This window comes from Pantoea sp. X-Soil-ISGK-259, assembly GCF_059730705.1.
Map to the genome: position 1 here is coordinate 1 of NZ_AP035986.1, position 57671 is coordinate 57671.

The window sequence follows — 57671 nt, forward strand, 5'->3', positions numbered from 1 at the left end:
CCGGTAGTTATCCAGATAACATCGGGAGAACGATTTTTGAGCTGTGGATAACAGTCCATTTTGATCCCAGCTTATACGGATCAGGATCACCGATCACTCACAGGTAGTGATCCTCTCTATCCTGTTGTTTCTGAGGTGCTTCTGGCACATATCCACAGAAAAGCGGGATCCTAATAAGAGATCTAACAGAAAGATCATATACAGATCTAAGATCCTTTCTTTTAAAACCGGACGATCCCGCGGCTTTCACCCCAGACGGAATTTGAGTAGAATCCACGCCCCAGGACGACGATCCTGCAAGTTCATCAACCGAGGTACCACTTCATGTTTTATCAGGATCCTTTTGACGTCATCGTAATTGGTGGTGGTCATGCGGGCACCGAAGCCGCAATGGCGGCAGCCCGAATGGGTCAGCAAACCCTGTTACTCACCCATAACATTGATACGCTTGGACAAATGTCCTGTAACCCGGCGATTGGTGGTATTGGCAAAGGACATCTGGTGAAGGAAGTGGATGCCCTGGGTGGTCTGATGGCCAGCGCAATTGACCAGGCCGGTATCCAGTTTAGGATACTAAACGCCAGCAAAGGCCCGGCGGTACGGGCGACCCGTGCTCAGGCTGACCGCATGCTCTATCGGCAGGCGGTGCGAACGGCACTGGAGAACCAGCCTAATCTGATGATCTTCCAGCAGGCGGTTGACGATCTCATCGTGGAAAACGATCGTGTGGTCGGTGCCGTCACGCAAATGGGACTGAAGTTCCGTGCCAAAACGGTGGTCCTCACCGTCGGTACTTTCCTTGATGGCAAAATTCATATCGGTCTGGACAATTACAGTGGCGGTCGCGCTGGCGATCCCCCGTCCATTCCGCTGGCAAAACGACTGCGTGCGCTGCCGCTGCGGGTAAACCGCCTCAAGACCGGTACGCCACCGCGTATCGATGCGCGCACCATCGATTTTTCAGTGCTTAGCCCGCAGCATGGCGATGACCCCATGCCGGTGTTCTCGTTCATGGGCAATGCGTCTCAGCATCCACAGCAGGTGCCTTGCTGGATCACGCACACCAATGAGAAAACCCATGAAGTGATCCGCAATAACCTGGATCGCAGCCCGATGTATGCCGGGATCATCGAGGGAATCGGCCCACGCTACTGCCCGTCGATCGAAGACAAAGTTATGCGTTTTGCCGATCGTAACTCGCATCAGATCTTCCTGGAGCCGGAAGGGCTGACCAGTAATGAGATCTACCCGAACGGTATCTCAACCAGTCTGCCGTTTGATGTACAAATTCAGATCGTCCGATCGATGCAGGGCATGGAGAATGCAAAGATCGTGCGTCCGGGGTATGCCATTGAGTATGACTTCTTCGATCCGCGCGATCTAAAACCGACGCTGGAGAGCAAGTTTATTCATGGCCTGTTCTTTGCCGGACAGATCAACGGCACGACCGGTTACGAAGAAGCGGCAGCGCAGGGGATGCTGGCGGGTCTGAACGCGGCTCGTCAGTCTGCTGACAAAGAGGGCTGGGCACCGCGTCGCGATCAGGCTTATCTGGGCGTACTGGTTGACGATCTCTGCACGCTTGGCACTAAAGAGCCGTACCGGATGTTTACCTCCCGTGCTGAATACCGTCTGATGCTGCGCGAAGACAACGCCGATCTGCGTCTGACCGAAACCGGCCGTGAACTGGGTCTGGTGGATGATGCGCGCTGGGCGCGTTTCAACGAGAAGCTGGAAGCGATTGAACAGGAGCGTCAGCGTCTGCGGGATATCTGGGTTCATCCAAAGTCTGAGCACGTGACCGAAGTGAACACGGTTCTCAGCGCGCCGCTGACCAAAGAAGCCAGCGGTGAAGATCTGCTGCGCCGTCCTGAGCTGACCTATCTGAAGCTGATGACACTGGATGCCTTTGGTCCGGCTCTGGCTGATGAGCAGGCCGCTGAGCAGGTTGAGATTCAGGTCAAATATGAAGGTTATATTGCGCGTCAGCAGGAAGAGATTGATCGCCAGCTGCGTAATGAGAACACACTGTTGCCAGTGGAGCTCGACTACCGCCATGTGAACGGGCTGTCGAATGAGGTGATCGCCAAACTGAACGATCACAAACCCGTGTCAATTGGTCAGGCGACACGTATCTCCGGCATAACACCGGCGGCGATCTCAATTCTGCTTATTTATCTGAAAAAACAGGGTCTGCTGCGTAAAAGCGCCTGATCTGAAACGGGGCGTGGCGACACGCCCCCGCTGAATGGAATTATGTTGTGATCAACACACTCACATCGCTGCTAAAGGCAGCCAGTATTTCCCTCTCCGATCAACAAAAACAGCAGCTGGTTGCCTATGTCGGCCTGCTGGATAAGTGGAACAAAGCCTACAATCTGACATCTGTGCGCGATCCTGAGCAGATGCTGGTCCGTCATATCCTCGATAGCATCGTGGTGGCACCGCATCTGAAAGGCTCACGTTTTATTGATGTGGGAACCGGTCCCGGACTGCCGGGTATTCCGCTGGCAATCGTAATGCCTGATGCGCACTTTACGCTGCTCGACAGTCTGGGCAAACGGGTGCGCTTTCTGCGTCAGGTTCAGCATGAGTTAGGACTCACTAACATTACTCCGGTCCAGAGTCGGGTTGAAGCGTTCCCGGCTGAGCCGCCTTTTGATGGCGTTATCAGCCGTGCATTTGCGTCACTGACCGATATGGTGAACTGGTGTCATCACCTGCCAGGAAGGGAAGGGCGCTTCTTCGCGCTTAAAGGCGTGCGTCCGGACGATGAAATTGCGGAATTACCGGCTGGCTATGTTTCTGATGACGTCATTAAGCTGCAGGTGCCGCAGCTGGAAGGTGACCGTCATCTGGTCATCATTCGTCATCAGTAGCCCTTCAGTTAGCAGGGGCTTTTATCAGGGTTCTGATGAAAAAAGTGCAGATAATGCGCTATCGATAAAAGATTTTGTTTAAGCCCTGGCGGAATGAAGGTTAAAAACAGCGACGGAAATTATCCGAAAAGCTCTGTTACATTTAACGATTGGTTCACATTTAATTATCAGAAATATCACTTGTATAGGTGGGCCGCGGAATAAAAGTAGTCACGCCAGAAAATATATCGCGGTAATAACTTTGCGTGCGTAATATCAATTTCACGTTTCTTAAGCATACTTCGATGTCAATAGCGTGTTTTTGATGAAAATAGACTTGCACACGCAATTTTATAATTTCAAGACAATGATTTTTAAGGCTTAATCTGTTTTACAGATTGTTCTTAAATAGGTTGAAGATAAAACTCAGTGTAGTGTGAGTGCTTATTATGTGATCTAAAGCACGCTTTAAAAGCAAGTTGCGCGTGAAATTTCAGTCAGATTAGTGCGAATCTCCGCAGGGTAATCTTTGGAAAAATAGCCCTCCGGAAAGAAATTTAAATAATTGTTCACCTTTTCGCTACTTACCGATTGAAATCGCAGGTGCGGCCCGTATAATTTGCACGGCTTTTGCTGCTTGACTCAACTGCGCAAAGGCAGTCTTATACGACACGCGACATACCCCTAACGGGGCAGGAGAGTATCAGCGTCATGTCAGTGTCTCTTTACAGTTTAAAATTCGCCCGAACGGTGCTGATGATTCAGCTGGTGACGATAGTCATCATCGGCGCACTCTTTACTGTTAAAGATGTCACCTGGGGTGTCTCTGCTCTTGCGGGTGGAGCGGCAGCCTGGCTGCCAAACGTAATGTTTTTGTTTTTAGCCTGGCGCCTGCAGGGGCAATCCCCCACTTCGGGGCGAGTCGCGTGGAGCTTCGCTTTAGGTGAAATAGCTAAAGTGTTTGCGACCATCATTTTGCTCATTGTGGCGTTGGGTCTGTTCGGCGCGGTTTTCTGGCCGGTCGGAATAACCTGGTTATCGGTGCTGGTGGTACATATTCTGGCACCGGCGGTAATTAACAACAAAGGGTAAGAGGCATCATGGCTGCAGGAGAAATCTCTACTCCGCAAGAGTACATTGGTCACCACCTGACACATCTTCAGTTGGACCTGCGTACCTTCGAGTTAGTGAATCCGCACGACGCTCCCGCGACGTTCTGGGTATTAAATATCGATTCCATGTTTTTCTCTATGGTGCTGGGAATCATCTTCCTGGTGTTGTTCCGTAGCGTGGCGAAGTCTGCCACCAGCGGTGTGCCAGGGAAAATGCAGGCGGCTATCGAACTGGTTGTCGGTTTCGTTGATAGTAACGTGCGCGACATGTATCACGGTAAGAGCAAACTTATCGCCCCGCTGGCTCTGACAATTTTTGTCTGGGTCTTCCTGATGAACTTCATGGATCTGCTGCCAATCGACCTGCTGCCATATATTGGTGAGCATGTGTTGGGGTTACCGGCGCTGCGCGTCGTACCGTCTGCAGACGTGAACATCACGCTATCTATGGCGTTGGGCGTATTTATTTTGATTCTGTTCTACAGCATCAAAATGAAAGGCATTGGCGGCTTCACGAAAGAGCTGACGCTGCAGCCTTTTAACCACCCGATCTTCATCCCGATCAACCTGATTCTGGAAGGTGTGAGCCTTCTGTCTAAACCTGTATCACTGGGTTTACGACTGTTCGGTAACATGTATGCGGGTGAACTGATCTTTATCCTTATTGCCGGTCTGTTGCCGTGGTGGTCGCAGTGGGTGCTGAATGTGCCGTGGGCCATTTTCCACATCCTGATCATTTCGCTACAGGCTTTCATTTTCATGGTCCTCACGATCGTCTATCTGTCGATGGCATCTGAAGAGCATTGATTTTTTTCTCAACACTACTTTCCCGCTTGATTCCGGGTGGCAGCGCACCACGCTGAGGCCCGGAAGATTAAGGGAGCATTTAACTGAAACAAACTGGAGACTGTCATGGAAAACCTGAATATGGATCTGCTGTACATGGCTGCCGCTGTGATGATGGGCCTGGCGGCAATCGGTGCTGCGATCGGTATCGGCATCCTCGGAGGAAAATTCCTGGAAGGCGCTGCTCGTCAGCCTGACCTGATTCCTCTGCTGCGTACGCAGTTCTTTGTTGTAATGGGTCTGGTGGATGCAATCCCGATGATCGCTGTTGGTCTGGGTCTGTACGTGATGTTTGCTGTCGCCTAAAGCCCTGTGTTCACTCAGCGCACAATGTGCAAGGGTGAACGGATTCTGCCGCTTATCACGTTGATAACGGCAGAAAAGTTAAATACTCAATCTAGAGGCATTGTGCTGTGAACATTAATGCAACAATCCTCGGCCAGGCTATCGCGTTCATCCTGTTTGTCGCGTTCTGCATGAAGTACGTATGGCCGCCGCTGATGGCTGCTATCGAAAAGCGCCAGAAAGAAATTGCTGAAGGCCTTGCTTCTGCTGAACGTGCCAAGAAAGATTTGGATCTCGCGCAGGCTAATGCGACCGACCAGCTGAAAAAAGCCAAAGAAGACGCTCAGGTCATTATCGAGCAAGCGAACAAGCGTCGCGCGCAGATTCTGGATGAAGCCAAAACCGAAGCTGAAAACGAACGTAATCGCATCGTGACACAAGCGCAGGCTGAAATTGACGCCGAGCGTAAACGTGCACGTGAAGAACTGCGTAAGCAGGTTGCGTTGCTGGCTATGGCTGGCGCCGAGAAGATCATCGAACGCTCCGTGGATGAAGCTGCTAACAGCGACATCGTTGATAAACTGGTCGCTGAACTGTAAGGAGGGAGGGGCTGATGTCTGATCTGATTACTGTAGCTCGCCCCTACGCCAAAGCAGCTTTTGACTTTGCTGTTGAGCATCAAAGTATAGAACGCTGGCAACAGATGCTGGCGTTTGCCGCAGAAGTGGCTCGCAATGAACAGATGGCTGATCTTCTCTCAGGTGCATTAGCCCCTGAAGCGCTGGCAGCGTCGTTTAACGCAGTCTGTGGTGATCAACTGGATGAACCCGCACAGAACCTGATTAAGGTGATGGCGGAAAACGGACGTTTGACAGCGCTTCCGGCTGTACTGGCTCAGTATATCGAACTGCGTGACGCTCATGAAGCCACCGCTGAAGTCGATGTTATTTCCGCCAGTACGCTGAGTGACGACCAGCTGAATAAAATCAGCGCCGCGATGGAAAAACGTCTGTCACGCAAAGTTAAGCTGAATTGCAAAATTGATAAGTCTGTGATGGCAGGCGTGATCATCCGTTCGGGTGATCTGGTTATTGACGGCAGCGTACGCGGCCGTCTTGACCGTCTGGCTGACGTCTTGCAGTCTTAAGGGGACTGGAGCATATGCAACTGAATTCCACCGAAATCAGCGAACTGATCAAGCAGCGCATTGCTCAGTTCAATGTCGTGAGTGAAGCTCACAACGAAGGTACGATTGTTTCTGTAAGTGACGGTATCATCCGCGTACACGGCCTGGCCGATGTCATGCAGGGTGAGATGATTGCCCTGCCGGGTAACCGTTACGCTATCGCCCTGAACCTCGAGCGTGACTCGGTTGGTGCAGTGGTGATGGGTCCGTACGCTGACCTCGCCGAAGGCATGAAGGTTAAGTGTACTGGCCGTATTCTTGAAGTACCGGTAGGCCGTGGCCTGCTGGGCCGCGTCGTGAACACCCTGGGTGCACCTATCGACGGTAAAGGCGCAATCGACAACGACGGTTTCTCACCGGTCGAAGTGATTGCACCTGGCGTTATCGATCGTCAGTCAGTCGACCAGCCGGTTCAGACCGGTTATAAGTCGGTCGATGCGATGATTCCAATCGGCCGTGGCCAGCGTGAGCTGATCATCGGTGACCGTCAGACCGGTAAAACCGCGATGGCGATCGATGCGATCATCAACCAGCGTGACTCAGGCATCAAGTGTGTCTATGTTGCGATTGGTCAGAAAGCCTCAACCATCTCTAACGTGGTTCGTAAGCTGGAAGAGCATGGCGCACTGCAGAACACCATCGTTGTTGTGGCGTCTGCTTCTGAATCCGCTGCACTGCAGTATCTCTCTCCGTACGCAGGTTGTGCGATGGGCGAATACTTCCGTGACCGCGGTGAAGATGCGCTGATCGTATACGATGACCTCTCCAAGCAGGCTATCGCTTACCGTCAAATCTCTCTGCTGCTGCGCCGTCCACCAGGCCGTGAAGCATTCCCTGGCGACGTGTTCTATCTCCACTCTCGTCTGCTGGAACGTGCATCACGCGTAAGCGCTGATTATGTTGAGCGTTTCACCAATGGCGCAGTGACAGGTAAAACCGGTTCACTGACCGCGCTGCCGATCATCGAAACCCAGGCGGGCGACGTTTCTGCGTTCGTTCCGACCAACGTAATCTCGATTACTGATGGTCAGATCTTCCTGGAATCGAACCTGTTCAACTCCGGTATTCGTCCGGCTGTTAACCCAGGTATTTCGGTATCCCGCGTAGGTGGTGCTGCACAGACCAAGATCATCAAGAAACTGTCCGGTGGTATCCGTACCGCGCTGGCACAGTATCGTGAACTGGCGGCGTTCTCGCAGTTCGCCTCTGATCTGGACGATGCAACCCGCAAACAGCTGAGCCATGGTCAGAAAGTGACCGAGCTGCTGAAGCAGAAACAGTATGCGCCGATGTCTGTCGCGCAGCAGGGTCTGGTTCTGTTCGCTGCAGAGCGTGGCTACCTGAACGACGTTGAACTGGCAAAAATTGGCAGCTTCGAAGCTGCGCTGCTGGCCTTCGCCGATCGCGACCACGCTGAGCTGATGGCTGAAATCAACCAGTCGGGTAACTTTAACAACGATATCGAAGCGAAGCTGAAAGGCCTGATCGATACGTTTAAAGCAACCCAGTCCTGGTAATGTCTGGCGGCTTGTCTGAAAAGGCAGGCCGCAAGGCTTTGAGGAGAAGCTAATGGCCGGCGCAAAAGAGATACGAAGCAAGATTGGAAGCGTGAAAAACACGCAGAAGATCACCAAAGCGATGGAAATGGTCGCCGCCTCCAAGATGCGTAAAACGCAGGAACGCATGGCGGCCAGCCGTCCGTATGCAGACACCATGCGCAAAGTGATTGGTCACCTTGCGTTGGGTAATCTGGAATACAAGCACCCTTACCTGGAACAGCGCGACGTGAAGCGCGTCGGCTACCTGGTCGTTTCTACAGACCGCGGGCTTTGTGGTGGTTTGAACATTAACCTGTTCAAAAAATTACTGGCGGATATGAAGTCCTGGTCCGATAAAGGCGTGCAGAGCGATCTGTCGATTATCGGTTCAAAAGGGGCGTCATTCTTCAGTGCAGTAGGTGGCAACATCGTGGCGCAAGTCAGCGGCATGGGCGATAAACCTGCCCTGTCTGATCTGATTGGCCCGGTAAAAGTGATGTTGCAGGCGTATGATGAAGGCCGCATCGACAAACTGATGATCGTCAGTAACAAGTTCAATAACACCATGTCTCAGACTCCGACCATCACCCAACTGCTGCCGTTAGCGCCAGCGGAAGGTGAAGAAGAGATGAAGGCGAAGACCTGGGATTACCTGTACGAACCCGATCCGAAAGCGCTGCTGGATACCCTGCTGCGTCGTTATGTCGAATCGCAGGTTTATCAGGGTGTGGTGGAAAATCTGGCCAGTGAGCAGGCCGCACGTATGGTAGCGATGAAAGCCGCAACCGATAACGGCGGAAATCTGATCAAAGAGCTGCAGTTGGTTTACAACAAAGCTCGTCAGGCCAGCATCACCCAGGAACTTACCGAGATCGTCTCGGGGGCCTCCGCGGTTTAACCAGGTTTGGAATTAGGTAGAGGATTCAAGATGGCAACTGGAAAGATTGTCCAGATTATCGGCGCCGTTGTTGACGTCGAATTCCCTCAGGACGCGGTACCGCAAGTGTACAGCGCGCTCGAGGTTATGAATGGTGATGCGCGTCTGGTGCTGGAAGTACAGCAGCAGCTGGGCGGCGGCGTAGTACGTACCATCGCAATGGGTACGTCTGACGGCCTGAAGCGTGGTCTGAACGTCAACGACCTGCAGAAACCGATTCAGGTACCGGTCGGTAAAGCGACTCTGGGCCGTATCATGAACGTTCTCGGCGAGCCAATCGATATGAAAGGCGAGCTGAAAGAAGAAGATGGCAGCGCAGTAGAGATTGCCTCTATTCACCGCGCAGCGCCTTCTTATGAAGATCAGTCTAACTCGCAGGAACTGCTGGAAACCGGCATCAAGGTTATCGACCTGATGTGTCCGTTTGCCAAAGGCGGTAAAGTGGGTCTGTTCGGTGGTGCGGGTGTAGGTAAAACCGTCAACATGATGGAACTGATCCGTAACATCGCAGCTGAACACTCAGGTTACTCAGTGTTTGCTGGTGTGGGTGAGCGTACTCGTGAGGGTAACGACTTCTACCACGAAATGACTGACTCAAACGTTATCGACAAAGTTGCTCTGGTCTATGGCCAGATGAACGAGCCGCCGGGTAACCGTCTGCGCGTAGCCCTGACCGGTCTGACCATGGCGGAAAAATTCCGTGATGAAGGCCGCGACGTTCTGCTGTTCATCGATAACATCTACCGTTATACCCTGGCCGGTACAGAAGTCTCTGCACTGCTGGGTCGTATGCCATCTGCGGTAGGTTACCAGCCAACGCTGGCAGAAGAGATGGGTGTGTTGCAGGAGCGTATTACCTCCACCAAGACCGGTTCAATCACTTCCGTACAGGCCGTTTACGTCCCTGCGGATGACCTGACTGACCCGTCACCAGCAACCACCTTTGCGCACTTAGACTCAACGGTAACGCTGAGCCGTCAGATCGCATCTCTGGGTATCTACCCGGCCGTTGACCCACTGGACTCTACCAGCCGTCAGCTGGATCCGCTGGTTGTTGGTCAGGAACACTATGATGTTGCGCGTGGCGTTCAGTCACTGCTGCAGCGTTATCAGGAACTGAAAGACATCATCGCCATCCTCGGTATGGATGAGCTGTCTGAAGAAGACAAACTGCTGGTGGCACGTGCGCGTAAGATTCAGCGCTTCCTGTCTCAGCCGTTCTTCGTTGCGGAAGTATTCACCGGTTCACCGGGTAAATACGTTACGCTGAAAGACACTATCCGTGGCTTTAAAGGCATCATGGAAGGTGAGTTTGACCACCTGCCAGAGCAGGCCTTCTACATGGTTGGCGCCATCGAAGAAGCCGTGGAAAAAGCGAAGAAACTGTAATAACGGTTTCCCGGGAGGAAGATTATGGCTATGACTTATCACCTGGATGTGGTCAGCGCAGAGGAGCAGTTGTTCTCTGGTCTGGTACAGAAGATTCAGGTGTCAGGTAGCGAAGGTGAACTGGGGATTTTCCCTGGCCATGCGCCGCTGCTGACTGCCATTAAGCCTGGAATGATCCGTATCGTGAAACAGCACGGCGAAGAGGAGTATATCTACCTCTCTGGCGGCGTGCTGGAAGTGCAACCAGGCAGCAGCACCGTTCTGGCCGATACCGCGATTCGCGGTACCGATCTGGACGAAGCGCGCGCGCTGGAAGCAAAACGCAAAGCAGAAGAGCACATGAACAGCAGCCATGGTGACGTGGACTATGCTCAGGCCTCTGCCGAGCTGGCGAAAGCCATTGCTAAACTGCGCGTGATCGAACTGACCAAAAAAGCGATGTAATCCAGCTTTATGCGTCACGAAATGCCAGCCCTCGGGCTGGCATTTTTTTTGCCTGCGGTGCCCGATCTGCCTGTCCGCCTAATTTCGGCCTGAGAAAAATGTAGTAATCTCAACCTCAAACCGTTTTACTTTCACCCGTAAAAATTCACTCAGGATAGTTATGTCTAACAGTGCGATGAGTGTGGTGATCCTTGCAGCTGGCAAGGGCACCCGTATGTATTCCGATCTGCCTAAAGTTCTGCATACGCTGGCAGGCAAACCGATGGTTCAGCACGTCATTGATGCCGCCAAAGGGCTGGGCGCACAGCATGTGCATCTGGTTTATGGTCATGGCGGCGATCGCCTGAAAGCGACCCTCACTGACAGCACGCTTAACTGGGTGCTGCAGGCCGAGCAGCTCGGCACCGGCCATGCTATGCAGCAGGCTGCCCCTGCTTTTGCAGATGATGAAGATATCATGATGCTCTATGGCGACGTGCCGCTGATCACGCAGGCGACATTGCAGCGACTTCGCGAAGCAAAACCGCAGGGCGGCATCGGCTTACTCACCGTGGTACTGGATGACCCTACCGGCTATGGCCGCATTGTGCGTGAAAACGACACAATCACTGGCATTATCGAACAGAAAGATGCCAGCCCGGCGCAGCTCACTATTAAAGAGATCAACACCGGCATTCTGATCGCCAACGGTGGCGACTTAAAACGCTGGCTGGCGCAGCTGACCAACAACAATGCGCAGGGTGAGTATTACATCACCGATATTATCGCGCTGGCGCATCAGGAAGGCCGGGTGATCAACGCGGTCCATCCGGCACGCATCAGTGAAACGGATGGTGTCAATAACCGGCTGCAGCTGGCGACATTAGAACGCACTTACCAGGCTGAACAGGCGGAAAAACTGCTACTGGCCGGCGTAATGCTGCGCGACCCGGCCCGTTTTGATCTGCGTGGAACGCTGACCCATGGACGGGATGTTGAAATCGACACCAACGTCATTATTGAAGGCCAGGTCACGCTGGGCTCGCGCGTCAAAATTGGCGCGGGCTGCATTATCAAAAACAGCGTGATTGGCGATGACTGTGAAATCAGTCCCTATACGGTGATCGAGGACGCTAATCTCGCCACCGCCTGTACAGTTGGGCCTTTTGCCCGTCTGCGTCCTGGCAGCGAGCTGGCGCAGGCCGCCCACGTGGGTAACTTCGTCGAAATGAAGAAAGCGCGTCTGGGTAAGGGTTCGAAAGCGGGTCACCTCTCCTACCTGGGTGATGCAGAGATTGGCGACAACGTGAATATCGGTGCAGGCACGATCACCTGCAACTACGATGGCGCGAATAAATTCAAAACTGTGATTGGCGATGACGTGTTTGTCGGCTCGGATACGCAGCTGGTGGCACCGGTCAACGTCGCGCCAGGCACCACCATCGCGGCAGGTACTACCGTTATGAGGGATGTGCCTCAGGCTGGTCTGGTTTACAACCGCAAAGAGCAGAATCACAAAGCGGACTGGCAGCGTCCGGTGAAGAAAAAATAAATTTTTAACGGCCCGCTGTATGCGGGCCGATGCAGTGCAGTGCCAAAACTATAATCCCCACTCTCTACAAGGCTCGGGGAACCGGCAAAGCCGGATATCAGGTCGCATGACAACAGAAGTGGCGAAAAGCCATGTAGTCAGGAAAACATCATTATGTGTGGAATTGTTGGTGCAGTAGCACAACGCGATATCGCAGAAATTCTGCTGGAAGGTCTGCGTCGTCTTGAATATCGCGGATATGATTCGGCCGGTCTGGCCGTGGTCGATCGTCAGGGGCACGTCACGCGCCTGCGGCGGTTAGGGAAAGTGCAGAAGCTGGCAGAAGCCGCTGAACAGCAACCGCTGATTGGTGGCACCGGCATCGCGCACACGCGCTGGGCAACCCATGGCGAGCCGTCGGAAGCGAATGCGCATCCGCACATCTCAGAGCACATTATCATTGTGCACAACGGCATCATTGAAAACCATGAGCCGCTGCGCGCTGAGCTGATCGCGCGCGGCTACGTCTTTGCCTCTGAAACCGACACCGAAGTGGTGGCGCATCTGGTTCACTGGGAGCAGAAGCAGGGCGGTTCACTGCGCGAAGTGGTGTTGCGTGTGATTCCACAGCTGCGCGGTGCCTATGGCATGGTGATCATGGATAGCCGCGATCCCTCACTGCTGGTGGCGGCCCGCTCCGGCAGCCCGCTGGTGATTGGCCGTGGGATGGGTGAAAACTTTATCGCTTCAGATCAGCTGGCCCTGCTGCCAGTGACCCGCCGCTTTATCTATCTGGAAGAGGGTGATATCGCCGAGATCAGTCGTCGTGATGTCACGATTATTGACCGCGAAGGCAACACCGTGACGCGTGCCGAGATCGAATCTAATCTGCAATATGATGCCGGTGACAAAGGTATTTACCGTCACTACATGCAGAAAGAGATCTACGAACAGCCGATGGCGCTGAAAAGCACGCTGAGCGGTCGGTTCAGTCAGGGTCAGGTTGATCTCAGCGAGCTGGGCGCGGGCGCAGAAGCGCTGCTGAGCCAGGTAGAGCATATCCAGATTATCGCCTGTGGCACCTCCTACAACTCTGGCATGGTGTCACGCTACTGGTTTGAGTCGCTGGCTAACCTGCCCTGTGATGTGGAGATCGCCTCTGAGTTCCGCTATCGCAAGTCAGCAGTGCGCAAAAACAGCCTGCTGATCACCCTGTCGCAGTCGGGTGAAACGGCAGATACCCTGGCGGCGCTGCGTCTCTCTAAAGAGCTGGGCTATCTGGGCTCGCTGGCGGTCTGTAACGTGGCCGGTTCGTCACTGGTGCGGGAATCTGACCTGGCATTGATGACCAAAGCGGGCACCGAAATTGGCGTCGCCTCCACCAAAGCATTCACTACCCAGTTAGCGGTGCTGCTGATGCTGGTGGCGAAACTGGGCCGTCTGAAAGGGATGTCTGCTGAGACTGAACATGAGATCGTTCATGCCCTGCAGGCGTTGCCGAACCGGATTGAGCAGATGCTGGCGCAGGATAAGCTGATTGAGAATCTGGCTGAAGGCTTCTCTGACAAGCATCACGCGCTGTTCCTGGGACGTGGCGATCAATACCCGATTGCCATGGAAGGGGCGCTGAAGCTCAAGGAGATCTCCTACATTCATGCGGAAGCCTACGCGGCAGGCGAGCTGAAGCATGGCCCGCTGGCGCTGATTGATGCGGACATGCCGGTGATCGTGGTGGCACCTAACAATGAACTGCTGGAGAAGCTCAAATCCAACATCGAAGAGGTACGCGCTCGCGGCGGCCTGCTCTATGTGTTTGCGGATCAGGATGCGGGCTTCAGCGACAGTGACGGCATGAAGATTATTCCGTTACCGCACGTTGAAGAGGTGATTGCCCCCATCTTCTACACCGTGCCGTTGCAGTTACTCTCCTATCACGTTGCCCTGATCAAAGGGACCGACGTCGATCAGCCACGTAACCTGGCAAAATCGGTTACCGTGGAATAACCTGGTGGGCCCCGTCGCGGGCCCACTTCATTCCGGCTCTCTGTCATATAACTGTCATATTTCGTACATTTCACTGTCATCAAACTGTCCTATTTTCCCTCCTGCAGCAATCACAGACTCTTACTAAAACGGCCCCAAGCCTGACTTTTCTCCCCTGGAGGGAACATGACACTGATGCGTAGCACCGTAGCCCGAATCCTCGCCACCACCTTCGCCGTAAGCGCGGTATCTGCTTTTGCGGCCACCGATCTCACTGGCGCAGGCGGGACGTTCCCGGCGCCGGTTTATGCCAAGTGGGCAGCAGAATATCAGCAAGCCACCGGTAGCAAAATTAACTACCAGGGCATCGGTTCATCTGGCGGCGTTAAACAGATCATCGCCAAAACCGTTGATTTCGGTGCGTCCGATGCGCCAATGAAAGATGAAGATCTGCAGAAAAATGGCCTGTTCCAGTTCCCTACCGTGATCGGTGGTGTGGTACTGGCAGTTAACCTGCCCGGTATCAAGTCAGGCCAGCTGACGCTGGATGGCAAGACCGTTGGCGATATCTATCTCGGCACCATCAAAAAGTGGAACGACCCGGCGATCGCCAAACTTAACCCGGGCGTGAAACTGCCGGAAACCAACATCAACGTGGTGCGTCGCGCTGATGGTTCAGGCACCTCATTCGTCTTCACCAGCTATCTGGCGAAAGTGAACCAGGACTGGAACAGCAAAATTGGTAAAGGCAACACCGTTAACTGGCCAGTGGGTCTGGGCGGTAAAGGCAACGACGGCGTCGCCGCGTTTGTTCAGCGTCTGCCGGGTTCAATCGGTTATGTTGAATATGCCTACGCTAAACAGAACAACCTGACCTACACCAAACTGATGGATGCTGATGGTAAAGCGGTGGCACCAAGCGAAACCAGCTTCAGCAATGCCGCGAAAGGCGCAGACTGGAGCAAATCGTTCGCACAGGATCTGACCTTCCAGAAGGGCGCTGATGCCTGGCCAATCTCCTCAACCACCTTCATTCTGATCTATAAAGACCAGGCGAATGCGGCCAAAGGCGCTGAAGTACTGAAGTTCTTCGACTGGGCTTACAAGAAAGGCAGCAAAACCGCCACTGCGCTGGATTATGCTGCGCTGCCAGAGAGCGTGACCGAGCAGATTCGCGCCGCCTGGAAAGCCAACATCAAAGACAGTTCTGGTAAAGCGCTTTATCAGTAATTGACCGACCCTGACCGGGCAGCGGTCCGGTCAGACCCAACGGGCGGCTCATGCCGCCCTGATAACTTCTGAAGACTGAGACTTCTATGGCTGCAACGAAGCCGGCATTCAAAGCCCCGGGTAAACAAGGTGATAAGATTTTTGGCGCGCTGGTCAGACTGGCTGCGCTGATTGTACTGTTACTGATGGGCGGCATTATTGTTTCCCTGATCATCTCCTCGTGGCCCAGCATCCAGAAGTTTGGTTTCGCCTTTTTGTGGACCAAAACCTGGGATGCGCCCAACGAACAATTTGGTGCACTGGTACCGATCTACGGCACCCTTGTAACCTCCATCATTGCCCTGATTATTGCCGTGCCGGTGAGTTTCGGTATCGCGCTGTTCCTGACTGAACTCTCACCCGCCTGGCTGCGTCGCCCGCTGGGCACGGCTATTGAGCTGCTGGCGGCTATCCCGAGTATCGTTTACGGCATGTGGGGCCTGTTTGTTTTCGCGCCGCTGTTCGCCGAATATTTTCAGACGCCGGTTAATGACGTGATGTCGGGCATTCCGATTGTCGGCGAACTCTTCTCCGGCCCCGCTTTTGGTATCGGTATTCTTGCGGCAGGGGTGATTCTGGCAATCATGATCATCCCTTACATCGCTTCGGTCATGCGCGACGTGTTTGAACAGACCCCGGTGATGATGAAAGAGTCTGCTTACGGTATCGGCTGCACCACCTGGGAAGTGATCTGGCGCGTCGTACTGCCCTTTACCAAAAATGGCGTGATTGGTGGTGTGATGCTGGGACTGGGTCGTGCGCTGGGCGAGACCATGGCGGTCACCTTTATTATCGGCAACACCTACCAGCTCGACAGCCCGTCGCTGTTTATGCCGGGTAACAGCATTACCTCAGCACTGGCTAACGAGTTTGCAGAAGCGGAGTCGGGCGTGCATGTTGCCGCGCTGATGGAGCTGGGACTGATCCTGTTTGTGATTACCTTTATCGTGCTGGCGATTTCAAAGCTGATGATTATGCGACTGCAGAAAAGTGAAGGAGCGCGCTCATGACCACGATTGAAATTCAGGCGCGTGCCGAACTGGACGCATCGCGCCGTAAAATGCAGTCCTGGCGCAGTACTAAAAATAAAATTGCGCTGACGCTGTCGCTGCTGACCATGGCATTTGGTCTGTTCTGGCTGGTGTGGATCCTGTTTACCACCGTCACGCGCGGCGTAGATGGGCTTTCCTGGTCCCTTTTCACTGAATCAACGCCACCGCCGAATACCGCGGGCGGCGGTCTGGCGAACGCCCTGGCGGGCAGTGGATTGCTGATTTTCTGGTCTACATTTTTTGGTACGCCGCTGGGCATCATGGCGGGTATTTACCTGGCTGAATATGGTCGCAAATCGGCGCTGTCAGAAGTGATTCGCTTTATTAACGACATTCTGCTTTCAGCACCCTCCATTGTGGTCGGCCTGTTCGTCTACACCCTGGTGGTGGCGAAGATGCAGCACTTCTCCGGCTGGGCCGGGGTGATTGCACTGGCTCTGCTGCAGGTGCCCATTGTGATTCGTACCACTGAAAACATGCTGCGTCTGGTGCCAGACAGCATGCGTGAAGCCGCTTATGCGCTCGGCACGCCCAAGTGGAAGATGATCTCGGCCATCACCCTGAAAGCCTCGGTCTCCGGCATCATTACTGGCGTGCTGCTGGCGATTGCCCGCATCGCAGGTGAAACAGCCCCGCTGCTGTTTACGGCACTGTCGAACCAGTTCTGGAGCACCGACATGATGCAGCCGCTGGCGAACCTGCCGGTCACCATCTTTAAATTCGCCATGAGCCCGTTTGCCGAATGGCAGAGCCTGGCCTGGGCGGGTGTGCTGATCATTACCCTTTGCGTGCTGTTGCTGAACATTGTCGCGCGGGTCATTTTCGCCAAAGGTAAACACGGTTAACTTCCGGCGCGGCCCTGAGCGGCGCCGTATAAGAGAGATGAATTATGAGTATCGCGACAGCATCAGCCGATAAAATTCAGGTCCGTAATCTGAACTTCTATTACGGCAAGTTTCATGCGCTGAAGAACATCAATCTGGATATCGCTAAGAATGAGGTGACCGCGTTTATCGGGCCCTCGGGCTGTGGTAAGTCTACCCTGCTGCGTACCTTCAATAAGATGTACTCACTCTATCCGGAGCAGCGGGCCGAAGGGGACATTCTGCTGGATGGCGAAAATATTCTGGCGACACAGCAGGATATCGCGCTGCTGCGCGCCCGCGTCGGCATGGTGTTTCAGAAGCCGACACCGTTCCCGATGTCGATCTATGACAACATCGCTTTCGGCGTGCGTCTGTTTGAAAAGCTGTCACGTGCCGATATGGATGAGCGCGTACAGTGGGCGCTGACCAAAGCGGCGCTGTGGAATGAAACCAAAGACAAGCTGCATCAGAGCGGTTACAGTCTTTCCGGCGGCCAGCAGCAGCGTCTGTGTATTGCCCGCGGCATCGCGATTCGTCCGGAAGTCCTGCTACTGGATGAACCCTGCTCCGCGCTGGACCCCATCTCCACCGGCCGTATCGAGGAGCTGATCACCGAGCTGAAGCAGGATTACACTGTGGTGATCGTGACGCACAACATGCAGCAGGCAGCACGCTGCTCTGACCATACCGCTTTCATGTACCTGGGCGAACTGATTGAGTTCAGCGACACCGACACGCTGTTCACCAAGCCCGCGCAGAAGCAAACCGAAGACTACATTACTGGCCGCTACGGCTGATCTGACAGGAGAACGACATGGATAATCTGAATCTGAATAAGCACATCTCCGGTCAGTTCAATGCCGAACTGGAGCATATCCGTACCCAGGTGATGATCATGGGCGGCATGGTCGAGCAGCAGCTGACTGATGCTATTACCGCGATGCATAATCTGGATGGCGAACTGGCGCAGCGGGTGATCGACGGCGACCAGAAGGTCAACATGATGGAAGTGGAGATTGATGAAGCCTGCGTGCGCATCATCGCCAAACGTCAGCCAACCGCGATCGATTTGCGTCTGGTGATGGCGATCATCAAAACGATCTCCGAGCTGGAGCGCATTGGCGATGTGGCGGAGAAGATCAGCCGCACGGCGCTGGAGAAATTTGGTCAACAGCATCTTCCGCTGCTGGTGAGCCTTGAGTCGCTGGGACGTCACACCGTGCAGATGCTGCATGATGTGCTCGACGCCTTTGCACGTATGGATCTCAATGAAGCGATTACCATCTACCGTGAAGATAAGAAGGTGGATAAAGAGTATGAAGGCATTGTTCGTCAGCTGATGACCTACATGATGGAAGATCCGCGCACGATTCCCAGCGTGCTGACGGCACTGTTCTGCGCCCGCGCCATTGAGCGCATCGGTGATCGTTGCCAGAACATCTGCGAAATCATCTTCTATTTCGTCAAAGGTCAGGATTTTCGTCATGTGGGCGGGGATCGGCTCGATGAATTACTGTCGGGTGACGATGGCAGCAACAAACCTTCCTGATACACCTTATCCCTGTGCCAGACAGGCGCAGGGATAAGCCTTTCTGATTGGTCACCTCCTGAACTCTCTTTATAATTGCGGCACTTTACTCTCTGAGGTGCGCAATGATATCTCCTTCTCCCCAATCTAAACCGGGCGTAACGCCGGGCAAAGCGATGCTGGCTGCGGTCAGCGGTTATGCCATGGATGGATTTGACCTGCTGATACTCGGGTTTATGCTGCCGGCTATCAGTGTTTCGCTGGCGCTCAATCCATCACAGGCAGGATCGCTGGTGACCTGGACGCTGATCGGCGCGGTCATCGGTGGCATCGTCTTTGGTCATCTCAGCGACCGTTATGGGCGTATTCGTATGCTGACCGTCACGATTCTGGTCTTCTCTATCTTTACCGGCCTGTGCGCGGTGGCGCAGGGCTACTGGGATCTGCTCGCCTGGCGAACGCTGGCAGGTGTGGGGCTGGGCGGCGAGTTTGGGATCGGTATGGCGCTGATTGCCGAAGCCTGGCCTGCGGAGAAGCGTAATCGTGCCTCAGCCTGGGTCGGTATCGGCTGGCAGCTGGGCGTGCTGATGGCGGCCTTTATCACGCCACCGCTACTGAATATCATCGGCTGGCGTGGCATGTTCCTGGTCGGTTTGTTGCCTGCGCTGGTCTCGTTCGCCATTCGTCGCGGGATGGGAGAACCTGAGGCGTATCAGCGACAGGTTAAACATGTGCCATCACTCTCGTTTCCGGCACGCCTGAAGCTGCTGGTCCGCGATCGCGCTACCGCTAAAGCCAGTCTCGGCATTTTTATCCTCTGCTCCGTCCAGAATTTTGGCTACTACGGGCTGATGATCTGGATGCCGAGCTACCTCTCCTCCAGCTTTGGTTTCAGCCTGACAAAATCGGGCCTCTGGACCGCCGTGACCGTCGTCGGCATGACCTTTGGCATCTGGCTGTTTGGCGTGCTGGCCGATCGCTTTGCACGCTGGAAAATTTTCCTGCTCTATCAGTTTGGCGCTGTCGTGATGGTGGTGGTCTATGCGCAGCTGCGTGACCCGAACATCATGCTCTTTACCGGTGCCATCATGGGAATGTTTGTTAACGGTATGATTGGCGGCTATGGGGCGCTGATTTCCGATACCTTCCCGCCACAGGTGCGTGCCACCGCGCAGAACGTCCTGTTCAACCTTGGGCGTGGCGTAGGCGGTTTTGGTCCGGTCGTGATTGGCCTGCTGGCGAGCCAGTTCTCGTTCACAGCGGCGATTACCCTGCTGGCGCTGATTTATCTGCTGGATATTGTGGCAACGCTGTTCCTGCTGCCGAAGAAACAGAGTCAGGAAGATACGCTGGGGGCCATTGGCTGATGCTCACCTGAAGCAGGAGCTGTGACTGTCATCTCAGCTATTCGGGTTCAGCAACAGGATTCACAATCGTCATCTCAGTAGATGATCAGCAAGATGAGAAAAAAATCCGCACTCTATTTCAGGATAGAGTGCGGTTGATAACATATATCAAGCGGATACAGAGGGATTTATTCAGAGAGTTTACACACTCAATTAATCTCACTGGCAATAAAATTGTCAGATTCCGATGAGATCAATTTTTGATCAGATTAATTTCTTTCTGGGTCTTGTCGCTTTTTTTAACACCAAATTTGCTTCTGACTTAACTGATTTTATATCAGGCTTACTGACACAGAATGGACATGCCATCACACCCGTATAGCTTATCCTGGCTACGCTAAGTGCCTGATTGAGGGTATAGCAGCTTCCTATAAACGCCCGCCTTGTCTCTGAAGGCAGCTGCGGACAATCCATCCGATGCAGCAGCAATCCTCCGGTTGAATGATCGCTGACGTAGAATTTCATGGCCTTATACATGCCATATCCTTTTGCTGTGTGTAACAAACGAAAATTTAAAAATGCGCTTTTTAAGGTTAGCCATAACCTGTAAAAGCAGCGTCTGAATCCATGTGAAATTAATATGATTGCGGTTTTCACATTAGCTCGTCTGCGTTAAATAAATTTAGCATTTAATTTTAAAGTTAAAAAATATTTTTATTTGGGCTAAATAAATACCTTGTACAGATAAATCTTTTTTTGCTTCAGAATCTAAGAAGGATAGTTTTGCTAAGTTACTGATTTGTTGTTTCGCAAACATTAGTCCGTTTCATAAATCATTACGATGAGTAAGAATAAAGACATATAAAAAAAGCCATAAGAACATGAGTTAAAAGAGTTCTTATTTTATACGCACTGAGGTTTGATTCAATAATTGTGATTTTAAATCGACAATATGATCAAAATATTTGATCAATATAACTTTGGCTGAGCCTGTAAATATTACATTAAGAGTATAATTGATGAGCGTTATTATTGCCTGTGGCAGTAAATCATTAAACAATTTTATCCAGGTCTTTTTTTATCCTCAAATGAGCGTGGGTAATATCGTCTTGCAGGATGTGGATGTAATGCGCCGTTACCGCACAGCGTAATACCAAAAAAAAGCCGCAGGCGGAGTAATCCGCTTGCGGCATAAGTCAGCGACTTACTTCAGGTACTTTATTCTGTTGTCAGGGGCTACTCACTTTGCCAGTGAAAGGGGGAATGTTGCACCGCAACAACCTGCAGGTCATTCTTTATCTTCACCACCCGTTGAGGACCCAATATCTGCTGGGGCTCAGGGTTTTTATTCAGCATCACCGTAGCATGTGTGATGCCAGATCTTTCAGCTAGCTGGCACGTATGGCCTGCTATCGCAGGCCTTCGAACCAGGGTGGTAGCTGGCTTCGTAAAAGATTTGATACTTCCTTCTTCTATTGCGTCAGCCTGACCATTATTGGGTTGTTTCAGGCATACCAGACATCGGCCAACTTCGTGGTGATGCTGTAAAGCTACGGTCATTGCCTGCAGCGCTGTATAAAGGGTGCCAATAAATGTCCGATCGTCGAGAGACTTCGGAATTAAATTACACCCTTCCCGATGTAACAACGTTCCGCTCTCATAATGATTGCTGATGTAGTATTTCATTGCTTTTAACATGCTAATTCCTTAAGCATTACTGGACCTGAATATATCAGGTGAAAGATAATGATATTGATTCTTATTATTATAGTTTCTATTGTCGGGCAGATAAAGATTGCATAACTCGCCTGGAACTAAATGCGCGCGCCCAAAAAATCGTTTTAATTTGCGTGAAGGTATTTAACCGGTTTAACCCGCGCAATCTGAATCAACGCTGAATTTCACGTTACGTAAAACAGAAGCATTTTAGTGTAGCAGCGAAATAAGCTGGCAGTTAGCTGAGATACACTTTTCTGGTGTTGACTGATTAAGCGTCAGTGCAAAGAATAGTGGGGCCAGGTGGTAAACAGTATCCGCCTGCTTCGCACACCGGCAGACAACATCGCCAGCCTGGCTTATCGGCATACGCCAGCATTAAACCTTATTATCGACGGGGGCCATTAATTGATACTGCGCCAGGAGACGCGTTAATACGGCAGCGGCTGAACAGTAAGAGGCAGTAGCAATAAGGAAGGATGCCAGGCCAAACGGTTGCTAAACCGGGCATCCTGGACGGATTACTTCATGAGCGGCAGAAGTTGCTGATACAGAATTGAAAAGGTCTCCCGACGTGACTGGTAATGTACCCTTTTGTCCGGATCCGGTTGATGCCGCTGCACCAGAGTCGGCGTCGGGACGGTGACTTCCGGATTCAGCGCCTGCTGCGCCAGCCTTGCGGCGCCCAGAGCCGGACCCACTTCACCTCCGTGGCAATAGTCCAGCGTCTGGCCACTGATATCCGCCAGCATCTGACGCCACAGGGTGCTGCGTGCGCCGCCGCCGATCAACATAATACTCTTTGGCTGCACGCCACACTCATGCAGCACATCCATGCCCTGCGCCAGAGCAAATCCCACCCCTTCCAGCACCGATCGTGCCAGCTCAGGCCGGCCATGCTGGTGGGTAAAGCCAAAGAAGGCGCCCAGTGCATTCGGGTTGTTATGCGGCGTACGCTCACCGGAAAGATAGGGCAAAAACCATAACCCGGGTACGTCATCGCGTGCGCGCTCCGCTTCAGCCAGCAGCTCAGGAACATCTTTGCATCCGGTCAGCGTTGCTGCCCAGTCCAGACAGGAGGCTGCGCTGAGCATCACCGACATCAGATGCCAGCGCTGCGGTAACGCATGGCAGAAGCTGTGTACCGCGCGCGCCGGATTGCTGAGATAGCCGTCGCTTACCACAAAGTAGACGCCCGATGTCCCCAGCGACAGCATTCCCTGACCGGGTTCGGTCATGCCGACACCTATCGCACCTGCAGCATTGTCGCCACCGCCCGCAGCCAGCGGCACCGCGTTCATCTTCCACCGTGTCGCCAGTTCAGTATGCAGTGTGCCCGTCAGGGCATTGCCTTCATAGAGCGTCGGCATCTGCTCCCGGCGGAGATCGCAGGCGTGCAGCATCACATCGCTCCAGTCACGTTGCGCCACATCCAGCCACATTGTCCCTGCGGCATCGGACATATCAGTGGCGAAGTCGCCACTCAATCGCCAGCGCAAATAGTCTTTGGGCAACAGCACGTGAGCAATCTGACTGAAGATGGCCGGTTCATGCTGCTGCACCCACAGCAGCTTGGGAGCTGTGAAGCCGGGCATCATCAGGTTGCCGGTGATAGCCCGTGAATCCGGCACCTTCCGTTCCAGCTCACGACACTGCGCCTCGCTGCGTCCGTCATTCCAGAGCATGGCCGGACGTAATACCTGGTTAGCACTGTCGAGCAGCGTGGCACCATGCATCTGTCCGCTCAGCCCGATGGCCTGCACTGCACGCAGGTCCTGCTTCGCGCTCAGCGCCTGCATAGCCAGCTCCAGCGCCTGCCACCAGCTTTCGGGATCCTGTTCACTCCACAAGGGCTGTGGACGCGAAACCTGCAGGGGCGACGTTTCTGTCGCCACCACGTTGCCCTGTGCATCCATCAGCACCACTTTGACGCCAGAGGTGCCTAAATCGATCCCGATAAACATGCTCTGCTCCTGAAGGGTTAGAAATCAAACAGGTAGTGATTCACCAGATTTTCCAGCTGCTCCTGACGTCCGCTCTGATGCTGCGGATTGAGTTGCTGCTGCTGAGCATGCGCCGCCAGTGCCTCCAGTGAAAACTCACCTTTCAAAATTTGCTGACCGAACTCACCATTCCAGCCGCTGTAGCGCTGTGCCACACGCTTATCAAGTTCACCATCGCTGATCATGCGAGCCGCCACTTTCAGCGCCAGCGCCATGGTATCCATCGCGCCAATATGACCGTAGAAGAGATCATATTTATCGGTGCTCTGACGACGCACTTTGGCATCAAAGTTTAAGCCGCCAGTGGTAAAGCCGCCCGCTTTAAGGATCTCATACATCACCAGTGCATTCTCTTCCACGCTGACCGGGAACTGATCGGTATCCCAGCCGCACTGCGGATCGCCGCGGTTGGCATCGACTGAACCAAAAATACCCAGCGCAATAGCGGTAGCGATTTCATGATGGAAAGAGTGGCCCGCCAGCGTGGCGTGGTTGGCCTCCACGTTAACCTTGATCTCTTTCTCCAGGCCGAACTGTTTCAGGAAGCCATACACCGTCGCGACATCATAATCATACTGATGCTTAGTCGGCTCCTGCGGTTTCGGTTCAATCAGCAGCGTGCCCTGGAAGCCAATTTTATGTTTGTGTTCGACCACCATTTGCATAAAGCGGCCAATCTGCTCGCGCTCCTGGCGCAGATCGGTATTCAGCAGCGTTTCATAGCCTTCCCGTCCGCCCCACAACACATAGTTTTCGCCGCCCAGGGTTTTGGTCGCCTGCATAGCACTGCAGACCTGCGTCGCGGCCCAGGCAAAGACTTCCGGATCGGGATTAGTGGCAGCGCCAGCCCCGTATCGCGGATGGGTAAAGCAGTTGGCCGTGCCCCACAACAGTTTCACGCCAGTCTCCTGCTGTTTCTCCAGCAGTTTATCGGTCATAGCGGCAAAGTTTTCTTTGTAGCTGTGCAGCGAATCACCTTCAGGTGAGACATCAACGTCATGGAAGCAGTACCACGGCACATTCAGTTTATGGAAAAACTCAAAGGCCACATCCGCCTTTAGTTTTGCCTGCTGTAGCGCATCCCCGCTTTTCTGCCATGGGCGATCAAAAGCCCCCACGCCAAACATATCTGCACCATTCCAGCAGAAGGTGTGCCAGTAACAGGCAGCAAAGCGCAGATGCTCCGCCATGGTCTTGCCGAGGATGACCTCATCGGGATTGTAGTGGCGGAAAGCAAGAGGATGCGTCGACTGGGTGCCTTCATAACGAACCCGATCGATCTGATCGAAATAAGCGTGCATGGTGTGCTCCTTAGCATCAGTACCCGAATGGTCTGCGTTGAAGCAATATTCAATAGGGGCTGTGGCTTCAGCTCAATTACGATATTTCATAACGGGCATCAGATAATTATTATTTGTGCGCTGTCTCGCAAAATAATGTTATTAACGGGATGATTTAACCTGTTCACTCTCTTGTCTTAAAAAGATGAAACCTCGATCGCGCTCATAAAAAATGAAATAAACCAAAAAACGTAATAGCCGGATAAAAATCAGTAATTGCTGTAACCGGAGAAGAAGGGCAACAATTCATCCGCCTGGTTTATAGGCCTGAAACGACAATAGCCTCAACCTACAGGATGATCACAATGAAGATGAAACATGCACTGCTCGCCGCCTGCGCGGCGCTGGCGCTGTTCAGCCAGACCAGCGTGGCAAAAGAAGTGAAGATCGGCATGGCGATTGACGATTTGCGCCTTGAGCGCTGGCAGAAAGACCGCAATATTTTCGTTAAACAGGCGGAAACGCTGGGTGCTAAGGTGTTTGTTCAGTCAGCCAACGGCAACGAAGAGACACAGATGTCGCAGATTGAAAATATGATCAATCGCGGTGTCGATGTGCTGGTGATTATTCCCTACAACGGTCAGGTATTGAGTAACGTTGTCGCTGAAGCGAAACGGGAAGGCATTAAAGTGCTGGCCTATGACCGAATGATAAATAATGCCGATATCGATTTTTATATCTCTTTCGATAATGAAAAAGTGGGCGAGTTGCAGGCCGAAAGCATTCTGAAACAGGTGCCTAAGGGCAACTATTTTTTAATGGGCGGTTCGCCAGTGGATAATAACGCCCGCCTGTTCCGTGCCGGACAGATGAAAGTGTTAAAACCTTATATTGATAACGGCAGCATTAAAATTGTCGGCGATCAGTGGGTCGATGCCTGGCTGCCGGAAAACGCCCTGAAAATTATGGAAAATGCCCTGACCGCCAACAGTAACCACATTGATGCGGTCGTTGCCTCAAATGATGCCACCGCAGGCGGTGCCATTCAGGCCCTTAGCGCGCAGGGGCTGGCCGGAAAAGTGGCGATCTCCGGACAGGATGCCGATCTGGCCGCGATTAAACGTATCAAAGCGGGTACGCAGACCATGACGGTTTACAAACCGATCACGGAGCTGGCCACCGAAGCGGCGAAAATAGCCGTCGAACTGGGTGAGGGCAAAACACCCGCCAGCAACAGCACGCTGAACAATGGCCTGAAAGATGTGCCGTCACGGCTGCTGAAGCCGATTCCGGTTAACAAAGACAATATCGAAAGCACCGTGGTGAAAGACGGTTTCCACAAACAGAGCGAACTCTGACCGCGCATAGCGTGAGGGAGAACAGTCGATGCTGCTGGAAATGAAAAACATCACCAAACGTTTCGGTGCTGTTAAGGCGCTGAATGATGTCAGCCTGCAACTTGAGGCGGGTGAAGTGATGTCGTTGTGCGGTGAGAATGGATCGGGCAAATCGACGCTGATGAAAATCCTGTGCGGACTCTATCCGCACGGCGATTTTGAGGGACAGATTCACTTCTCTGGCGACGACATTCAGGCACAGACCATTCGCGATACCGAACGTAAAGGCATTGTGATTATCCATCAGGAGCTGGCGCTGGTGCGGCAACTGACGGTGATGGAGAACATCTTCCTCGGCGCCGAACTGAGTCGTTTCGGCATGGTGGATGATGAAACCATGACCCTGCGCTGCCAGCAACTGCTGGCGCGGGTCGGGCTGAACGTCTCGCCTGCAACCCGCGTGGGCGAGTTAGGCCTGGGTCAGCAGCAGCTGGTGGAGATTGCCCGCGCCCTTAACAAACAGGTCCGGCTGCTGATTCTGGATGAGCCGACCTCTTCTCTGACGGAGCAGGAGACGGATGTGCTGCTGAGCATCATTCGTAATCTGCGTGAACACGGTATCGCCTGCATCTACATCTCGCACAAGCTGAACGAGGTCAAGGCGATCTCCGACACCATCTGCGTAATCCGTGACGGCCAGCATATTGCCACCCGTCCTGCGGCAGGCCTGAGCGAAGATGACATCATCACCATGATGGTCGGACGCGAGCTGACCGCGCTCTATCCCCATGCGCCGCATCAGATTGGCGATGTGATACTCAAAGTGGACAATCTCACCGCCTGGCATCCGGTTAACCGCCACATCCGCCGCGTCAACAACGTCTCGTTCACACTCAGACGCGGTGAAATCCTTGGCATTGCGGGGCTGGTCGGCGCAGGCAGGACTGAAACGGTGCAGTGCCTGTTTGGTGTCTGGCCCGGGCGCTGGCAGGGTGATATCTGGATCAACGACAAACAGGTCAACATCACTGATTGCCGTGCCGCGATTGCGCACGGCATTGCGATGGTGCCGGAAGATCGCAAAAAGGATGGCATCGTGCCGCTGATGGCGGTGGGCAAAAATATTACCCTGGCGGCACTGGATCAGTTCAGTCACCGACTCTCGACGCTGGATGAAGCGCAGGAGCAGCAAGCGATCAACGACGCGATCAGTCGGCTGCGCGTAAAAACCTCCTCATCGGAACTGCCGATTGGCCGTTTAAGCGGCGGCAACCAGCAGAAAGCGATTCTGGCGAAGTGCCTGCTGCTCAATCCAAAAATCCTGATCCTGGATGAACCGACACGCGGCATTGATGTGGGTGCCCGTCAGGAGATCTACCTGCTGATCAATGCGCTGGTTCAGCAGGGTATCGCGGTGATTGTGATTTCCTCTGAGCTGCCGGAAGTACTGGGCCTGAGCGATCGGGTTCTGGTGATGCATGAAGGGCAGATCAAAGCCGATTTGATTAACGATAATCTGACTCAGGAGCAGGTGATGGAAGCTGCCCTGCGGAGTGAACATTATGCTTAAAAGTGAAAGTACCCAAAGCCGCCTCTCAGGTACGCCGGGCAAACCGTCACCGGGCAGGTTCACGCTGCCCAACCTGCAGGTTCTGGTGATGCTGGGCGCGATTGTGCTGATTGCGCTGTTCTTTACCTGGACTACCGACGGCTCGTGGCTCAGTGCGCGTAACGTCTCCAACCTGCTGCGACAGACCGCTATCACCGGCATTCTGGCGGTCGGCATGGTGTTCGTGATTATCTCGGCGGAGATCGACCTGTCAGTGGGTTCTATGATGGGTCTGCTGGGCGGCGCGGCGGCAATCTTTGACGTCTGGCTCGGCTGGCCGCTGCCGCTGACCATCGTGGTCACACTGGTGATGGGACTGCTGCTCGGCACCTGGAATGGCTGGTGGGTGGCGTATCGCAAAGTGCCGTCGTTTATTGTGACACTGGCGGGGATGCTGGCGTTCCGCGGTATTCTGGTCGGCATTACCGATGGCACCACCGTTGCGCCGATTACACCGGGCATGTCGCAGATTGGACAGAGTTATCTGCCGGGCGGTGTCGGTTTCGGCTTTGGTGTTGCAGGTCTGGCGCTGTTTACACTCTGGCAATGGCGGCTGCGGCTGCGTCGTCAGCAACTCGGCCTGCCACAGGGCGCAGCAAGCGGCACCGTGGGGCGTCAGGCGATCACGGCTATCTTAGTGCTGGGTGCCATCTGGTTACTCAATGATTATCGTGGCGTACCTACGCCGGTGTTGTTGCTGGCTGTGCTGCTGCTGGCGGGCATGTTTATGGCAACCCGCACCGCATTCGGCCGTCGTATCTACGCTATCGGCGGCAACATAGATGCAGCCCGCCTCTCTGGCATTAACGTGGCGCGCACCAAGCTGGCGGTGTTTGCCATCAACGGTGTGATGGTGGCGATTGCCGGGCTGATCCTCAGCTCGCGGCTGGGTGCAGGCTCACCATCGGCGGGTAATATTGCGGAACTCGACGCGATTGCCGCCTGCGTCATTGGCGGCACCAGCCTGGCGGGCGGCGTGGGGTCGGTTGCGGGCGCGGTCATGGGGGCCTTTATCATGGCCTCGCTGGATAACGGCATGAGCATGATGGATGTGCCGACTTTCTGGCAGTACATCGTCAAAGGCGCGATTCTGCTGCTGGCGGTGTGGATGGATACCGCAACGCGGCGTCGGGTGTAATCGCGCGGGCGATCACATTGTGGCGCAAACAATTTTTTTGCCCCTTTCAGCCGTGTTATGCAATGCGCTAAGGATTTAAGGGAACGCGCCATCATGCATGATAAACGTTATCGCATTACGCTGTTGTTTAACGCCAATAAAGTGTATGACCGTCAGGTGGTTGAGGGCGTCGGTGAGTATTTACAGGCGTCGCAGACAGACTGGGATATCTTCATCGAAGAAGATTTTCGCTGCCGCATCGACAACATCCGTGAGTGGCTGGGTGATGGGGTGATCGCCGATTACGACGATCGCTCTATCGAAGCTCTGCTGTCGAATGTCTCTGTCCCCATTGTCGGCGTGGGTGGCTCTTATCATCGCCAGGAAGATTATCCTCCGGTGCATTACATCGCCACTGACAACGCCGCGCTGGTGGAGAAAGCTTTTCTGCATCTGAAAGAGAAGGGCATCAACCGCTTTGCCTTTTATGGTTTACCGGCCTCCAGTGGCAAGCGCTGGGCGCAGGAGCGGGAACAGGCATTTCGTCAGCTGGTAGGGCGTGAGCGTTACCAGGGCGTGGTCTATCAGGGCATGGAGACCGCGCCGGAAAACTGGCAGCACGCGCAGAACCGGCTCGCCGACTGGCTGCAGACACTGCCGCCGCAAACCGGCATTATCGCCGTGACTGACTCCCGGGCGCGACATCTGCTGCAAGCCTGTGAACACCTGAAAATACCTGTACCGGAAAAGTTAACGGTGATCGGGATTGATAATGAGGAGCTGACCCGCTATCTGTCACGCGTCGCGCTCTCGTCCGTGGCGCAGGGTTCACGGCAGATGGGTTATCAGGCGGCCAAACTGCTGCACCGGTTGCTGGATAATCAGCCTCTGCCCCTTCAGCGCATTCTGGTGCCGCCGGTGAAAGTCATCGCAAGGCGCTCAACCGACTTCCGCTCACTGCGCGATCCGGCGGTGATTCAGGCAATGCACTACATCCGCTTTAACGCCTGTAAGGGCATTAAGGTGGAACAGGTGCTGGATGCGGTCGGGCTGTCGCGATCTAATCTGGAAAAACGCTTTCGTGATGAGACCGGCGACACCATTCATGCCATGATTCATCGCGAAAAACTGGAAAAAGCGCGCGAACTGCTGGCTTCTTCATCGCTCAATATCAATGAGATCTCGCAAATGTGCGGTTACCCTTCGCTGCAATACTTCTATTCAGTGTTCCGCAAAAGCTACGACACCACTCCAAAAGAGTATCGCCAGCATTTTGGTGAGAATGTGTTGTAGCAGGAAAGGGTGAGTCTGGCGGGGATGGATATCGGGTAAAAAAGCACGGACCGGGGCACTAAAACACCCGCTGCTCCCTCTCCTCCAGCACCGCCAGTGCCAGCCCGTTAGCCGGGTCAATCCGGTTCTCCGGGAACTGCAGCTGAGTATGCGCGGCGGTAAAAGCCAGCGCGTTACCGTGTGCGGTATCGCGTACCGCCTTACAGAAGCGCTCACTGGCGTTCCACGGACAATCAATGATGATTGTGGCGGGATTGAGCAGCAGCATAATCTGACTCAGTGCCGTACCCAGATAGCCACCTGCCAGCGCCATCACCTCATCCACCACGCGTGGCGCGCTGTCGCGGTTCTGCCAGCTCAGCCCAGGCTGACGCTGTGCCAGCTGTTGTTTAATCGCAGGCTGACTGACCAGCGCTTCAAGGCAACCCCGACGACCACAACTGCAACGCGGCCCTTCGGGCTGGACAACCAGATGGCCGGCCTCGCCCGCCGTCCAGCTGTGGCCGGTAAAGACTTCGCCATGCTGTACCAGTGCGCCGCCAATCCCCTCTGAAATACGCAGATAAAAATGGCTGCTCTCCACCGATAATCCACGCTGATCAACAGCCAGCAGCGCGGCGGCTTTAACATTGTTCATAATGCGAATCGGCAGACGAACGTGCTTGCGTAGCGCGCTCAGCAGGTCAACATCCTGCCATTCAAGCGGCAATGAAATGTGCATCCAGCCGCGTCGCGGATCAACGATGCCGGGAAAGCCCAGGCCAATGCCGAGCAAATCGGGATAGTGCTCAGTCAGTTCACGGCACAGCATGGCCAGCTCAGCCAGCAGGCGGGTCGGATTACTGGTATCAGTACGTAGTGTCGCTTCAGCCAGTACCTGGGAAAAATAGTCGCAGACCCGCCAGTGGACCACGTTGCGTTCCACCATAATGCCTGCGCTCTTAAGTTTTTCTGGCCTGAGGGTAATCCCGATTTTAGGCCGTCCGGCGGCCGCCACGCTGACCGGGCCCAGCTCTTCGATCAGGCCTTGTTCAAGCAGGTCATCAATGATTAATGAGACGGTATTTTTGCTGAGTGTCAGCACCTCCGCCAGATCCTGACGCGACGTCACGCGCAGCTTACGCAGCTGACTCATCACCCGTTTCTGGTTATTCAGTCTCAGTAGTGCAGGGCCTTTGCCATTCGTTTTCATCACGGGTTCACTCAACAGAGGAGTAACAATTGAGTGTATCAGCCCATGCGGATTCTTCATCCCACACTTTGCGTGCTGTTTCACACAACCCAATCGACGGTGGCGGAGATCGTGATGATGATCGGATTGCCGGATTAACACGGGTTTTCTGTGGTACCGGCGGAGCGGGCGAGACTGCGGGTGCAGCACCGTTGTCTGCGCCGGGTAGGGGAGAAAGACAAAGCAAGGGTGGTGAATGGCAAGGATGCGGAACATCAGGCCCGATTAACGCAGTGACCCGGCACAGCCGGGTCACTGATTAATATTCGTCGCCGCGCACCCGACTGCGATAGCTTTCCCAGTCGAAACGCACCCACAGGCTGTTACCGAGCCGCATACGATCCATGACGCGTTCACCCAGCAGTGCATTCATACCTGCATGGTCGAGGTTAGATAACATGCCGGTCGGTCGTTTCGACGAAGAACGGCGATCAACTATCTGGTTGATGATCACTTTTTCGTAGCGCGATTCGCTCTGCATACCAATTTCATCAATCACCAGCAGATCAACGCTGCTGAGATCCTGAATCAGCCGTTCTTCGGTAATGCCGCTACTGCCGCTGAAGGTGCCCTTCATACTCGACATCAGATCGGCCACCGTCACGATCAGCACGCTTTTACCGCGCAGAATCAGGTCATTGCCAATCGCGGCAGCCAGATGGTTCTTACCGGTGCCGGGACGTCCTGAAAAGACAAAGCTGGCGATGCTGCCATCAAATTCGGCAGCGTACTGACGTGCCAGCTCCAGCGCTTTGCGCTGTCCCTCGTTCTCTACCCGGTAATTATCAAATGAGCAGTTCATGTGCAGCTCACGAATACCGGATCGGCCCATCACGCGCTGCATTTTCATTGCGCGGTTTTCACGCACAATCGCCTCTGAACGCAGGCGACCCTGCTCCTGATTCCACGCCAGCAGCTCTTCACCATTAGCAAATTTCGGCCGGGTGCCCTCAGGCATCATTCTTTTCAGACGGTTAAAGAGATCGTTGGGCGTTTTCATCATTCACCTCGGAAACCATCGGGAATGGTACGGTCAGGATCAGGCAACTGCGTAATATCACGCTTCGGTTGCCCGCCATTTGCGGCGCGGTTCATCTGAACGCTGCGCGCCAGCTTTTGTTGCCACTGCACATGATGGAACATCCGGCCTTCGGCCTGCCAGTAGGCCACAAAGGCCGCCAGCTCGCTGGGCGTTACCGGTTCACTTAGCGCCACGCCCCAGATGGCGGCCTGACGGGTAAAGTCGGCATCCGGCTGCCAGCCCTGATACATGGCGAACTTGCCTGCCGGCGTATGAATCGCGGCGGGCGCGTCGTCATACAGGCTGTCATCCAGCGCCACATCATTTGGCTGCCGGGCGGCGGTTTCCAGCGCCAGCAGCTCAGCCAGACGCGTCGGTGTGATGGCGTACATCACCGGCGCATAGTTATCTAACACCGCCAGCGTGCCCTTTTCCGCCTGCTGCAGGGCAGTCAGCGGATCCTGTCGGAAGGCATCCAGGCCAATAAGCGTTGAAGTTAAGATTTTAGCTGACATGAAAAGACCTGAGGTTAACGAACACCTTGCGTCGGGAACCCATCACCGACGCAGAAGTGTTTATTGTACCTGTTTTAAGGGTGCGGATCGCTTAAAAAGCAACGCTGCGGATCAGTGTGAGGTGACCGTGGAGGTCGCGTGGCGGGCCGGTGCAGATTCGGTGATTTGTACCCGGACACCCGCAGCAGCCGGACGGGTCTGCCACAAATAGCGCACTGAGGCGAGCCAGCAGAGGCTGTATCCCAGAAGCTCGGTACCCTCTTCGGCCATGTTTTTCACCACGCGGTTGTAATCCCCCAGCATCAGATGCTGCCACAGCGCATGCACACCAAACAGGCGGGAGAAGACCAGCACCACTAAGAAGCCAGAGGCCATCACCGGCCAGCTGCGATGCAGCAGCAGATTCGCCAGCGCATGCACGGTTTTTTTTGGCGTCCGCAGCGCGACAGCCAGCGAACCCGCCGTAACGGCCAGAGCAAACCAGACCCAGCTGCCGTGCTGAAAAGTATCAAAAACAAAGTCGAGTTCGCGGATGAGCATGCAGCTGTAAAAGCCCGCCACTAAGGTCAGCGCCCCGCGCTGAGCGGGACGACGGCGAGCCGCAATAAAGAACAGTGCGGCGATCATCGCCAGCATGCATTCCTGGGTGGTTTCAGTAAAAGAGGTTTCGTGGAGCGCGTCGTTCATCCAGGCCACATCAATGTAGACAGGGACGATAGTCAACGCGAGAACCAGAGCTGCCAGAAGGAAAACCGCTATTTCGCGGCCAATAATTGTCAAATCGTTGCGCATAAGGTTACCGGTATAATGATTAGCGGACTCATTATATTTTAAACGCCCGATTCCCTTTCTCATTTTATGCCCCGCTAGAAGCTGGCACTGAATCCAAAGGTATAAAGTTGCTGCTCCTGATTATTCAGCGCCTCACTTTGTGAAAACGCAGCAAAAGCCGCCAGATTCGCGTTGAGTGGCATTTGTGCACCGATGCTCACATCAATGCCATCGGATTGATCAGAGCCGTTGGTTGCCTCGCGCCGGGGATTCTGCGATGTATCGGCCATCAGATAGTGATAACTCAGCTGCGCCCAGGGCGATATCCATCCCTGTTTCGAATCAATGCGCCAGCCGACGCTGGCGCTCTGCTCACGGCTCTGCTGATCGCTGTAATCGCATTGCAGACAGTTCATCTGCTGCGGATCGACCGCATACTGCGCCACGGGTCCGGTGGTGAGTGACGGGGCAATAGGCAGGTCAACGCCCGCCCGATAGCGTTTTCCCAGCGGCGTAGTGCCTACGCTGCCGGTTTCACTGTGCAGGGCAATGGGGGATGCGGTAGGCGAGTTAATGGCGGCTTCAAACAGGGCGCGGCTTTCATCGCTGAAGGCGAGTGGGTTCAGGGCGATCTTCTCCGCCAGGATCGTGTCGTAGTCGGGAGAGAAGACGGGATGTTGAGGCGCAGAGGTGCCACCGCGGGCAAAAGTCGGTTGCGTTAAGAGTAACAGGCATACAGCACAGCAGGTCCGCAGACCTTTCCAACCGCTTCTCGGCACCATCGCTTCTCCGGGCAAAACTGAAGTTATTATCCGGCGTCTTAATTAAATTTTCGGCCCGTCTCTGTTATTTAACCGGTGGTTGTTTAACTATCAACCGATAAATTCTAAGATCAAGCGGACCGCCAGAATTTTCACGTCATTAAAGGAAAAAAGTGATGCAACGATGTGGTTGGGTAACGCAGGATCCCCTCTATCTGGCCTATCACGACCGTGAATGGGGTGTGGTGCAAAGAGACAAGCGCGCGCTGTTTGAGATGCTTTGTCTGGAAGGGCAGCAGGCGGGATTATCCTGGATCACCGTGCTGAAAAAGCGGGAAAACTATCGGGCGGCCTTTCACCAGTTTGATCCGCAGGCCATAGCATTGATGGATTCCACAGATATTGACGCGCTGATGCTCAACAGCGGCATTATCCGCCACGCGGGTAAAATCGCGGCCATTATCGCTAACGCGCGTGCTTATCTTGAAATGGAGACGAAAGGCGAGGATTTCAGCCACTTCGTCTGGCAATTTGTCGATAACGTGCAAATCGTTCACGATTATCCTGATTACAGCCAGGCACCCACGACGTCAGAGCACGCCATTGCGCTCTCTAAGGCGTTAAAGCAGCGTGGTTTTAAATTCATCGGCCCCACAATTTGCTACTCCTTTATGCAGGCCTGTGGGCTGATAAATGATCATCAGAGCAACTGTTTTTGTCATCCTGACAATCAAAAGACGTGATTCCCGTTAAATCAGGATTTTTCCGCACTACATTCCCTGGCATCAGGCGGCATAATCGTGCCACTTATGGGAAAGGTTTTCCCCTGTGTGTCGAATGTAAGGGAACAAAAATGCAGAAAAAATTAATCGCCATCACTTTGTTATTAAGCGGCACCCTGGCCCTGCCAGGGTGTACGACCAATCCTTACACCGGCGAATCTCAGGCGGGTAAGTCAGGCGTGGGCGCGGGCCTGGGCGCACTCGTGGGTGCCGGTGTCGGCGTGCTCTCCTCATCGAAAAAAGATCGTCGTAAAGGCGCACTGATTGGTGCCGCTGGCGGTGCTGCACTGGGCGGTGGCGTGGGCTACTACATGGATGTACAGGAAGCGAAACTGCGCGACAAAATGCGCGGCACGGGTGTCAGCGTGACCCGTAATGGCGATAACATCGTTCTGAATATGCCAAATAATGTCACCTTCGACTCTAATAGCAGCAATCTGAAACCGGCCGGTGCAAATACCCTGACCGGTGTTTCAATGGTGCTGAAAGAGTATCCGAAAACAGCGGTAAACGTCGTAGGTTACACTGACAGCACTGGCAGCCGTGCACTGAACATGCGCCTGTCTCAACAGCGTGCTGAAAGTGTTGCCAGCGCGTTGATCGTGCAGGGTGTTGCCAGCGATCGCCTGCGTACGCAGGGTGCAGGCCCGGATAATCCGGTTGCCACCAACAGCACCGAAGCAGGCAAAGCACAAAACCGTCGTGTTGAGATCACGCTCAGCCCACTGTAATAATCATCGCGCGCGCCCCCGACCTGGGGGCGTCTTTTTTCTGTAAAGCCTTCCGCTAAAAGAACCAGTAATGTTTCGGCGAATAGAGCCAGCAGACGCTTTATGGTAGCCTGATCAAAAATTGATCAGAGAATATTTCCTCATGTCTCTTAAAGCCATCGCTACGGTTTTAGGCCTTTCCGTGACGACGGTCAGTCGTGCCCTTAATGGTTATCAGGACGTTGCTCACGAAACGCGTAAGCGTATCGAAGAGGAAGCGCAGCGGCGCGGCTACCGACCCAATGCAGCGGCGCGGCGTCTGAAAACCGGTCGCGCTAACGCGGTGGGTCTTATCTACCCGATCAGTGCATCTTCTCTGAGTGGCAGCGACTTTAGCGACATGCTGCTGTCGCTGGATCATCACCTTGCCTGTCATGACATTAATCTGCTGTTACTGATGGATAAGCAGCAGAGTCAGTCGACACTGACACATCTGTTGCGCAGTGGGGCCGTGGATGCCCTTATCGTCGGTCACACTACGCCCGATGACAGCCGACTTCATGCGCTGCTTCAGGCTAATTTTCGCTTTCTGGCGCTGGGCCGCAGCGATCTGCCACCCACTTATGCCTGGTTTGATGTGGATCACTTCGCGGGTTCGCAGATGGCGGTGAGCTGGTCGCTGGCGCAGGGACGGCAGCGGATAGCCTGGCTCGGTAGCAACGAACACAGCACGCAGGTGCGTGAGCGTCGTCAGGGATATCTGACCGCGCTGGGCGATGTCGCACCTTATGCGATGGCGGCTGTGTCGCCGTCTCGCCGTGCCGGCTATCAGCAAACCAGGCAGTGGCTGGCAGAGGCGGCGGTACCGGAAGTGATTATCACCGACTGCGCTGTGCTGGCTGAAGGCGCAGCTCTGGCACTGCATCAGGCAGGACGGTCAGCAGGTGAGCGTGCCATTCTGCTGGCAGGCTGGGAGGGATTGCCGCGTGATGCGATTCTCGATCATCCCATTGTCGCTATTCGCCAGGCAACACCGCACCAGGCCGGAGAGCAGGTGGCTGAAATGGTCATCCAGCTGATCAATGGCGCACCACCGGAAACGTTACAGACCCTTTGGCAACCCTGGCTGCAATTACCGGTATAGCACTTTTTGCGGTGAGCTTTGCTTGTGCTAGTCTCTGCCTGGTTTCTCATTTCGCAGGATATCTCATGAAAATCAGGCCGCCTCGTGCCACCATCAGCGATGTTGCTCACGCGGCACGAACGGGCAAAACCAGCGTTTCACGCTATCTCAATGGCGAGCTGCATCTGCTTTCTGACGGTTTAAAAGCGCGGATTGAGCAGGCGATTGCCGATCTCAGCTATCGTCCAAGCCAGATGGCGCGCGGCCTGAAGCGCGGACGTACCCGCCTGATCGGGCTGATTATTGCCGATATCACCAATCCCTATTCCGTCGATGTGATGAGCGGTATTGAAGCCGCCTGCCGCGAGCAGGGTTTTACCCTGCTGATGTGTAACACCAATAATGAAGTGGATCTGGAGCAGCACTATCTGCAACTGCTTAGCAGCTATCAGGTAGAAGGCATCGTGGTTAACGCGGTCGGTATGCGTGAAGAGGTGCTGAATCATCTGCAACAATCCCTGCTGCCAATGGTGCTGATTGACCGAAAAATCCCCGATTTTCCCTGCGATGTAGTGGGACTGAATAACGCCGAAGCGGCTGAAACAGCCACGCGCCATCTGGTCGACAATGGCTATAACGCACTGCTGTTTCTGAGTGAGCCGCTGGGCAGCGTCAACACTCGCCGCGAGCGTCTGCAGGCTTTCCGCCAGCTGCTGGCAACGCATCCTCAGGTTGAGCATGAGAATACTGAAGTGGGGCTGCATCAGCCCGATGCGCTGGACCAGGCGTTGCTGGCCTTCCATCAGCGTCATACCGGCAAACGCTGCGCGGTGATGGTCGCCAACGGGGCGCTGACGCTGCAGGTGGCGCGATCGTTACAACGACTCAATCTGCACTGGGGTCGCGATATCGGCCTGCTCGGTTTTGATGAACTGGAGTGGGCGGCGCTGGCCGGTGTCGGTATCACCACGCTGAAACAACCCACCTGGCAGATTGGCTTCAGTGCACTGGAACGCCTGATTGCCCGTATTGAGGGCAGTGATGTGCCGGTTGGCGAGCAGGTCTTCTCTGGTGAACTGATTGTTCGCGGCTCAAGCCAGCCTCTGGGCTGAATTTCAGATTTAACCTTCCGTTTACGTGCTCGCTTCGTGAGCACGATCATAATTTCACAGTTTGCTCCTTTGCTTTGGAACCGGTTCCATTTAGGGTTTTTCTATTCGTTATGGGCAGAACCCTGCCATGGAGTAGAACATGAAACCTGACATCATCGTGGTGACCGCCGCTTATGGCCACGCGCAGATCGCCGCACTCGGCGGTCAGCGTGCGCTGCTGCCGATTATTCAGCAGGCGGGCGCTGACGGCGTTGAAATCCGCCGCGAACTGCTTGATGACACGGCGCTTACCGATCTGCCCGCGCTGGGCCGGGCGGTGGCGCAGCATCAGCTGCACGCCAGCTATTCGGTGCCCGATACGCTGTTTTGTGACGGCGGCGAAATCAATCCACGCCTGATCCACTACGTTGAAGAAGCACGCCAGTTAAACGCTCAGCGGCTGAAAGTGGCGCTGGGAGACTTTACCGGTGCACTCCCTCGCGAAACGTTGCAGGCGCTGCTGGCGGATCTGCCGTTTCAGCTGACCGTGGAAAATGACCAGACTGAGCATGGTCGACTGGCGCCGTCCGTCGCGTTTTTTACGGCGGTCAGGGAAGCCGATCTGCCGATCAGCATGACCTTTGATATGGGTAACTGGCGCTGGACCGGGGAAGATGCCGACCAGGCAGCGCAACAACTGGCCGCGCAGGTGGGTTATGTGCACGTCAAAGCGGCCGTGCCGCACCAGGATAGCTTCCGGGCGATTGCGCTGGATGAGGCGGATGACCACTGGCGCACGCTGCTGCAACAGCTGCCCGCACAGGCACCGCGCGGTATCGAATTTCCGCTGGAAGGCGACGATCTGACTGCGGTGACACGCCACTACGTGTCGCTGCTGCGTAACGTGTAAGGAACAGATATGACGCACATTAATCATCACAACGGTCAGCTTGATGTGGTCACCATCGGTGAAGCGATGGCGATGTTTATCGCCCGCGAGACTGGCGATCTGGCCGCAGCAGAGACCTTTGTTAAACGTTCTGCGGGCGCTGAACTCAATGTGGCGACCGGCCTGGCACGTCTTGGCCTGAAAGTGGGCTGGGTCAGCCGTATCGGCGATGACGCTTTCGGCCGGTTTATCTGCCAGCAGCTGGAAAAAGAGGGTATCGACCACGCCTGTGTGACGGTCGATAAACGCTATCCCACCGGTTTTCAGCTCAAGTCCAAAGTCGATGACGGTTCTGATCCGCTGGTGGAATATTTTCGTAAAGGCTCGGCGGCCAGCCATCTGTCGGTTGAGGATTTTGATGCAGACTATTTCGGCTCGGCGCGTCATCTGCACCTGAGCGGTGTGGCGGCGGCGCTGTCAGAGAGCTCGCTGGCGCTGCTGAAGCACACCGCCAAAGAAATGCGTGCACGCGGTAAAACTATTTCGTTTGACCCTAACCTGCGGCCGGTGTTGTGGCGCAGCGAAGAGGAGATGCGTAAGCAACTCAATCTGCTGGCGGAGTATGCCGACTGGGTGCTGCCGGGCGAAAAAGAGGGGCTGATTCTGACCGGTTATCGTCAGCCGGAAGCGATCGCCGATTTCTATCTCGACAAGGGTGTCAAAGCCGTGGTCATAAAAACCGGTTGTGACGGTGCCTGGTATAAAACGTCGCAGGGCGAAAAGGGTCAGGTTGAGGCGATAAAAGTCGATAACGTGGTGGATACCGTGGGTGCCGGTGACGGTTTTGCCGTTGGCGTTATCAGCGCCCTGCTGGAAGGTCAGTCGCTGCCGCAGGCGATTCGTCGCGGCAACAAAATTGGTTCGATGGCGATTCAGGTCATTGGTGACAGCGAAGGTCTGCCGACGCGTCAGCAACTGGGCGACGTGTAGTTCGCGCCCCTCTACAGTCACAGGAGTTCCCGATGAAAAAGCAGACAATCGCGCCAAAACGCTGGTGGTTCATCATGCCCATCGTGTTTATCACCTACAGCCTGGCGTATCTTGATCGTGCAAATTTTAGCTTCGCTTCTGCTGCCGGGATTAATGACGATCTCGGCATCACCAAAGGCATGTCCTCGCTGCTGGGTGCGCTGTTCTTCCTGGGTTACTTCTTCTTCCAGATCCCGGGTGCGATTTACGCCGAACGCCGCAGCGTCAAAAAACTGATCTTCGTTTGCCTGATTCTGTGGGGCGGCTGCGCCTCGCTGACCGGCGTGGTCAGCAACATTCCGATGCTGGCAGCCATTCGCTTTGTTCTGGGCGTGGTGGAAGCTGCGGTAATGCCTGCGATGCTGATTTATATCAGCAACTGGTTTACCAAATCGGAGCGTTCACGCGCCAACACCTTCCTGATCCTGGGGAATCCCGTCACGGTGCTGTGGATGTCGGTGGTGTCGGGCTATCTGATCGAATCCTTTGGCTGGCGTGAGATGTTTATCATCGAAGGGATTCCTGCGGTGATCTGGGCGATCGCCTGGTGGTTCCTGGTGCAGGATAAACCCGCACAGGCGCGCTGGATGAGCGATGCCGAGAAAGCGGCGTTGCAGGCTGAACTGCAGAAAGAGCAGGAAAATATCAAAGCGGTGCGCAACTACGGTGAAGCGTTCCGTAACCGCAACGTGATCATTCTCTGTCTGCAATATTTTGCCTGGAGCATCGGCGTGTATGGCTTTGTGCTGTGGCTGCCGTCGATTCTGCGTAACGGCACGCAGATGGGCATGGTCGAAGCGGGCTGGTTGTCAGCGGTGCCTTATCTGGCGGCAACCATTGCGATGGTGATTGTCTCCTGGGCGTCTGACAAAACCCAGAACCGCAAGCTGTTCGTCTGGCCACTGCTGCTGATCGGTGCGCTGGCTTTCCTCGGCTCGTACCTGGTGGGATCTAACCACTTCTGGATGTCCTACACCCTGTTGGTGATTGCCGGTGCCGCGATGTATGCGCCTTACGGACCGTTCTTTGCCATCATCCCTGAAATGCTGCCGCGTAATGTTGCCGGTGGTGCAATGGCGTTGATCAACAGCATGGGTGCGCTGGGATCGTTTATCGGTTCATGGATTGTCGGCTATCTTAATGGAGCAACCGGCAGCCCATCCGCCTCCTACATCTTTATGGGATCGGCCCTGCTGGTTTCGGTGTGGCTGACGCTGATTGTGAAGCCGGCGCAGAATAAAGCGCCACCGTTGCAGGGTGCGAAACCGGCCTGAAAGCGTAAACGTTAGCCTCTATTTCTCCGGGCGGCCTGCAAGCCGCCCGTAACTTATTGACCGGGAGCCACCGAATGAAACCCGCTGTAATTCTTTATAAAAAACTGCCTGACGATCTTTATGCCCGCCTGGCTGAACAGTGTGACGTGACGGAAATCAGCGATCTCTCACCAGAGAGCCAGCAGAAGTATGCTGCGGATTTCCAGCAGGCAGAAGGTCTGCTGGGATCGGGCGGTAAAGTGAATGGCGAGCTGCTGGCGAAAATGCCCAATCTTCGCGTCTGCTCCAGCGTCTCTGTGGGCTACGACAATTTTGATGTAGACGCCCTGAATCAGCGTAATGTGGTGCTGATGCACACGCCGACCGTGCTGACCGAAACCGTGGCAGACACCATGATGGCGCTGGTGCTGAGCACGGCGCGCCGGGTGCCGGAACTGGATGCCTGGGTTAAAGCGGGTAACTGGCAGAAGAGCATCGGACCGGCGCAGTTCGGCATCGACGTACACCATAAAACGCTGGGTATTCTCGGCATGGGACGTATCGGGATGGCGCTTGCGCAGCGGGCGCACTTTGGTTTTGGCATGAAAATCCTCTATAACGCCCGCCGTGAGCATGAGGAGGCACAGTCACGCTTTGGCGCACAGCGCTGTGAACGGGAAGCGCTGCTGAAGCAGAGTGATTTCGTCTGCATTAGCCTGCCGCTGACTGAAGAGACACACCATCTGATTGGGGCCGCCGAGCTGGACCTGATGAAACCGGATGCGGTGCTGATCAACGCCGGGCGCGGACCGGTGGTGGATGAGAAGGCGCTGATCGCTGCCTTGCAGGCAGGCAAACTGCATGCCGCCGGACTGGATGTGTTTGAGCAGGAGCCGGTCTCTGCTGACTCCCCACTGCTGTCATTGCCCAATGTGGTGACGCTGCCGCACATCGGTTCTGCGACACACGAAACCCGTTACGGCATGATGCAGGATGCGGTAGAAAATCTCATCGCCGCACTTGGCGGAAGCGTCGAGAAGAACTGCGTTAACCCGCAGGCACTGAAGTAATCCCCACGCCTTCCCATTGCGCCCGCCGATGGCGGGCGTTATGGTGGACCCCCGATTCGTTATCACAAATATTTAACCGCTATGTCCTTTTCTCAGTTCGGCGACAAATTTACCCAACATTCCGGCATCTCACGTCTGATGGAAGATATGGGCGCGGGCCTCCGCACGCCCGGCACCATCATGCTGGGTGGCGGCAATCCGGCGCAAATTCCGGCCATGAACGACTACTTTCAGCAACTGCTGCAGCAGATGCACGAGGAAGGCAAACTCAGCGAAGCGCTGTGCAATTATGACGGTCCGCGTGGCAAAGCGACGCTGCTGGCGTCACTGGCTGAATTGCTGCGTGAACAGCTTGGCTGGCCGATCACCGCAGAGAATATCGCACTGACCAACGGCAGTCAGAGCGCTTTCTTCTATCTGTTTAACCTGTATGCCGGTCGCCGGGCCGATGGCAGCAAGAAGCGAGTGCTGTTCCCGCTGGCGCCTGAGTATCTTGGCTATGCGGATGCCGGTCTGGAAGAGGCGCTGTTTGTCTCGGCGAAGCCGAACATTGAGCTGCTGCCGGAAGGCCAGTTTAAATATCATGTCGATTTCGAGCATCTGCCGATGAACGATGAGGTCGGGCTGATCTGCGTCTCGCGCCCGACAAATCCTACCGGTAATGTGATCACTGATGATGAGCTGATGCAGCTCGATGCGCTGGCACAGCAGCATGACGTGCCGCTGCTGATCGACAATGCCTATGGTGTGCCGTTCCCCGGCATCATCTTCAGCGAGGTGCGCCCGCTGTGGAATCCCAACATCATTCTCTGCATGAGTCTGTCGAAGCTCGGCCTGCCGGGTGCGCGTTGCGGCATTATTATTGCTGACGAGAAGACGATTACTGCACTGAGCAACATGAACGGCATTATCAGTCTGGCACCAGGCAGTATCGGTCCGGCCATCGCCAATGAGATGATTCGTCGCGGCGATCTGTTGCGGCTCTCCGAAGAGGTGATCAAGCCGTTCTACCAGCAGAAGGTGCAGCAGACCATCGCGATCCTGCGGCGCTATCTGCCGGAAGATCGCTGCCTGATCCACAAGCCGGAAGGCGCGATTTTCCTCTGGCTCTGGTTCCGCGATCTGCCGATCACCACTGAATTGCTTTATCAGCGGCTGAAAGCGCGCGGCGTGTTGATGGTGCCAGGCCACTTCTTCTTCCCGGGGCTGGAGCAGGCGTGGCCACACACCCATCAATGTATGCGGATGAACTACGTGCCGGATGCAGAGAACATCGAGCGGGCAGTGCAGATTCTGGCGGAAGAGGTTGAGATCGCCTGGCGCGACAGCTAATCCTGCTCTTCCTGTGGATCGGTTAACGACAGCTGGCACCACTGTGCCAGCTGTTTAATGGCCTGTTCCACCTCAGCATTCCAGCCGAAACCGGCATTCAGCCGGAAACAGTGATCGTAGCGCTGGTCGGTGGCAAAAATGTGGCCCGGCGCAATGCCGATGCCCGCATTACGCGCTTTCAGAAACAGCTCACGCACGTTCAGCGCCTTTCCCGGCATCTCGACCCACAGCACATAGCCTCCTTCCGGATCGGACACGCGTGTTCCCGCCGGAAATTCCCGCAGCACCGACTGACGCATCTCACGGATTTGCCGCGCCAGCTCGCGACGCAGCTTGCGCAGATGCGCATCATAGCCCCCGCTGCGCAGCAACTCCGCCACCGCCGCCTGTGACAACACCGAGGTGCCCATCGTAGAGGTATATTTCAGCGAGGCGATTTTGCGCATGTAATTGACGCTGTGAACCCAGCCAATGCGAATGCCAGGTGCCACGGTTTTGGAAAAGCCGCTGCAGAGAATGGCGTTGGGGCTAAAGGCGCGCATCGGGAAGGGGCGACGCTCACCAAAGGCGGTATCGCCAAAAATATCATCCTCGATGATCACCACATCGTTTTCATCCGCCTGCCGCGCAATATAGGCTTTATGCTCGTTAGGAATGCTCTTGCCCAGCGGATTATTGACGTTGCACAGGGTCAGAAAAACCCGTACCGCCTTGCGCTGAAACAGACCGGTCAGCTTCGCCACATTCACATACCCTTCCGGCCCGGCTTCCACTTCAATCACCCGTAAATTGAGATTGTGCAGCATCTGCAGCAGCACGAAGTAGCAGGGCGACTCGACTGCCACCACATCGCCCGGCTGGGTGGTAGCACGCAGCGACAGCGAGATCGCCTCAATACAGCCGTTGGTGATCAGAATGTCGTCGGCGCTGATATTGCAGCCGTAATCGACCGCGCGACGGGCAATCTCCGTTTTCAGTGGCGTATAGCCTGTACCTTTGACCGTATTGCCGAGCAGCGCCGGTTTGCTGTAGCCCATCTGGCGCATCAGCAGGCCGATGCGCTTGACCGGGTAAAGTGCGCTGTCGCCGTTAGCCAGATCGAGACGCACCCGGCAGTCTGAGCCGAGCATCGCCAGATGCAGTTCTGTCTGCTCATCCAGCGGCGCGATGGCGCGCGGCTGTTCGCTGACGGCGGGCAACTGACGCGAAGCGGGCCGCTGCGGGGCGACAAAAAAGCCCGATTTAGGGCGGGCGACGGCGTAGCGCTCATCTTCCAGCGTGCGCAGGGTTTTCAGGGCGGTGGTGAGGCTGACATTGTACTGCGTCGCCAGCGTCCGCACCGACGGCAGACGACTGTCGGGTGCCAGTGAACCGGCATGAATGGCCTGCTTAATCTGTTCTGCGATCTGGCGGTAACGACTGTTCTGACTCTCCTGTTCCCCGATAACATCGGCCATCTGTTCCACCCCATATCGCGCTGATCTGTGCATATTCAACAGAGTACATTCAAAGTACTTTAGGCTGCATCTCTTAATTATTCATGACGCTAAACGGCCCGGCTACCTCGTCAGCCGCCGGGCTTCAGGCCATAAAGTGATTCTGTTCACCTGAGGGAAACGTGAAAAATGAATAATCTGCCCGCCATGATGAAGGAGATTGAAGCGTATCTGTCACCCGCCATTATTGAGTCAGCTCAGCGCTGCTCTGGCCGCCTGATGGCGGCGTTGCCGGATCAGCAGCAACTGGAGAATAACCGTGTACTGCTCGCTTATGGCGGCGGAAAAGACAGCAGCTACATGGTGGCCTACGTGCGCTACATTCAGGGCCTCATCTGGCAGCAACAGGGCAGCACCTTTCATCTGCGGGTCAGCACCAACCGCCATGCAGCGATGAATCAGAGCGTGATGGAGAATATCCACGGTGTTTATCAGGCGCTGGCCATGCATGACGATGACCGGGCGGAGTGTCTGGTGGTGGATGGCCTGCTGATCCGGCCATTTGACCGGGCATTGCCGATGCCGGAGAGCGTGCGGCAGCAGAACCGTAATGACGTACTGATGAATGGCCACCGCTTTCGCGCCGATGCGCGCTCCACCTTCTGCAACGCCTGTAATCTCAGCATGGTGAACTCCTTTGGCCTGGCGGCAGACTATAACGGCGGGGTGGATATGATTATCACCGGTGACTCGCCGCAGGAGCAGGCCGCCTATGTCGCCTGGGCTCGGCACCTTTCCCGGCTATTTGATGCGCCGGTAGCGGACAAAAGCCGGGGCTTTAGCGGATTTCTTCAGACGCTGGACGGTGTGGCTGAGCGCTACTTCTCTGACGTTTACGGGGCCGATCAGCTGACGCCCGCGCACCGCATCACCCATCAGCTCGCACGTGACCCGCTGTTTTTCAACATTTATCAGGACACCGCCTATGAAGCGGGCGCGCACTGGGCGCTGCTCAGCGAATTTATGCGCTTCCGTTTTGATGAACTGATGTTCAGCTTTTCCGAGTCCGACTGCGGTAATCCAACGCTGATGGCGCATCTGCGCGGACTGCGGGCTGAAACGCTGCTGCAGCGCCACTATGCCGAAGGGATCCGCGAGTATGTGCGCTTCGCGCTGGGGCTGATGGTGAAGAAAGATTTTCCGTCCGCGCTCATTAATGAGATGGCGGCGCGCTATCAGGACGACGACGCCATCCGGCAGCAGCGGCAGCGCGCGGCAGATTTCGCCATGCAGGCGTTTAACCTCAGTGAAGATCAGCTGATCTGCATGATTTACTCACCCTTCCTGGCGCACGGAGAGCAGCTGGGACACTGGCTGTCGCAGCAGCAGATTGCGCTGGAGGAAGCCGCTATTCGCGATCTGATTGAACAACGCAATAACGACGTCGAACTGGCTCAGCAGTTAACACAGCTCTCCGGCCTGACGCTGACGCAGATGCGCCACTGCTGGCAGAGCAGGCCGGTCAGTTCGCTGCTGGAGGGCAAAAGTACCGATCCGCTGTCGCGCGTCCTGCGTTTTGATCCTCACAAAGCGGTGATTCAGGTCAATAACGGTGTGCTCAATGACATCGTGACAGAAATCATTTCCGGGCGTTAACCCGGTAAGGCGAGGCGATGAAAAAGATTTTCCTGCAAATTGGCGCCACCCGCGACGGACAAAATCCTTATTGCGCGGTGGCGAAGCGCGACGGCTATTTTACCGTGCTGGCGGAAATGGGTGATTTTGTCGATTACCAGTCGCTCAGTCTGGCGTTGCCGTTTGATCTGATTATTCGCCTCGACCGTCCTGAGAATCCGTGGGAGCTCATGCAGGCTTATCTGCATGCCGGTTTACTGGCGCATCCGTTGGTGGTGCTGGCAGGCTTTGAAGCTTACAACGCCAGCGCCGGACGGCTGCGTGAGATGCTGGCCGGGCCAGACGCGCCTGCCGCCTTTATTCCCATGGATAAATATGCGCAGCGCATGGCGCTGAAAAAAGCCTGGCCGCGCTTCCCGCAGCCAGAGTTCCGCTTTTTCGCGTCACCGCTCAGCATTCTGGATGCGGAACAGGCGCTGATCTATCCGTGTGTCGTGAAACCAGTGGATGGCGGCGGCGGCCTGGGCATCTTTCTGATTGAACGCGCCGATCAACTGCGCAGTGTGGTGAAACAGCTGGTGCAGACCATGAACTATGGCGGTCGCGGCTTCAGCGGCTTTATTGTGGAAAGTGCGCTGACAGGCACTGAGTTTTCGTTGCAGGGTGTGGTGCATCAGGGGCATCCCCAGGCACTGACCTGCTGCCAGAAGGTGATTGAGCAGCACCGGGATAGCCAGGGATGCGTCAGTTTTTATGAGTCGGGGCATGTAGCAATGGCGGCAGCGGCCTTGCCGGCATCGTTCAGTAGCCTGATGACCTTCTGTTGTGAAACCTTTGGCTATCGTCAGGGCGCGTTTCATATCGATTTTATTGTGGTTAATGGCGTACCGCATTTCCTTGAGATGGGATTCCGGCTTTCCGGCATGGGGGTGGCAATGCTGGTGCAGGAGGCAACGGGCATCAACTGGGCGGATGTCACCTTCCGGCTGGAGGCGGGCGATCCACTGCCTGCTTTTGCTTTCACCGGATCCGGTGCGGTTGGACAGCTGCGGTTACGGCAACCGGCGCAGCTGCAGGCTGCCGAAAGCTGGATCGAACAGCATCAGCAGGGTGCGCTGTTGCCCCCCCTCAGATTGCCTGCACTGCAGGTTTCGCCACGCTCCTCGCTCTATGCCGATCTGACCCGTCATGCGGGTATCCTCGCCACCTTCAGTCTGACAGATACAGCACGTGAGCCAATCATGACCACGTTTAAGCAGGTGATTGCCGCGCAGTCAGTCACCGCCGGGAGAGACAAAGTATGTGCAGGATGATTCTGGCATATGGCCAGTTTGACAGCGCACAGATCCTGGAGGCAGCACGCGCCATGAGCTGCGGCGAAGGCGCCGAACACGATGGCCCGATCAAATCGCATCCCAATGGCTGGGGCTGTCTGTGGCTGGAACAGGGCGAGATTCACACCCTGCATGGCACCGGCCCGTTCGCAGACGCCCTGCCGGGTATTGACGTGGATCGTCTGCGCAGTCGGTTTCTGGCCGTACATGTGCGTCACGCCACATTGAGTAAAAATCAGGGGATCGAGTTTTCGCATCCGCTGTGGCGCAACAGCGCCGGACATCAGTGGTACATGATGCATAACGGCTTTCTGCCGACCATTTACCGTCAGCTTGGTCTGGCGGAATCACGCTTCGATTCTGAAGAGTATCTGCGCTATTTAGTGGATCAGACTACCCCTGCTGATTTCACCCGGGACTATCTGCGTGCAAAGATGGCGCAGGTTGAGCCAGGCGGCAGCGCAGGCAATGCCATTTTCGTCACCCGCGACAAAGCCTGGGCGTGGCAGTGGTATCCGCACGACACCCCCTGGCCGGACTATTTTACGATGCATTTTCGGCAACAGGACGGTTGCACGCTGATCGCCTCTGAACCCGTGGCAATACCAGGCAGCGCCGGCAGCTGGCGGCGAATGAATAATCATGAACTCTATGAAATACCGTTTAGGGAGTGATAAACATGGCAATTTTCAATCAGTTCCGCGTGATTAATCCCAACATGTTTGTGGAATCGACCTGGCTGGATGACATCGTCACTGCACGGGTGCCGCTACTGGTGTTGCGTAACTTTCTGACGCCAGACGTGCGGCAAGCCGTGGTGACTGACCTGCAGAGCTGCCGGGAAAAGATCCGTGTCTCTCACTATCCCAATGGCGCGCTGACCACGCTGGGTCCCTATCTGGCTCGCCATACGGCGGCACCTGATAACTATTTCACTGAGCTGCGCGATATCCAGCCTGCGCTCCCGGAATCACTCAACACACTGCGCGAACAGATTTACCGCTGGGTGCAGCACGCGCTGCGGCTGGAGAGCTTAAACATCGCCCACGAACCGGGTTGTGGTGACTACGCCGGTTCTATCGTGCGCTTTCATGCTGATGGCGTCGCGAACCCGCTACATAACGACAATATCGTGCGCGATGCTGCAGGAACCTCCCTGGTTGTGACACAAATATTGCATCAGCTCAGCTGCGTGGTCTGCCTGCAGGAGTGCAGCGCGGGTGGTGCGCTGCGCATCTACAACAAAAAGTGGTCGCCGGAGGATGAGCAGTTCAAAACCGCCGGTGAGCTGGGCTATCGCAGTGGGGTCATTGATCACAGCGAGATCTGCGAATTTTCACCGCGCAGTGGCGATGTCTATCTGTTTAATCCCGCTTTTTATCATGAGATTGATCGGGTCGAAGGCGATACCCGTATCACGATGGGGTTCTTTTTCGGGCTGACCGATAAAAAGATGAAACATGCTATCGCCTGGAGCTAAGCCAGGTTGTGCCATTAAGTTGTGCCAGAAAAGGAGAAGGGAATGACGACGTTTGAAAAGATTACTGCGCTGCTGGATCAGCATCAGGCCAGCTACCGTGTTGTGGAGCATGAGGCGGTAGGGCAAACCGAGCAGATCAGCCAGATACGCGGCAACGCACTGGGTCAGGCGGCCAAAGCGATGGTGCTGGAGGTGAGCATGCCGGATGGTGCGCCCTCGCGACAGCTGCTGGCCATTGTGCCGGGCGACTGCCGGATCAATTTTAAAAATGCGGCGCGCGCGATCGGTGGCAAAAAATCCTCTTTCGCCGCGCCGGAGCTGGCACAGGCACTGACCGACTGTGTCATGGGCGCTGTGCCGCCATTTAGTTTTGATGACCGGCTGGCGCTGCGGGTGGATTCCCGGCTGCAACAGGTCGGCACATTATGGTTTAACGCGGGCGAACTGGAGAAGTCGATCGCGCTGGCTGCAGAGGATTATTTTCGCATCGTGGGGGACGCGTGTTGTGCTGATATCGCCACCCCGATTGCGGTCACCGCCTGACGGCGGCACAAGGAGTTTCTGATGTCGGTAAAAGATATGCTGTTAGCGCTGTGCGTGGTGGTGGCGTGGGGCGTGAATTTTGTGGTGATTAAGCTGGGGCTGCAGGGCATGCCGCCCTTTTTGCTCGCCGGACTGCGTTTCTCTCTGGTCGCCTTTCCCGCCATTTTCTTTGTGCGTCGCCCGCCGATCCCGCTGCGCTGGCTGGTCGTTTACGGCATGACCATCAGTTTTGGTCAGTTCGCGTTTCTGTTCCTGGCGATCAAACTTGGTATGCCAGCCGGTCTGGCCTCGCTGGTGCTGCAGGCGCAGGCCTTCTTTACCCTGTTGCTGGGCGCGCTGCTGCTGGCGGAAAAGCTGCGCTGGAATCATATTGTCGGGATTATCATCGCCACGCTGGGGATGTTTATGCTGGCAACAGCAGGCATGGAAGGGCAGACCAGCGCCGGTATTACGCTGACCACCATGATGCTGACACTCTCGGCGGCGCTGTCATGGGGGCTGGGCAATATCACTAATAAGATCATTATGCGGAACCGCAGTGTGCCGATCATGTCGCTGGTGGTCTGGAGTGCACTGGTACCGGTCATTCCCTTCTTTGCCTGCTCTCTGCTGTTTGATGGCGAGGCCGCCATCGTTAACAGCCTGCTGCATATCGGCCTGCAGACCTTGCTGGCGCTGTTCTATCTGGCGTTTGTCGCCACCATTGTGGGCTATGCCATCTGGGGGAATCTGCTAAGTCGCTATGAAACCTGGCGCGTCGCGCCGCTGTCGCTGCTGGTGCCGGTCGTGGGGATTGTTACCGCTGCACTGGTGCTGGATGAGCATCTCTCCGGGCAGCAGATGCTGGGCGCGGCAGTGATTATTCTGGGGTTGCTGGTCAATGTGTTTGGTGGCGTGCTGGGTCAGCGTTTAGCGATGAGAACGCAGCCGTAAAGTTAAAAAACGCCGCTGCCACGGCGTTAGAGGTTGTTGATAAAATCTGACCCGGTTAGCTGTGAGACCGAGCAAGCGCAGGAAGCACGGTCAGATCGGAAAGACGCCAAAACCGCCCTCCATGGCACGCTCGGCCCGCGCGATTACGCACCTCATCCCTGAGGTGCGCCCGTTGCCGGGCCAACGCTTCGCGTTGTTCAAAAACGCTCCCGACGTTTTTGTCCATGGCACGGGACGCTTTCCTCTTCTGCCCGTGTTTCCTGCGCGTTGAGTTTACTCGTTGCGGCCAGATTCACCCTGATTTGGGTATGCCAGCAGTCTGAAACGCCGCTGACGCTGCGTATGCTCCCTGAGCCTGCGCTCCCACTGACATCAAAAACAAAAAACGCCGCATTAGCGGCGTTTGTCATAGTTAATACAGAATCTCAATCTTACTTCAGAATCTCAATACGGCGTGGTTTCGCCTCTTCCGGCACCAGACGTTCAAGGTCGATGCTCAGCAGACCATTTTCGAGACGGGCATCGCGCACCACAATGTGGTCGGCGAGCTGGAATTTACGCTCAAAGTTGCGCTCGGCGATTCCCTGATACAGGTATTTACGCTCGGCCTGCTCTTCAGGATGGGCTCCCCGCACAATCAGCACGTTATCGTGCGCTGTAATATCCAGTTCGCTCTGAGAAAAACCGGCCACCGCAATCGTAATGCGATAGTGATTTTCATCGACCAGTTCTACGTTATAAGGAGGATAGCCGCCATTGCTCTGGTTCTGATTAGATTCGAGCAGGTTAAACAGGCGATCAAAACCGATAGCAGAGCGATAAAGTGGGGTGAGATCAAAGTTACGCATATTAAGACTCCTGAAGTTCAGCAAGTTTTGGCAACCTTCCACTAGTGGACAGGCTGGATACGGCACCTCACTGTCCCTTGCGGCAACCGTGAGTGCGTCCGTAAAGTAAAAATGGGTGTCAGAAGAGGATTTTCAAGAGGGTAAAATGCAATTTTTTTCGCCAATCTGAGGAAATGACATACACTCAGGACTACTTTTGCCAGACCAGAACGGACTTCGCCCCAGAGTGTTGACGTTGTCTGGCAAGCAAACTCAGCCAGGCTTATGCCATGACTGAAGGGATGATGATGATGAAATTAAAGACCTTACCTCTGGCTGGAATAGTGTGCTGCGCAATGGTGACAACCGGCTGTTCCAGCGTGATGTCTCACACCGGTGCGAGTCAGGGCTACTATCCCGGCACCCGTGCCAGCGCTGACATGCTGGCCGATGGTGATACCAGCTGGGCGCTGAAGCCGCTGGCGTTAATCGATCTTCCTTTCTCTGCCGTGCTGGATACGCTGCTGCTGCCGTGGGACTACTACCGTAGCGACCAGGACAAAACTCTCGACTCCCCACGTGAACGCATCCTGCAGAGCGAAAGACTCGCGCATACCAACGAAAGCCTGGCACAGGCGCAGCCTATGCCTCCTGTGCGGTCGCAGCCGCAACCGTAAAGAGTTGCCGCCAGCCATTCACCTCACGCATATAAGCAATCTGTGTACCGTCCGGTGACCAGACCACCGCGTCACCTGACGGTGTTTCTTCCGTTCTGCCGGTCAGCCGCTGACACGCGCCGCTCTCAATGTCACATCGCATCACGCTGTTATCACAGATAAAGGCAATCGTCTGGCCCTCAGGATGCCAGCTAAAGGCGGACTGAATGCTGTGGCTGAGATGGGTGATTTGACGCGGTTCGCCGCCGTTGGGCGACACCATCCAGAGCTGGATCACCTCTCCTGCATCTGCCATCAGAAACGCGATCTGGCTGCCATCCGGTGCAGCACGCAGCCAGTGGCGCGGTTGCAGCGCCACGCCGCGGCTGTGCGTCAGGCGACGCTGCTGCACGCCAGCCGGTGGTGCAGGTAACTGCTGGCTGCTGCCCTCCAGCGGCTTCTCTCCGGCACGGGCGTAATCCTCCAGCGCGTCAGGCAGATCAACAATAAAAACTTCAGGCCGTTTCTCGCCCTGTGCCGTCACGGTGTCGCCAATAAAAGCGATAGCCCAGCGCTGCCAGCTGCCGTCTGGTTTCTGATAACCGCGCTCACCGACCCAGCACTCCTCATAGGCACGATTGATCTGGTCGCTGCCGGGTTGTGGTTCCGCATGCGTCTGGCTCACCAGCACGCAGAAAAAAGTGCCGTCATATTCACGCGGATGCTGCTTTACAGGCGTGACAGCACACAGCGGCACGCCGACGCCGACGTTGCGCAGATCCAGACGGCTATCCAGCTCATGCATCACGTGGTCATTGTAGGTAAAGCTCAGGCGTGAACCATCAGGACTAAAGACATGCACATGCGAACCGCCACGCAACGCGCCAGGGGTGAACGGCGGCGTGATATCGCAGGCATCCAGATTCACCGCCGTGCCGTTCTGAACGATCACACCGCGCCGGTGGTGGAAATCATACTGCCAGCTGGCATCGGGATGTTCCGGGCCATGAATGCAGACGTAGCGTGGCGGCAGGTCGGGACTGACCGTAACGACACCGACGTGGGCTCCGTGTCGGGCCTGATAGAGCACCTCTACCTCTCCGGTCATCACATTGACCCGCTCAATGGTCTGGCTGGTAAACGACGCGCCCGAGGGACGGACGTCAAACGCCAGCCACTGACTGTCGGCAGTCCAGACATTGATATTGGTGAGCTGATGCTGACGGGCAGCAAAGGTGATCTGTTTTTCTGACATGATAAAACCCACGGAGACAGCGTTGCCCGACAAATTACGCGATTCTGTTTTGCGGTGCAGCTTTTTTGCCGGATGCAGGGAGCCGGGCCGCTGCGGCCCGGCAGAGAACAGAGCCGTTAAAGCACTAACTCTTCAATGGCATGCGCCACACCATCTTCCATATTGGTTTTGGTGATGAACTGCGCGATTTTCTTAACAGAATCAATGGCATTACCCATTGCGACGCCGGTTCCGGCGTATTCAATCATCGCCAGGTCATTCTCCTGGTCGCCAATCGCCATCACCTCTTCCTGCTTAAGACCGAGCTTGTCAGCCAGCATTTTGACGCCCTGGCCTTTATTCACCCGACGATCGAGAATTTCCAGGTAGTAAGGCGCGCTCTTCAGGATGGTGTAAGTCTGGTGAGCATGTTCGGGCAGACGGGCAATCGCTGCGTCGAGCAGGTCCGGGCGGTCAATCATCATCAGTTTCGGGAAGCGCGTGGTGCGATCCATCTCTTCCACGGCGCGATAGCGCACCGGAATGCCGGTCAGGCTCGCTTCATGGATGGTGTATTCACTGATGTCTTTATTGGGTGTGTAGAGATGGGATTTGTCGAACGCCTGGAAATGCACACCAAGCTCGCGCGCCAGATTCTCGATGTAGAGGTAGTCGTCAAAGGTCAGCGTCACTTCCGCCACGCACTCACCATCTTCGGCCTGATGAACCAGCGCACCGTTGTTGCTTATCGCATACTGGCCGGGCGTCTGCATATCCAGCTCCATCAGATAGCGCTGGATACCCACAAATGGCCGGCCGGTGGTCAGCACAATCGACACACCTTTCTGGCGGGCGCGATCCAGGGCAGATTTCACCCCTGGTGTGATCTCATGTTGCGGGTTGAGCAGGGTGCCATCCATGTCGATAGCGATCAATTTAATAGCCATACAATCCTCGTAGCGTCTGGGTTTTATTCAATGCTAGCGCGATTCAGCGCACATTGACCAGCTTCATGGCAGGCAGGAACGGGCAGCAAACCGCTGGGTGCAGGCGATAAGGAGATCGCGGTGGATTTAAATCACGGCTTTTCGGATAGTTGCGGGTTTGCCTGGCGAACAGCAGGGGTGCGGCCTGACGGATTTTCGTCCGTACAGTAAAAAAAAGGCCATCACCTGAGTGATGGCCTGTTACGTCCGCTGCCGGTTAGATATCGATATTGGCGGCTTTCAGCGCATTCTCTTCGATGAAGGCGCGACGCGGTTCCACCGCATCGCCCATCAACGTAGTGAACAGCTGGTCAGCGCCAATCGCATCTTTAATGGTGACGCGCAGCATACGACGGCTGTCTGGATCCATGGTGGTTTCCCACAGCTGATCCGGGTTCATCTCACCCAGACCTTTGTAGCGCTGGACGGAGAGGCCACGACGCGACTCTTTCACCAGCCACTCAATCGCCTGTTCGAAACTTGCCACTGGCTGACGACGTTCGCCACGCTCAATGTAAGCATCTTCTTCCAGCAGACCACGCAGCTGGCTACCCAGCGCGCAGATTTTGCGATACTCAGGCCCCTGAATGAAATCCGCTTCCAGCGGATAGTCGGTATCCACACCGTGGGTACGGACGCGCAGCACCGGCTCGAACAGGTTCGTTTCGCGGTTTTCACGCACCTGTGCCAGATAGGTGCTGCCGTGCGCTTCGCGTTCGGTCAGATAGCTCACCAGACCGTTCAGCCAGGTCGTGACCTCTGCTTCGTTGCTCAGATCGCTCAGCGTGTCGTGATAAATCATCGCGCGCAGCATCGCCATCGGATAACGGCGCTCCATACGCTTGATCATCTTCTGGGTGCTGTTGAAATCAGAGACCAGTGTTTCCAGCGGCTCACCGCCCAGCGCGGGTGCGCTGGCATTGGTGTGCAGCGTCGCACCATCAAGTGCAATAGCGATCTGGTATTGATCCATCGCCTCGTCATCTTTGATGTACTGCTCCTGCTTACCTTTCTTCACTTTGTAGAGTGGCGGCTGGGCGATATAAACATGGCCGCGCTCAATGATTTCAGGCATCTGACGATAGAAGAAGGTCAGCAGCAGGGTGCGGATGTGTGAACCATCGACGTCGGCATCGGTCATGATGATGATGCTGTGATAACGCAGCTTGTCCGGGTTGTACTCATCGCGACCAATACCACAGCCCAGCGCGGTGATCAGCGTGGCAACTTCCTGGGAAGCAAGCATCTTGTCGAAACGCGCTTTCTCAACGTTAAGGATTTTACCTTTCAGCGGCAGAATCGCCTGGTTCTTACGGTTACGGCCCTGTTTAGCCGAGCCGCCTGCGGAGTCACCCTCCACCAGGTAGATTTCGGACAACGCCGGGTCGCGTTCCTGGCAATCCGCCAGTTTGCCTGGCAGACCTGCCAGATCCAGCGCGCCTTTACGGCGGGTCATTTCACGGGCGCGGCGGGCCGCTTCACGGGCACGGGCTGCGTCGATGATTTTGCCGACGACGATTTTGGCGTCTGATGGATTTTCCAGCAGGTATTCTGCCAGCAGCTCATTCATCTGCTGCTCAACCGCCGATTTCACCTCGGAGGAGACCAGTTTATCTTTGGTCTGCGAGGAGAATTTTGGATCCGGCACTTTCACCGACACTACGGCGATCAGACCTTCACGGGCATCATCACCGGTGGCGCTGACTTTGGCTTTCTTGCTGTAACCCTCTTTGTCCATGTAGGCATTCAGGGTACGGGTCATCGCCGCACGGAAACCGGCGAGGTGTGTACCACCGTCACGCTGCGGGATATTGTTGGTAAAGCAGTAGATGTTTTCCTGGAAACCGTCGTTCCACTGCAGTGCCACTTCCACACCGATGCCATCTTTCTCAGTAGAGAAATAGAACACGGTAGGGTGAATAGGGGTTTTGTTTTTGTTCAGGTACTCAACAAACGCCCGGATGCCGCCTTCGTAATGGAAGTGATCGTTTTTGCCATCGCGCTTATCTTCCAGACGAATAGACACGCCCGAGTTGAGGAATGAGAGTTCACGCAGGCGTTTCGCCAGAATGTCATACTCAAAATCGCGCACGTTGGTAAAGGTTTCGTGGCTCGGCCAGAAACGCACGCGGGTCCCGGTAATGTCGGTTTCACCCGTTACCGCCAGCGGTGCCTGCGGTACGCCATGGACGTAAACCTGCTGATGCACTTTGCCTTCGCGACGAATGGTCAGCTCCAGCTTCTGCGACAGGGCGTTAACCACGGAGACGCCCACGCCATGCAGGCCGCCGGAGACTTTATAGGAGTTATCATCGAACTTACCGCCAGCATGCAGCACGGTCATGATCACTTCAGCGGCAGAGATGCCCTCTTCTTCGTGAATACCGGTTGGAATGCCGCGTCCATCATCCTGCACCGAAACGGAGTTATCCGCGTGGATGGTGACCACAATGTCACTACAGTGACCAGCGAGCGCTTCGTCGATTGCGTTATCCACGACCTCGAATACCATGTGATGCAGACCG

General features: G+C 55.2%; 52 protein-coding genes (1 of these 52 running past the window's edge). 39 read left to right on the forward strand and 13 right to left on the reverse strand.

Annotated elements, in window-relative coordinates:
- The first annotated feature begins 324 nt into the window (after positions 1–324).
- The 19 genes from mnmG (at position 325) to AC6I77_RS00095 (ending at position 20170) form a co-directional block, all read left to right on the forward strand.
- Entirely contained in the window at positions 325–2214 is a 1890-nt protein-coding gene (gene mnmG, locus AC6I77_RS00005; RefSeq protein ID WP_039658678.1) for a tRNA uridine-5-carboxymethylaminomethyl(34) synthesis enzyme MnmG, read from the forward strand.
- 47 nt (positions 2215–2261) lie between these two features.
- On the forward strand, positions 2262–2879 hold the full coding sequence (rsmG, locus tag AC6I77_RS00010; protein ID WP_003849501.1) for a 16S rRNA (guanine(527)-N(7))-methyltransferase RsmG: 618 nt from the start codon (positions 2262–2264) through the stop codon (positions 2877–2879).
- 690 nt (positions 2880–3569) lie between these two features.
- Positions 3570–3950, forward strand: coding sequence for a F0F1 ATP synthase subunit I (atpI, locus tag AC6I77_RS00015; protein WP_003849503.1), 381 nt, complete (start codon positions 3570–3572; stop codon positions 3948–3950).
- Positions 3951–3958: 8 nt separating this feature from the next.
- Positions 3959–4777, forward strand: a complete 819-nt coding sequence (gene atpB / locus AC6I77_RS00020) for a F0F1 ATP synthase subunit A (RefSeq protein ID WP_003849506.1) — start codon at positions 3959–3961, stop codon at positions 4775–4777.
- A gap of 105 nt (positions 4778–4882) precedes the next feature.
- Positions 4883–5122, forward strand: coding sequence for a F0F1 ATP synthase subunit C (gene atpE, locus AC6I77_RS00025; protein ID WP_003849523.1), 240 nt, complete (start codon positions 4883–4885; stop codon positions 5120–5122).
- 107 nt (positions 5123–5229) lie between these two features.
- Entirely contained in the window at positions 5230–5700 is a 471-nt protein-coding gene (gene atpF / locus AC6I77_RS00030) for a F0F1 ATP synthase subunit B (protein WP_003849528.1), read from the forward strand.
- A gap of 14 nt (positions 5701–5714) precedes the next feature.
- A complete protein-coding gene (gene atpH / locus AC6I77_RS00035) occupies positions 5715–6248 on the forward strand; it encodes a F0F1 ATP synthase subunit delta (protein ID WP_003849530.1) in 534 nt (177 codons plus the stop codon).
- A 14-nt stretch (positions 6249–6262) separates the two neighbouring features.
- Positions 6263–7804 carry a F0F1 ATP synthase subunit alpha gene (atpA, locus tag AC6I77_RS00040; protein ID WP_003849532.1) on the forward strand — a complete coding sequence of 514 codons (1542 nt, stop codon included), beginning with the start codon at positions 6263–6265 and terminating at the stop codon, positions 7802–7804.
- Positions 7805–7856: 52 nt separating this feature from the next.
- Positions 7857–8723 (forward strand): F0F1 ATP synthase subunit gamma, encoded by an 867-nt coding sequence (gene atpG, locus AC6I77_RS00045; protein WP_003849534.1) that lies wholly within the window; start codon positions 7857–7859, stop codon positions 8721–8723.
- A 30-nt stretch (positions 8724–8753) separates the two neighbouring features.
- On the forward strand, positions 8754–10151 hold the full coding sequence (atpD, locus tag AC6I77_RS00050; protein WP_008926373.1) for a F0F1 ATP synthase subunit beta: 1398 nt from the start codon (positions 8754–8756) through the stop codon (positions 10149–10151).
- A 24-nt stretch (positions 10152–10175) separates the two neighbouring features.
- Positions 10176–10595, forward strand: a complete 420-nt coding sequence (locus AC6I77_RS00055; RefSeq protein ID WP_008926374.1) for a F0F1 ATP synthase subunit epsilon — start codon at positions 10176–10178, stop codon at positions 10593–10595.
- Between the two features lie 160 nt (positions 10596–10755).
- Positions 10756–12126: a bifunctional UDP-N-acetylglucosamine diphosphorylase/glucosamine-1-phosphate N-acetyltransferase GlmU gene (glmU, locus tag AC6I77_RS00060; RefSeq protein WP_039658676.1), complete on the forward strand. Its 1371-nt coding sequence runs from the start codon at positions 10756–10758 to the stop codon at positions 12124–12126.
- Positions 12127–12279: 153 nt separating this feature from the next.
- The gene (gene glmS / locus AC6I77_RS00065; protein ID WP_039658675.1) at positions 12280–14109 is read left to right on the forward strand and encodes a glutamine--fructose-6-phosphate transaminase (isomerizing); all 1830 of its coding nucleotides are present in this window, start codon (positions 12280–12282) and stop codon (positions 14107–14109) included.
- A 165-nt stretch (positions 14110–14274) separates the two neighbouring features.
- On the forward strand, positions 14275–15318 hold the full coding sequence (gene pstS, locus AC6I77_RS00070; RefSeq protein WP_003849544.1) for a phosphate ABC transporter substrate-binding protein PstS: 1044 nt from the start codon (positions 14275–14277) through the stop codon (positions 15316–15318).
- A gap of 86 nt (positions 15319–15404) precedes the next feature.
- On the forward strand, positions 15405–16367 hold the full coding sequence (pstC, locus tag AC6I77_RS00075) for a phosphate ABC transporter permease PstC (RefSeq protein WP_003849546.1): 963 nt from the start codon (positions 15405–15407) through the stop codon (positions 16365–16367).
- Complete coding sequence (pstA, locus tag AC6I77_RS00080) at positions 16364–17254, forward strand: phosphate ABC transporter permease PstA (protein ID WP_003849548.1); 891 nt, start codon at positions 16364–16366, stop codon at positions 17252–17254. Before pstC ends, pstA begins: the two co-directional genes overlap by 4 nt.
- 44 nt (positions 17255–17298) lie before the next feature.
- Positions 17299–18072: a phosphate ABC transporter ATP-binding protein PstB gene (gene pstB / locus AC6I77_RS00085; protein ID WP_003849550.1), complete on the forward strand. Its 774-nt coding sequence runs from the start codon at positions 17299–17301 to the stop codon at positions 18070–18072.
- A gap of 17 nt (positions 18073–18089) precedes the next feature.
- Positions 18090–18824, forward strand: a complete 735-nt coding sequence (phoU, locus tag AC6I77_RS00090; RefSeq protein WP_003849553.1) for a phosphate signaling complex protein PhoU — start codon at positions 18090–18092, stop codon at positions 18822–18824.
- A 104-nt stretch (positions 18825–18928) separates the two neighbouring features.
- Positions 18929–20170, forward strand: coding sequence for an MFS transporter (locus AC6I77_RS00095; RefSeq protein ID WP_078805081.1), 1242 nt, complete (start codon positions 18929–18931; stop codon positions 20168–20170).
- A gap of 1215 nt (positions 20171–21385) precedes the next feature.
- Here the strand turns inward: AC6I77_RS00095 and AC6I77_RS00100 are convergent.
- The 3 genes from AC6I77_RS00100 to xylA form a co-directional block, all read right to left on the reverse strand.
- Complete coding sequence (locus tag AC6I77_RS00100; protein WP_438477393.1) at positions 21386–21847, reverse strand: hypothetical protein; 462 nt, start codon at positions 21845–21847, stop codon at positions 21386–21388.
- A 539-nt stretch (positions 21848–22386) separates the two neighbouring features.
- The gene (gene xylB / locus AC6I77_RS00105; RefSeq protein WP_078805078.1) at positions 22387–23829 is read right to left on the reverse strand and encodes a xylulokinase; all 1443 of its coding nucleotides are present in this window, start codon (positions 23827–23829) and stop codon (positions 22387–22389) included.
- Between the two features lie 17 nt (positions 23830–23846).
- Positions 23847–25169 (reverse strand): xylose isomerase, encoded by a 1323-nt coding sequence (xylA, locus tag AC6I77_RS00110; RefSeq protein ID WP_003849568.1) that lies wholly within the window; start codon positions 25167–25169, stop codon positions 23847–23849.
- A gap of 344 nt (positions 25170–25513) precedes the next feature.
- Here xylA and xylF point away from each other — a divergent pair, with 344 nt between their 5' ends.
- The 4 genes from xylF (at position 25514) to xylR (ending at position 30504) form a co-directional block, all read left to right on the forward strand.
- Positions 25514–26506, forward strand: a complete 993-nt coding sequence (gene xylF / locus AC6I77_RS00115) for a D-xylose ABC transporter substrate-binding protein (protein ID WP_497816667.1) — start codon at positions 25514–25516, stop codon at positions 26504–26506.
- Positions 26507–26534: 28 nt separating this feature from the next.
- Positions 26535–28055, forward strand: a complete 1521-nt coding sequence (locus AC6I77_RS00120; protein ID WP_003849573.1) for a xylose ABC transporter ATP-binding protein — start codon at positions 26535–26537, stop codon at positions 28053–28055.
- On the forward strand, positions 28048–29232 hold the full coding sequence (xylH, locus tag AC6I77_RS00125) for a xylose ABC transporter permease XylH (protein WP_003849574.1): 1185 nt from the start codon (positions 28048–28050) through the stop codon (positions 29230–29232). The genes AC6I77_RS00120 and xylH overlap by 8 nt, the downstream gene beginning before the upstream one ends.
- Before the next feature lie 93 nt (positions 29233–29325).
- The gene (gene xylR / locus AC6I77_RS00130) at positions 29326–30504 is read left to right on the forward strand and encodes a D-xylose utilization transcriptional activator XylR (protein WP_003849577.1); all 1179 of its coding nucleotides are present in this window, start codon (positions 29326–29328) and stop codon (positions 30502–30504) included.
- Positions 30505–30562: 58 nt separating this feature from the next.
- Here xylR and AC6I77_RS00135 read toward each other — a convergent pair whose 3' ends face one another.
- The 5 genes from AC6I77_RS00135 to AC6I77_RS00155 all read right to left on the reverse strand — a co-directional run bounded on the left by AC6I77_RS00135 (position 30563) and on the right by AC6I77_RS00155 (position 34824).
- A complete protein-coding gene (locus AC6I77_RS00135) occupies positions 30563–31696 on the reverse strand; it encodes an ROK family protein (RefSeq protein WP_497816668.1) in 1134 nt (377 codons plus the stop codon).
- Between the two features lie 298 nt (positions 31697–31994).
- A complete protein-coding gene (dnaC, locus tag AC6I77_RS00140) occupies positions 31995–32735 on the reverse strand; it encodes a replicative helicase loader DnaC (protein WP_003849584.1) in 741 nt (246 codons plus the stop codon).
- Entirely contained in the window at positions 32735–33271 is a 537-nt protein-coding gene (gene dnaT, locus AC6I77_RS00145) for a primosomal protein DnaT (protein WP_283543925.1), read from the reverse strand. Before dnaT ends, dnaC begins: the two co-directional genes overlap by 1 nt.
- Positions 33272–33382: 111 nt before the next feature.
- Positions 33383–34063 (reverse strand): hypothetical protein, encoded by a 681-nt coding sequence (locus AC6I77_RS00150; protein ID WP_033743345.1) that lies wholly within the window; start codon positions 34061–34063, stop codon positions 33383–33385.
- Positions 34064–34137: 74 nt separating this feature from the next.
- A complete protein-coding gene (locus AC6I77_RS00155; protein WP_003849591.1) occupies positions 34138–34824 on the reverse strand; it encodes a hypothetical protein in 687 nt (228 codons plus the stop codon).
- A 155-nt stretch (positions 34825–34979) separates the two neighbouring features.
- Here AC6I77_RS00155 and AC6I77_RS00160 point away from each other — a divergent pair, with 155 nt between their 5' ends.
- From AC6I77_RS00160 to AC6I77_RS00200, 9 genes are all read left to right on the forward strand, one after another.
- Positions 34980–35546, forward strand: a complete 567-nt coding sequence (locus AC6I77_RS00160) for a DNA-3-methyladenine glycosylase I (RefSeq protein ID WP_003849593.1) — start codon at positions 34980–34982, stop codon at positions 35544–35546.
- A gap of 110 nt (positions 35547–35656) precedes the next feature.
- Positions 35657–36316 (forward strand): OmpA family lipoprotein, encoded by a 660-nt coding sequence (locus tag AC6I77_RS00165; protein ID WP_003849594.1) that lies wholly within the window; start codon positions 35657–35659, stop codon positions 36314–36316.
- Positions 36317–36458: 142 nt separating this feature from the next.
- Positions 36459–37439 carry a LacI family DNA-binding transcriptional regulator gene (locus AC6I77_RS00170; RefSeq protein ID WP_003849595.1) on the forward strand — a complete coding sequence of 327 codons (981 nt, stop codon included), beginning with the start codon at positions 36459–36461 and terminating at the stop codon, positions 37437–37439.
- A 65-nt stretch (positions 37440–37504) separates the two neighbouring features.
- Positions 37505–38530: a LacI family DNA-binding transcriptional regulator gene (locus AC6I77_RS00175; RefSeq protein ID WP_003849597.1), complete on the forward strand. Its 1026-nt coding sequence runs from the start codon at positions 37505–37507 to the stop codon at positions 38528–38530.
- A gap of 139 nt (positions 38531–38669) precedes the next feature.
- On the forward strand, positions 38670–39419 hold the full coding sequence (locus AC6I77_RS00180) for a sugar phosphate isomerase/epimerase family protein (RefSeq protein ID WP_008926383.1): 750 nt from the start codon (positions 38670–38672) through the stop codon (positions 39417–39419).
- Positions 39420–39428: 9 nt separating this feature from the next.
- On the forward strand, positions 39429–40388 hold the full coding sequence (locus AC6I77_RS00185) for a sugar kinase (protein WP_008926384.1): 960 nt from the start codon (positions 39429–39431) through the stop codon (positions 40386–40388).
- A 32-nt stretch (positions 40389–40420) separates the two neighbouring features.
- Positions 40421–41701 (forward strand): MFS transporter, encoded by a 1281-nt coding sequence (locus AC6I77_RS00190; protein ID WP_003849602.1) that lies wholly within the window; start codon positions 40421–40423, stop codon positions 41699–41701.
- 74 nt (positions 41702–41775) lie between these two features.
- Positions 41776–42750, forward strand: a complete 975-nt coding sequence (ghrB, locus tag AC6I77_RS00195; RefSeq protein WP_008926385.1) for a glyoxylate/hydroxypyruvate reductase GhrB — start codon at positions 41776–41778, stop codon at positions 42748–42750.
- An 81-nt stretch (positions 42751–42831) separates the two neighbouring features.
- Entirely contained in the window at positions 42832–44082 is a 1251-nt protein-coding gene (locus AC6I77_RS00200) for a valine--pyruvate transaminase (RefSeq protein WP_078805074.1), read from the forward strand.
- Here the strand turns inward: AC6I77_RS00200 and AC6I77_RS00205 are convergent.
- Positions 44079–45539, reverse strand: a complete 1461-nt coding sequence (locus AC6I77_RS00205) for an aminotransferase-like domain-containing protein (RefSeq protein WP_485523575.1) — start codon at positions 45537–45539, stop codon at positions 44079–44081. The two genes, AC6I77_RS00200 and AC6I77_RS00205, sit on opposite strands and share 4 nt — an antisense overlap.
- Before the next feature lie 168 nt (positions 45540–45707).
- On the opposite strand from AC6I77_RS00205, the gene AC6I77_RS00210 reads away from it, so the two are divergent.
- Genes AC6I77_RS00210 through AC6I77_RS00235 form a run of 6 tightly spaced genes read left to right on the forward strand, consistent with a single transcriptional unit; the run spans position 45708 to position 51443 of the window.
- On the forward strand, positions 45708–47174 hold the full coding sequence (locus AC6I77_RS00210) for a hypothetical protein (RefSeq protein WP_497816669.1): 1467 nt from the start codon (positions 45708–45710) through the stop codon (positions 47172–47174).
- A gap of 17 nt (positions 47175–47191) precedes the next feature.
- On the forward strand, positions 47192–48466 hold the full coding sequence (locus tag AC6I77_RS00215; RefSeq protein ID WP_039658662.1) for an ATP-grasp domain-containing protein: 1275 nt from the start codon (positions 47192–47194) through the stop codon (positions 48464–48466).
- Complete coding sequence (locus AC6I77_RS00220; protein WP_003849615.1) at positions 48454–49161, forward strand: class II glutamine amidotransferase; 708 nt, start codon at positions 48454–48456, stop codon at positions 49159–49161. Before AC6I77_RS00215 ends, AC6I77_RS00220 begins: the two co-directional genes overlap by 13 nt.
- A 5-nt stretch (positions 49162–49166) precedes the next feature.
- Positions 49167–49967, forward strand: coding sequence for a 2OG-Fe(II)-dependent halogenase WelO5 family protein (locus tag AC6I77_RS00225; protein ID WP_140034178.1), 801 nt, complete (start codon positions 49167–49169; stop codon positions 49965–49967).
- A gap of 42 nt (positions 49968–50009) precedes the next feature.
- On the forward strand, positions 50010–50510 hold the full coding sequence (locus AC6I77_RS00230) for a YbaK/EbsC family protein (protein ID WP_003849620.1): 501 nt from the start codon (positions 50010–50012) through the stop codon (positions 50508–50510).
- A gap of 21 nt (positions 50511–50531) precedes the next feature.
- A complete protein-coding gene (locus AC6I77_RS00235) occupies positions 50532–51443 on the forward strand; it encodes an EamA family transporter (RefSeq protein ID WP_485523576.1) in 912 nt (303 codons plus the stop codon).
- Positions 51444–51874: 431 nt separating this feature from the next.
- Here AC6I77_RS00235 and ibpA read toward each other — a convergent pair whose 3' ends face one another.
- Entirely contained in the window at positions 51875–52291 is a 417-nt protein-coding gene (ibpA, locus tag AC6I77_RS00240) for a small heat shock chaperone IbpA (protein ID WP_003849623.1), read from the reverse strand.
- 287 nt (positions 52292–52578) lie between these two features.
- On the opposite strand from ibpA, the gene AC6I77_RS00245 reads away from it, so the two are divergent.
- Positions 52579–52947, forward strand: coding sequence for a YceK/YidQ family lipoprotein (locus AC6I77_RS00245; RefSeq protein WP_283543753.1), 369 nt, complete (start codon positions 52579–52581; stop codon positions 52945–52947).
- Here AC6I77_RS00245 and AC6I77_RS00250 read toward each other — a convergent pair.
- The 3 genes from AC6I77_RS00250 to gyrB all read right to left on the reverse strand — a co-directional run.
- The gene (locus AC6I77_RS00250; protein ID WP_485523577.1) at positions 52913–54181 is read right to left on the reverse strand and encodes a YidR family protein; all 1269 of its coding nucleotides are present in this window, start codon (positions 54179–54181) and stop codon (positions 52913–52915) included. The genes AC6I77_RS00245 and AC6I77_RS00250 overlap by 35 nt on opposite strands.
- Before the next feature lie 116 nt (positions 54182–54297).
- A complete protein-coding gene (gene yidA, locus AC6I77_RS00255) occupies positions 54298–55107 on the reverse strand; it encodes a sugar-phosphatase (protein WP_485523578.1) in 810 nt (269 codons plus the stop codon).
- Positions 55108–55363: 256 nt separating this feature from the next.
- Positions 55364–57671, reverse strand: the 3' portion of a protein-coding gene (gene gyrB / locus AC6I77_RS00260; RefSeq protein ID WP_140034180.1) for a DNA topoisomerase (ATP-hydrolyzing) subunit B. The gene runs 101 nt beyond the window's last position; 2308 of the gene's 2409 nt are visible here — the last part of the coding sequence; its start codon lies off the right edge, out of view — the gene reads right to left on this strand; it ends in the stop codon at positions 55364–55366.

Bases quoted from the DNA above. Each gene is read 5' to 3' on its own strand.
- pstS (WP_003849544.1), top strand. From the start codon at position 14,275: ATGACACTGATGCGTAGCACCGTAGCCCGAATCCTCGCCACCACCTTC.
- xylF (WP_497816667.1), top strand. From the start codon at position 25,514: ATGAAGATGAAACATGCACTGCTCGCCGCCTGCGCGGCGCTGGCGCTG.
- AC6I77_RS00180 (WP_008926383.1), top strand. From the start codon at position 38,670: ATGAAACCTGACATCATCGTGGTGACCGCCGCTTATGGCCACGCGCAG.
- dnaT (WP_283543925.1), bottom strand. From the start codon at position 33,271: ATGTCAGCTAAAATCTTAACTTCAACGCTTATTGGCCTGGATGCCTTC.
- AC6I77_RS00215 (WP_039658662.1), top strand. From the start codon at position 47,192: ATGAAAAAGATTTTCCTGCAAATTGGCGCCACCCGCGACGGACAAAAT.
- ghrB (WP_008926385.1), top strand. From the start codon at position 41,776: ATGAAACCCGCTGTAATTCTTTATAAAAAACTGCCTGACGATCTTTAT.
- atpD (WP_008926373.1), top strand. From the start codon at position 8,754: ATGGCAACTGGAAAGATTGTCCAGATTATCGGCGCCGTTGTTGACGTC.
- AC6I77_RS00165 (WP_003849594.1), top strand. From the start codon at position 35,657: ATGCAGAAAAAATTAATCGCCATCACTTTGTTATTAAGCGGCACCCTG.
- yidA (WP_485523578.1), bottom strand. From the start codon at position 55,107: ATGGCTATTAAATTGATCGCTATCGACATGGATGGCACCCTGCTCAAC.
- ibpA (WP_003849623.1), bottom strand. From the start codon at position 52,291: ATGCGTAACTTTGATCTCACCCCACTTTATCGCTCTGCTATCGGTTTT.
- AC6I77_RS00175 (WP_003849597.1), top strand. From the start codon at position 37,505: ATGAAAATCAGGCCGCCTCGTGCCACCATCAGCGATGTTGCTCACGCG.
- AC6I77_RS00230 (WP_003849620.1), top strand. From the start codon at position 50,010: ATGACGACGTTTGAAAAGATTACTGCGCTGCTGGATCAGCATCAGGCC.
- atpI (WP_003849503.1), top strand. From the start codon at position 3,570: ATGTCAGTGTCTCTTTACAGTTTAAAATTCGCCCGAACGGTGCTGATG.
- xylA (WP_003849568.1), bottom strand. From the start codon at position 25,169: ATGCACGCTTATTTCGATCAGATCGATCGGGTTCGTTATGAAGGCACC.
- glmU (WP_039658676.1), top strand. From the start codon at position 10,756: ATGTCTAACAGTGCGATGAGTGTGGTGATCCTTGCAGCTGGCAAGGGC.
- atpA (WP_003849532.1), top strand. From the start codon at position 6,263: ATGCAACTGAATTCCACCGAAATCAGCGAACTGATCAAGCAGCGCATT.
- dnaC (WP_003849584.1), bottom strand. From the start codon at position 32,735: ATGAAAACGCCCAACGATCTCTTTAACCGTCTGAAAAGAATGATGCCT.
- AC6I77_RS00120 (WP_003849573.1), top strand. From the start codon at position 26,535: ATGCTGCTGGAAATGAAAAACATCACCAAACGTTTCGGTGCTGTTAAG.
- AC6I77_RS00135 (WP_497816668.1), bottom strand. From the start codon at position 31,696: ATGAAAACGAATGGCAAAGGCCCTGCACTACTGAGACTGAATAACCAG.
- xylB (WP_078805078.1), bottom strand. From the start codon at position 23,829: ATGTTTATCGGGATCGATTTAGGCACCTCTGGCGTCAAAGTGGTGCTG.
- xylH (WP_003849574.1), top strand. From the start codon at position 28,048: ATGCTTAAAAGTGAAAGTACCCAAAGCCGCCTCTCAGGTACGCCGGGC.
- glmS (WP_039658675.1), top strand. From the start codon at position 12,280: ATGTGTGGAATTGTTGGTGCAGTAGCACAACGCGATATCGCAGAAATT.
- pstA (WP_003849548.1), top strand. From the start codon at position 16,364: ATGACCACGATTGAAATTCAGGCGCGTGCCGAACTGGACGCATCGCGC.
- mnmG (WP_039658678.1), top strand. From the start codon at position 325: ATGTTTTATCAGGATCCTTTTGACGTCATCGTAATTGGTGGTGGTCAT.
- AC6I77_RS00210 (WP_497816669.1), top strand. From the start codon at position 45,708: ATGAATAATCTGCCCGCCATGATGAAGGAGATTGAAGCGTATCTGTCA.
- atpH (WP_003849530.1), top strand. From the start codon at position 5,715: ATGTCTGATCTGATTACTGTAGCTCGCCCCTACGCCAAAGCAGCTTTT.
- AC6I77_RS00200 (WP_078805074.1), top strand. From the start codon at position 42,832: ATGTCCTTTTCTCAGTTCGGCGACAAATTTACCCAACATTCCGGCATC.
- atpE (WP_003849523.1), top strand. From the start codon at position 4,883: ATGGAAAACCTGAATATGGATCTGCTGTACATGGCTGCCGCTGTGATG.
- AC6I77_RS00185 (WP_008926384.1), top strand. From the start codon at position 39,429: ATGACGCACATTAATCATCACAACGGTCAGCTTGATGTGGTCACCATC.
- pstC (WP_003849546.1), top strand. From the start codon at position 15,405: ATGGCTGCAACGAAGCCGGCATTCAAAGCCCCGGGTAAACAAGGTGAT.
- xylR (WP_003849577.1), top strand. From the start codon at position 29,326: ATGCATGATAAACGTTATCGCATTACGCTGTTGTTTAACGCCAATAAA.
- AC6I77_RS00205 (WP_485523575.1), bottom strand. From the start codon at position 45,539: ATGGCCGATGTTATCGGGGAACAGGAGAGTCAGAACAGTCGTTACCGC.
- phoU (WP_003849553.1), top strand. From the start codon at position 18,090: ATGGATAATCTGAATCTGAATAAGCACATCTCCGGTCAGTTCAATGCC.
- AC6I77_RS00220 (WP_003849615.1), top strand. From the start codon at position 48,454: ATGTGCAGGATGATTCTGGCATATGGCCAGTTTGACAGCGCACAGATC.
- AC6I77_RS00250 (WP_485523577.1), bottom strand. From the start codon at position 54,181: ATGTCAGAAAAACAGATCACCTTTGCTGCCCGTCAGCATCAGCTCACC.
- AC6I77_RS00100 (WP_438477393.1), bottom strand. From the start codon at position 21,847: ATGTTAAAAGCAATGAAATACTACATCAGCAATCATTATGAGAGCGGA.
- AC6I77_RS00095 (WP_078805081.1), top strand. From the start codon at position 18,929: ATGATATCTCCTTCTCCCCAATCTAAACCGGGCGTAACGCCGGGCAAA.
- AC6I77_RS00150 (WP_033743345.1), bottom strand. From the start codon at position 34,063: ATGCGCAACGATTTGACAATTATTGGCCGCGAAATAGCGGTTTTCCTT.
- AC6I77_RS00170 (WP_003849595.1), top strand. From the start codon at position 36,459: ATGTCTCTTAAAGCCATCGCTACGGTTTTAGGCCTTTCCGTGACGACG.
- AC6I77_RS00160 (WP_003849593.1), top strand. From the start codon at position 34,980: ATGCAACGATGTGGTTGGGTAACGCAGGATCCCCTCTATCTGGCCTAT.
- AC6I77_RS00225 (WP_140034178.1), top strand. From the start codon at position 49,167: ATGGCAATTTTCAATCAGTTCCGCGTGATTAATCCCAACATGTTTGTG.
- AC6I77_RS00235 (WP_485523576.1), top strand. From the start codon at position 50,532: ATGTCGGTAAAAGATATGCTGTTAGCGCTGTGCGTGGTGGTGGCGTGG.
- AC6I77_RS00245 (WP_283543753.1), top strand. From the start codon at position 52,579: ATGATGAAATTAAAGACCTTACCTCTGGCTGGAATAGTGTGCTGCGCA.
- AC6I77_RS00155 (WP_003849591.1), bottom strand. From the start codon at position 34,824: ATGGTGCCGAGAAGCGGTTGGAAAGGTCTGCGGACCTGCTGTGCTGTA.
- AC6I77_RS00055 (WP_008926374.1), top strand. From the start codon at position 10,176: ATGGCTATGACTTATCACCTGGATGTGGTCAGCGCAGAGGAGCAGTTG.
- atpG (WP_003849534.1), top strand. From the start codon at position 7,857: ATGGCCGGCGCAAAAGAGATACGAAGCAAGATTGGAAGCGTGAAAAAC.
- AC6I77_RS00190 (WP_003849602.1), top strand. From the start codon at position 40,421: ATGAAAAAGCAGACAATCGCGCCAAAACGCTGGTGGTTCATCATGCCC.
- pstB (WP_003849550.1), top strand. From the start codon at position 17,299: ATGAGTATCGCGACAGCATCAGCCGATAAAATTCAGGTCCGTAATCTG.
- atpB (WP_003849506.1), top strand. From the start codon at position 3,959: ATGGCTGCAGGAGAAATCTCTACTCCGCAAGAGTACATTGGTCACCAC.